This is a genomic window from Secundilactobacillus angelensis (genome assembly GCF_012641075.1).
GTDB classification, from domain to species: Bacteria; Bacillota; Bacilli; order Lactobacillales; family Lactobacillaceae; genus Secundilactobacillus; species Secundilactobacillus angelensis.
This window is the reverse complement of sequence record NZ_JAAXLJ010000004.1, coordinates 115,344-173,014: the sequence shown is the minus strand read 5'-3', so window position 1 is coordinate 173,014 and position 57,671 is coordinate 115,344. Positions and strand designations below refer to the sequence as shown.

General features: G+C 44.6%; 58 protein-coding genes, 1 tRNA gene and 1 riboswitch (2 of these 60 cut by a window edge). Of the genes, 42 read left to right on the top strand and 17 right to left on the bottom strand.

What is annotated here, in order from left to right; all coding sequences use genetic code 11:
* Positions 1 to 91: the 3' end of an MFS transporter gene (locus HC026_RS03615; protein WP_168924622.1), read on the top strand. 1,229 nt of this gene lie to the left of the window's left edge; the window shows 91 of its 1,320 coding nt (coding positions 1,230-1,320); the start codon falls outside the window, past its left edge; its stop codon occupies positions 89 to 91.
* A 237-nt stretch (positions 92 to 328) separates the two neighbouring features.
* Here HC026_RS03615 and HC026_RS03610 read toward each other — a convergent pair whose 3' ends face one another.
* From HC026_RS03610 to HC026_RS03600, 3 genes are all read right to left on the bottom strand, one after another.
* Positions 329 to 763: a hypothetical protein gene (locus tag HC026_RS03610; RefSeq protein WP_168924621.1), complete on the bottom strand. Its 435-nt coding sequence runs from the start codon at positions 761 to 763 to the stop codon at positions 329 to 331.
* 97 nt (positions 764 to 860) lie between these two features.
* Positions 861 to 2,294 carry a 23S rRNA (uracil(1939)-C(5))-methyltransferase RlmD gene (gene rlmD, locus HC026_RS03605; RefSeq protein ID WP_168924620.1) on the bottom strand — a complete coding sequence of 478 codons (1,434 nt, stop codon included), beginning with the start codon at positions 2,292 to 2,294 and terminating at the stop codon, positions 861 to 863.
* Between the two features lie 107 nt (positions 2,295 to 2,401).
* Complete coding sequence (locus HC026_RS03600; RefSeq protein ID WP_168924619.1) at positions 2,402 to 3,403, bottom strand: aldose epimerase family protein; 1,002 nt, start codon at positions 3,401 to 3,403, stop codon at positions 2,402 to 2,404.
* A gap of 199 nt (positions 3,404 to 3,602) precedes the next feature.
* On the opposite strand from HC026_RS03600, the gene HC026_RS03595 reads away from it, so the two are divergent.
* The 9 genes from HC026_RS03595 to HC026_RS03555 all read left to right on the top strand — a co-directional run bounded on the left by HC026_RS03595 (position 3,603) and on the right by HC026_RS03555 (position 10,621).
* Positions 3,603 to 3,851 carry a hypothetical protein gene (locus HC026_RS03595; protein WP_168924618.1) on the top strand — a complete coding sequence of 83 codons (249 nt, stop codon included), beginning with the start codon at positions 3,603 to 3,605 and terminating at the stop codon, positions 3,849 to 3,851.
* A 338-nt stretch (positions 3,852 to 4,189) separates the two neighbouring features.
* Positions 4,190 to 5,038: an aldo/keto reductase gene (locus HC026_RS03590; protein WP_168924617.1), complete on the top strand. Its 849-nt coding sequence runs from the start codon at positions 4,190 to 4,192 to the stop codon at positions 5,036 to 5,038.
* Positions 5,039 to 5,369: 331 nt separating this feature from the next.
* A riboswitch (TPP riboswitch) is annotated at positions 5,370 to 5,476 on the top strand.
* Between the two features lie 97 nt (positions 5,477 to 5,573).
* Positions 5,574 to 6,365: a hydroxyethylthiazole kinase gene (thiM, locus tag HC026_RS03585; RefSeq protein ID WP_168924616.1), complete on the top strand. Its 792-nt coding sequence runs from the start codon at positions 5,574 to 5,576 to the stop codon at positions 6,363 to 6,365.
* 17 nt (positions 6,366 to 6,382) lie between these two features.
* The gene (gene thiD, locus HC026_RS03580) at positions 6,383 to 7,207 is read left to right on the top strand and encodes a bifunctional hydroxymethylpyrimidine kinase/phosphomethylpyrimidine kinase (protein WP_168924615.1); all 825 of its coding nucleotides are present in this window, start codon (positions 6,383 to 6,385) and stop codon (positions 7,205 to 7,207) included.
* Positions 7,204 to 7,842, top strand: a complete 639-nt coding sequence (gene thiE / locus HC026_RS03575) for a thiamine phosphate synthase (RefSeq protein WP_168924614.1) — start codon at positions 7,204 to 7,206, stop codon at positions 7,840 to 7,842. The genes thiD and thiE overlap by 4 nt, the downstream gene beginning before the upstream one ends.
* A gap of 136 nt (positions 7,843 to 7,978) precedes the next feature.
* Positions 7,979 to 8,698 carry a gamma-glutamyl-gamma-aminobutyrate hydrolase family protein gene (locus tag HC026_RS03570; RefSeq protein WP_168924613.1) on the top strand — a complete coding sequence of 240 codons (720 nt, stop codon included), beginning with the start codon at positions 7,979 to 7,981 and terminating at the stop codon, positions 8,696 to 8,698.
* Positions 8,699 to 8,856: 158 nt separating this feature from the next.
* Positions 8,857 to 9,099 carry a type II toxin-antitoxin system prevent-host-death family antitoxin gene (locus tag HC026_RS03565; protein WP_168924612.1) on the top strand — a complete coding sequence of 81 codons (243 nt, stop codon included), beginning with the start codon at positions 8,857 to 8,859 and terminating at the stop codon, positions 9,097 to 9,099.
* The gene (locus HC026_RS03560) at positions 9,099 to 9,443 is read left to right on the top strand and encodes a type II toxin-antitoxin system RelE/ParE family toxin (protein ID WP_168924611.1); all 345 of its coding nucleotides are present in this window, start codon (positions 9,099 to 9,101) and stop codon (positions 9,441 to 9,443) included. Before HC026_RS03565 ends, HC026_RS03560 begins: the two co-directional genes overlap by 1 nt.
* Positions 9,444 to 9,658: 215 nt before the next feature.
* Positions 9,659 to 10,621 carry a 2-hydroxyacid dehydrogenase family protein gene (locus tag HC026_RS03555; RefSeq protein WP_168924610.1) on the top strand — a complete coding sequence of 321 codons (963 nt, stop codon included), beginning with the start codon at positions 9,659 to 9,661 and terminating at the stop codon, positions 10,619 to 10,621.
* 143 nt (positions 10,622 to 10,764) lie between these two features.
* Here the strand turns inward: HC026_RS03555 and HC026_RS03550 are convergent, their stop codons facing one another.
* Entirely contained in the window at positions 10,765 to 12,198 is a 1,434-nt protein-coding gene (locus HC026_RS03550) for an MDR family MFS transporter (protein WP_168924609.1), read from the bottom strand.
* Positions 12,199 to 12,336: 138 nt separating this feature from the next.
* Here HC026_RS03550 and HC026_RS03545 point away from each other — a divergent pair, with 138 nt between their 5' ends.
* From HC026_RS03545 to HC026_RS03535, 3 genes are all read left to right on the top strand, one after another.
* Complete coding sequence (locus HC026_RS03545; RefSeq protein WP_168924608.1) at positions 12,337 to 12,927, top strand: TetR/AcrR family transcriptional regulator; 591 nt, start codon at positions 12,337 to 12,339, stop codon at positions 12,925 to 12,927.
* Between the two features lie 254 nt (positions 12,928 to 13,181).
* Positions 13,182 to 14,549 (top strand): amino acid permease, encoded by a 1,368-nt coding sequence (locus HC026_RS03540; RefSeq protein ID WP_168924607.1) that lies wholly within the window; start codon positions 13,182 to 13,184, stop codon positions 14,547 to 14,549.
* A gap of 67 nt (positions 14,550 to 14,616) precedes the next feature.
* Complete coding sequence (locus tag HC026_RS03535; protein WP_168924606.1) at positions 14,617 to 15,423, top strand: HAD family hydrolase; 807 nt, start codon at positions 14,617 to 14,619, stop codon at positions 15,421 to 15,423.
* Between the two features lie 65 nt (positions 15,424 to 15,488).
* On the opposite strand, the gene HC026_RS03530 is transcribed toward HC026_RS03535, so the two are convergent.
* Positions 15,489 to 17,117 (bottom strand): malolactic enzyme, encoded by a 1,629-nt coding sequence (locus tag HC026_RS03530; RefSeq protein ID WP_168924642.1) that lies wholly within the window; start codon positions 17,115 to 17,117, stop codon positions 15,489 to 15,491.
* Between the two features lie 117 nt (positions 17,118 to 17,234).
* Here HC026_RS03530 and HC026_RS03525 point away from each other — a divergent pair, with 117 nt between their 5' ends.
* The gene (locus HC026_RS03525) at positions 17,235 to 18,113 is read left to right on the top strand and encodes a LysR family transcriptional regulator (protein WP_168924605.1); all 879 of its coding nucleotides are present in this window, start codon (positions 17,235 to 17,237) and stop codon (positions 18,111 to 18,113) included.
* Here HC026_RS03525 and HC026_RS03520 read toward each other — a convergent pair.
* The gene (locus tag HC026_RS03520) at positions 18,105 to 18,539 is read right to left on the bottom strand and encodes a GNAT family N-acetyltransferase (RefSeq protein WP_168924604.1); all 435 of its coding nucleotides are present in this window, start codon (positions 18,537 to 18,539) and stop codon (positions 18,105 to 18,107) included. The two genes, HC026_RS03525 and HC026_RS03520, sit on opposite strands and share 9 nt — an antisense overlap.
* 1,000 nt (positions 18,540 to 19,539) lie before the next feature.
* Here HC026_RS03520 and HC026_RS03515 point away from each other — a divergent pair.
* Together HC026_RS03515 and HC026_RS03510 are read left to right on the top strand one after the other, a co-directional pair.
* A complete protein-coding gene (locus HC026_RS03515; RefSeq protein ID WP_168924603.1) occupies positions 19,540 to 20,472 on the top strand; it encodes an ABC transporter ATP-binding protein in 933 nt (310 codons plus the stop codon).
* A 14-nt stretch (positions 20,473 to 20,486) separates the two neighbouring features.
* A complete protein-coding gene (locus HC026_RS03510; RefSeq protein WP_168924602.1) occupies positions 20,487 to 21,263 on the top strand; it encodes an ABC transporter permease subunit in 777 nt (258 codons plus the stop codon).
* Positions 21,264 to 21,735: 472 nt separating this feature from the next.
* Here HC026_RS03510 and HC026_RS03505 read toward each other — a convergent pair whose 3' ends face one another.
* Both HC026_RS03505 and HC026_RS03500 read right to left on the bottom strand, forming a co-directional pair.
* Positions 21,736 to 23,871, bottom strand: a complete 2,136-nt coding sequence (locus HC026_RS03505; RefSeq protein ID WP_168924601.1) for a YhgE/Pip domain-containing protein — start codon at positions 23,869 to 23,871, stop codon at positions 21,736 to 21,738.
* Between the two features lie 157 nt (positions 23,872 to 24,028).
* Complete coding sequence (locus tag HC026_RS03500; RefSeq protein ID WP_168924600.1) at positions 24,029 to 24,694, bottom strand: D-alanyl-D-alanine carboxypeptidase; 666 nt, start codon at positions 24,692 to 24,694, stop codon at positions 24,029 to 24,031.
* Positions 24,695 to 25,027: 333 nt separating this feature from the next.
* Between HC026_RS03500 and HC026_RS03495 the strand changes: the two genes are divergently transcribed.
* The 5 genes from HC026_RS03495 to HC026_RS03475 all read left to right on the top strand — a co-directional run bounded on the left by HC026_RS03495 (position 25,028) and on the right by HC026_RS03475 (position 32,040).
* Positions 25,028 to 27,193 carry a YhgE/Pip domain-containing protein gene (locus HC026_RS03495; protein WP_168924599.1) on the top strand — a complete coding sequence of 722 codons (2,166 nt, stop codon included), beginning with the start codon at positions 25,028 to 25,030 and terminating at the stop codon, positions 27,191 to 27,193.
* Between the two features lie 842 nt (positions 27,194 to 28,035).
* Positions 28,036 to 29,103, top strand: coding sequence for a SpaA isopeptide-forming pilin-related protein (locus HC026_RS03490; protein WP_168924598.1), 1,068 nt, complete (start codon positions 28,036 to 28,038; stop codon positions 29,101 to 29,103).
* Between the two features lie 4 nt (positions 29,104 to 29,107).
* Complete coding sequence (locus HC026_RS03485; protein ID WP_168924597.1) at positions 29,108 to 30,649, top strand: SpaH/EbpB family LPXTG-anchored major pilin; 1,542 nt, start codon at positions 29,108 to 29,110, stop codon at positions 30,647 to 30,649.
* A gap of 28 nt (positions 30,650 to 30,677) precedes the next feature.
* A complete protein-coding gene (locus HC026_RS03480) occupies positions 30,678 to 31,832 on the top strand; it encodes a class C sortase (RefSeq protein WP_168924596.1) in 1,155 nt (384 codons plus the stop codon).
* A gap of 4 nt (positions 31,833 to 31,836) precedes the next feature.
* Positions 31,837 to 32,040, top strand: coding sequence for a hypothetical protein (locus tag HC026_RS03475; protein WP_168924595.1), 204 nt, complete (start codon positions 31,837 to 31,839; stop codon positions 32,038 to 32,040).
* On the opposite strand, the gene HC026_RS03470 is transcribed toward HC026_RS03475, so the two are convergent.
* Complete coding sequence (locus HC026_RS03470) at positions 32,022 to 32,780, bottom strand: Fic family protein (protein WP_168924641.1); 759 nt, start codon at positions 32,778 to 32,780, stop codon at positions 32,022 to 32,024. The genes HC026_RS03475 and HC026_RS03470 overlap by 19 nt on opposite strands.
* 363 nt (positions 32,781 to 33,143) lie before the next feature.
* The gene (locus HC026_RS03465) at positions 33,144 to 34,079 is read right to left on the bottom strand and encodes an L-lactate dehydrogenase (protein ID WP_168924594.1); all 936 of its coding nucleotides are present in this window, start codon (positions 34,077 to 34,079) and stop codon (positions 33,144 to 33,146) included.
* Between the two features lie 388 nt (positions 34,080 to 34,467).
* Between HC026_RS03465 and HC026_RS13090 the strand changes: the two genes are divergently transcribed.
* Positions 34,468 to 34,548 (top strand): putative holin-like toxin, encoded by an 81-nt coding sequence (locus HC026_RS13090; protein WP_408640974.1) that lies wholly within the window; start codon positions 34,468 to 34,470, stop codon positions 34,546 to 34,548.
* 226 nt (positions 34,549 to 34,774) lie between these two features.
* Here HC026_RS13090 and HC026_RS03460 read toward each other — a convergent pair.
* A tRNA-His gene (locus tag HC026_RS03460) sits at positions 34,775 to 34,849 on the bottom strand.
* A gap of 57 nt (positions 34,850 to 34,906) precedes the next feature.
* Complete coding sequence (locus tag HC026_RS03455) at positions 34,907 to 35,176, bottom strand: hypothetical protein (RefSeq protein ID WP_168924593.1); 270 nt, start codon at positions 35,174 to 35,176, stop codon at positions 34,907 to 34,909.
* A gap of 272 nt (positions 35,177 to 35,448) precedes the next feature.
* Between HC026_RS03455 and HC026_RS03450 the strand changes: the two genes are divergently transcribed.
* From HC026_RS03450 to guaD, 4 genes are all read left to right on the top strand, one after another.
* Positions 35,449 to 35,847 carry a hypothetical protein gene (locus HC026_RS03450; protein WP_168924592.1) on the top strand — a complete coding sequence of 133 codons (399 nt, stop codon included), beginning with the start codon at positions 35,449 to 35,451 and terminating at the stop codon, positions 35,845 to 35,847.
* Positions 35,847 to 36,092 carry a hypothetical protein gene (locus HC026_RS03445; protein WP_168924591.1) on the top strand — a complete coding sequence of 82 codons (246 nt, stop codon included), beginning with the start codon at positions 35,847 to 35,849 and terminating at the stop codon, positions 36,090 to 36,092. Before HC026_RS03450 ends, HC026_RS03445 begins: the two co-directional genes overlap by 1 nt.
* A 211-nt stretch (positions 36,093 to 36,303) precedes the next feature.
* Positions 36,304 to 36,480 (top strand): hypothetical protein, encoded by a 177-nt coding sequence (locus tag HC026_RS03440; protein WP_168924590.1) that lies wholly within the window; start codon positions 36,304 to 36,306, stop codon positions 36,478 to 36,480.
* A gap of 151 nt (positions 36,481 to 36,631) precedes the next feature.
* On the top strand, positions 36,632 to 37,972 hold the full coding sequence (gene guaD / locus HC026_RS03435) for a guanine deaminase (protein ID WP_168924589.1): 1,341 nt from the start codon (positions 36,632 to 36,634) through the stop codon (positions 37,970 to 37,972).
* A 25-nt stretch (positions 37,973 to 37,997) separates the two neighbouring features.
* Here guaD and HC026_RS03430 read toward each other — a convergent pair whose 3' ends face one another.
* Both HC026_RS03430 and HC026_RS03425 read right to left on the bottom strand, forming a co-directional pair.
* Entirely contained in the window at positions 37,998 to 38,264 is a 267-nt protein-coding gene (locus HC026_RS03430) for a hypothetical protein (protein WP_168924588.1), read from the bottom strand.
* 537 nt (positions 38,265 to 38,801) lie between these two features.
* The gene (locus HC026_RS03425; protein ID WP_168924587.1) at positions 38,802 to 39,068 is read right to left on the bottom strand and encodes a type II toxin-antitoxin system HicB family antitoxin; all 267 of its coding nucleotides are present in this window, start codon (positions 39,066 to 39,068) and stop codon (positions 38,802 to 38,804) included.
* Positions 39,069 to 39,245: 177 nt separating this feature from the next.
* Here HC026_RS03425 and HC026_RS03420 point away from each other — a divergent pair, with 177 nt between their 5' ends.
* From HC026_RS03420 to HC026_RS03400, 5 genes are all read left to right on the top strand, one after another.
* The gene (locus HC026_RS03420) at positions 39,246 to 39,452 is read left to right on the top strand and encodes a DUF1659 domain-containing protein (RefSeq protein ID WP_168924586.1); all 207 of its coding nucleotides are present in this window, start codon (positions 39,246 to 39,248) and stop codon (positions 39,450 to 39,452) included.
* 26 nt (positions 39,453 to 39,478) lie between these two features.
* Positions 39,479 to 39,712 (top strand): DUF2922 domain-containing protein, encoded by a 234-nt coding sequence (locus HC026_RS03415; protein WP_168924585.1) that lies wholly within the window; start codon positions 39,479 to 39,481, stop codon positions 39,710 to 39,712.
* A gap of 762 nt (positions 39,713 to 40,474) precedes the next feature.
* Positions 40,475 to 40,993: a type II toxin-antitoxin system Phd/YefM family antitoxin gene (locus HC026_RS03410; RefSeq protein ID WP_168924584.1), complete on the top strand. Its 519-nt coding sequence runs from the start codon at positions 40,475 to 40,477 to the stop codon at positions 40,991 to 40,993.
* Positions 40,994 to 41,166: 173 nt separating this feature from the next.
* A complete protein-coding gene (locus HC026_RS03405; RefSeq protein WP_168924583.1) occupies positions 41,167 to 41,616 on the top strand; it encodes a hypothetical protein in 450 nt (149 codons plus the stop codon).
* A gap of 162 nt (positions 41,617 to 41,778) precedes the next feature.
* On the top strand, positions 41,779 to 42,342 hold the full coding sequence (locus HC026_RS03400) for a hypothetical protein (protein ID WP_168924582.1): 564 nt from the start codon (positions 41,779 to 41,781) through the stop codon (positions 42,340 to 42,342).
* Positions 42,343 to 42,501: 159 nt separating this feature from the next.
* Here the strand turns inward: HC026_RS03400 and HC026_RS03395 are convergent, their stop codons facing one another.
* Positions 42,502 to 43,914, bottom strand: a complete 1,413-nt coding sequence (locus tag HC026_RS03395; RefSeq protein ID WP_168924581.1) for a DUF5776 domain-containing protein — start codon at positions 43,912 to 43,914, stop codon at positions 42,502 to 42,504.
* A 197-nt stretch (positions 43,915 to 44,111) separates the two neighbouring features.
* Positions 44,112 to 45,014: a LysR family transcriptional regulator gene (locus HC026_RS03390; RefSeq protein ID WP_168924580.1), complete on the bottom strand. Its 903-nt coding sequence runs from the start codon at positions 45,012 to 45,014 to the stop codon at positions 44,112 to 44,114.
* 767 nt (positions 45,015 to 45,781) lie between these two features.
* Here HC026_RS03390 and HC026_RS03385 point away from each other — a divergent pair.
* From HC026_RS03385 to HC026_RS03345, 9 genes are all read left to right on the top strand, one after another.
* Entirely contained in the window at positions 45,782 to 47,164 is a 1,383-nt protein-coding gene (locus HC026_RS03385) for an S-layer protein (protein WP_168924579.1), read from the top strand.
* A gap of 159 nt (positions 47,165 to 47,323) precedes the next feature.
* Entirely contained in the window at positions 47,324 to 49,210 is a 1,887-nt protein-coding gene (locus HC026_RS03380) for a coiled-coil domain-containing protein (protein WP_168924578.1), read from the top strand.
* A gap of 175 nt (positions 49,211 to 49,385) precedes the next feature.
* Positions 49,386 to 50,618, top strand: coding sequence for an S-layer protein (locus HC026_RS03375; protein WP_168924577.1), 1,233 nt, complete (start codon positions 49,386 to 49,388; stop codon positions 50,616 to 50,618).
* Between the two features lie 388 nt (positions 50,619 to 51,006).
* Positions 51,007 to 51,411, top strand: a complete 405-nt coding sequence (locus tag HC026_RS03370; protein WP_168924576.1) for a toxin-antitoxin system HicB family antitoxin — start codon at positions 51,007 to 51,009, stop codon at positions 51,409 to 51,411.
* A gap of 137 nt (positions 51,412 to 51,548) precedes the next feature.
* Complete coding sequence (locus tag HC026_RS03365) at positions 51,549 to 52,406, top strand: C39 family peptidase (RefSeq protein WP_232843597.1); 858 nt, start codon at positions 51,549 to 51,551, stop codon at positions 52,404 to 52,406.
* Between the two features lie 83 nt (positions 52,407 to 52,489).
* The gene (locus tag HC026_RS03360; RefSeq protein WP_332871172.1) at positions 52,490 to 53,248 is read left to right on the top strand and encodes a C40 family peptidase; all 759 of its coding nucleotides are present in this window, start codon (positions 52,490 to 52,492) and stop codon (positions 53,246 to 53,248) included.
* Positions 53,249 to 53,647: 399 nt separating this feature from the next.
* Positions 53,648 to 53,908 (top strand): helix-turn-helix domain-containing protein, encoded by a 261-nt coding sequence (locus tag HC026_RS03355; RefSeq protein ID WP_168924574.1) that lies wholly within the window; start codon positions 53,648 to 53,650, stop codon positions 53,906 to 53,908.
* A gap of 112 nt (positions 53,909 to 54,020) precedes the next feature.
* Positions 54,021 to 55,178 (top strand): matrixin family metalloprotease, encoded by a 1,158-nt coding sequence (locus tag HC026_RS03350; protein WP_168924573.1) that lies wholly within the window; start codon positions 54,021 to 54,023, stop codon positions 55,176 to 55,178.
* A gap of 147 nt (positions 55,179 to 55,325) precedes the next feature.
* Positions 55,326 to 55,574: a hypothetical protein gene (locus HC026_RS03345; RefSeq protein WP_168924572.1), complete on the top strand. Its 249-nt coding sequence runs from the start codon at positions 55,326 to 55,328 to the stop codon at positions 55,572 to 55,574.
* 113 nt (positions 55,575 to 55,687) lie between these two features.
* Here HC026_RS03345 and HC026_RS03340 read toward each other — a convergent pair whose 3' ends face one another.
* On the bottom strand, positions 55,688 to 56,143 hold the full coding sequence (locus tag HC026_RS03340) for a hypothetical protein (protein WP_168924571.1): 456 nt from the start codon (positions 56,141 to 56,143) through the stop codon (positions 55,688 to 55,690).
* 218 nt (positions 56,144 to 56,361) lie between these two features.
* Here HC026_RS03340 and HC026_RS03335 point away from each other — a divergent pair, with 218 nt between their 5' ends.
* Both HC026_RS03335 and HC026_RS03330 read left to right on the top strand, forming a co-directional pair.
* Complete coding sequence (locus HC026_RS03335) at positions 56,362 to 57,051, top strand: hypothetical protein (protein ID WP_168924570.1); 690 nt, start codon at positions 56,362 to 56,364, stop codon at positions 57,049 to 57,051.
* Between the two features lie 257 nt (positions 57,052 to 57,308).
* A protein-coding gene (locus HC026_RS03330) for a sigma-70 family RNA polymerase sigma factor (protein ID WP_168924569.1) crosses the window boundary here: on the top strand, positions 57,309 to 57,671 show its 5' portion. The gene runs 150 nt beyond the window's last position; the window shows 363 of its 513 coding nt (coding positions 1-363); its start codon is at positions 57,309 to 57,311; its stop codon lies beyond the right edge, outside the window.

Here is a 57,671-nt window from a genome sequence, read left to right as displayed (position 1 = left end):
GTGGATTCCGTTGGTAATTTACGTGGTGATGTTTGCGGTGCTGTGGTTTTATGATGAGGAAGTAATGAAGAGTGTGAAGGCAGGCGTATAGAGACTGGAGCGTAAGCTAAGAAGGGCGGAGATCAGGCGTACTTTGCCTGGGCACCGTCCTTCTTGGCTTACGTGCAAGTCTCTGCCTGCCTGAACACGTTTAGTCGCCAGAATCGGCAAGAGCAGGTTTCTGCCTTGGTGAACACGTTTAGTCTCCAGAATCGGCAACAGCAAACTCTGCCCGCCAGAAAACATTAGGCAAAAAAATAGCGTAGAGCAATTTTGCTCCACGCTATTTTTAGTCTTTTTTAGTTTTTAAGTAGCCGCTCTTAGTCAGCAGATCCTTCGAACGTTCCGTGGCGGGTTTAAAACCGCGATTGAACAAGTGGCGGAAGTACATCAGGTTGTACAAATAACCCCAAAGGAAGCTTATTGCGAACTGAAGAATACTATAGACAGTACTGAATGTTTGCATCGACGTAAAGTGAATGGAATAAAATCCTAAGAGGATTCCGAGATTCACGCCAGCCATACAGAGAAAATTGTACCAATCCCCTCGAAAAATGGGGACGAGGAAGATGAAGAAAAAGGTCGTATACGAGAAGCCGACTTTGCCAATTCGAATATCGCCATTATCCTCTTTTACAACGGTAGCGTAGTTAGGCGGTACTGGAATCCCGTTTGGGCCCTCATTATTATCGCCGTTATCGTTGTTTCCAAATGGATTTTGCATTTAACCCCTCTTTTCTACACTAAATCTGTTAATAGTCAAAATTGGTCAAACTGGGTTATTTCATTATGATAAGCCTAAATGCTGTTTTTGGCTAGGGCTAAGCTCGGGTAAATTTCACAACTGCTTCACAACGCGCGGTTTGCGGCATCATGTCCACTGACTGAATGTAGTCCACGTGATACTGTTTCGTTAATTTCACTAAGTCTCGTGCCAATGTCGAAGGGTTGCAGGAAATGTACACAAACTTTTTCGGCTTGGCGTCTAAAATGGCGTTGATTAAGCCATCATCTAGGCCAGTCCGTGGTGGGTCGACGATCAAGGCATCCGGTCGAAAACCTTCACTAAGCCATTTGGGGATGACTGATTCAGCCGTGCCGGTTTCGTAGCGTACGTTATCGATACCGTTGATCCGCGCGTTTTCATTGGCATCATCAACTGCATCAGCAATCACATCCATCCCACGGACTTCTTTAGCTGCGTGAGCGATTGACAGACCGATTGTGCCGACACCAGAATAAGCATCGATCACAGTTTCGTTATCTGACAAAGCTAGTGCCTTTAAGGCTTCATCATAGAGTCGAACGGTTTGGTAGGGGTTGAGCTGTAAGAACGCCCGTGCGGATAGGTTAAACTGCAGACCATTTAGAACCTCACGGATTTGTGGTTTACCCGCTAATAACTCAGTTTTTTCGCCCCAAATGAGTGACGTTTTATCATTGTTAATATTTTGCATAATAGAGACCACTTCTGGAAACTTTGCCAGCAGTTGGTCCACCATTTCGGCTTCTTGTGGGAAGGGCGCTTTGGCAGTGACGAAGACGACTTGGACTTCACCAGTGCCTTCAGCTACTCGAACGACCACCGTCCGAACCAGACCGGTACCATGCTTTTCATCATAAGTACTAACGTCCAGTTCCTCCATGAGTGCGACTACGCCACGCATGACCCGCATGGTTGCAGGCATTTGAACAGAACACGTGCTTAAATCAACTAAATCATGGCTGCGTTCCTTATACAGACCCGCAATGACATGGCCGTCAGCATCGCGGCGAACTTGGAATTGAGCCTTATTGCGGTATTCGTAGGGATTGTCCATCCCAATGGTGGGCTTCAACAAGAAGTTCCGGAAACCCTTGGGCTGGAACTTTTCCAGAGATTGTAAAACGACGTCTCGCTTGAAGTCTAGTTGCGCTGGGTAGGCGAGGTGTTCGAGCTCAAAACCGCCGACTTCGGCAGCATAGTCGTCCCGTGGTTTAACTCGGTCAGGACTGGGCGTTTTTAGCCGGTGAATTTTGGCGGTTAAAAATGATGGTTTGATGCCAGTGACTTCAGCCACGATCACTTCGTTTGGTAACGCACCCTTCACGAAGACCAGCTTACGTTTGAAGTAGCCGATGCCTTCACCATTGATGCCCAGGCGCTTGATGGTCAGCGGGAAGCGCTGGCCTAGCGTGACCTGAACGCCATTTTGCTGATGAGGTCGGTGATTATTTGAGTTGTGGTAACGGTGTTGCGATTGATTTGTATTCAATATTTTTATCCTATCTAGTGCTTTTTAGTAGTCTCACGTCTTCCGTATTGTAGCGTAAAAGAGCGGTCCAGCACAAGCTGGACCGCTCCATTTATCACGGGAAAGAACTATTCTTCGTAATAGTGATATTTAATTGAGTAAGATTTCAATTCCCCTGGGTTCAGTGAGATATCACCGAAATCTTCGTGGTTAGGTGCATCCGGCAGAGTTTGGGCTTCAGTTGCCAAGGCGTTGTAAGGCTTACTATCGTCAAATGGGTTAGAGGTGAAGACGACCAGGCCGTTACGTTCTGAGTAGATGGCAACATGACGCTTGCTGGACTTATCACTCAATACGGCTATTGGTTCAGTTGCGCTGCCCTTAACTTCATAAATATCGTCGATTTCATCTTTGTTGTACTGTGACTTGATGTCAGCCAGTGCGTCAGGAACGTCGCGACCCTTTGAAAAGTCGTAGCCGGTTCCAGCTAATTCAGTGAACTTGCCAGTTGGTACTTTATCTGAGGCTAAGTCTAAACGACGAGAACTGTTGATTTTCAGCAGTTGATCCTTCAAAGACTTTTGCCCTTCAGTCAGGTTCCAGTAAACGTGGCAGGTTGGGTTGAACAAGGTAGCGGCGGTTGAAGCGGCGCTGAAGTTGATGGTCACATCGTTATCATCATTGAAGGTGTAGGTGATGCGGACATCGAGATCTCCTGGAAAATGATCTTCAGTGCTAGCAATATTACGTGAGAAAGTAACACTCGCATCGTGATCGCGAATGGATTGTTCAGCGTGCCAGACAAAGCTAGCGAAGCCGTGAGGGCCACCGTGAAGTGTATTGTCGTTTTCGTTGGCTTCAAAATGATATTCTTTGCCGTCAATTGGTGCTTGGGCTTTTGTGATCCGACCAGCAACTCGGCCGATTGACATGCCTAAGCATGAAGCGGTTGTTTCGTAATCAGATAGTTTATCAAAGTGAACGATCAACGGATGGTCATTAACGTTGAAGTTCGTCCAAGTGGCGCCAAGTTCACTGACTTGGATGAAGTTACCAGCAGCATTGGTAATGGTATAGCGATGAACATCTTGACCATCGTGTTGACCAAAAAGATCGGCTGTAATTTGCATAAATAAATCCTCCTTGTGTAAACGCTTTATCAACTATTATTATACGCTTTATGGCTTAGAAAATTTAGTAAATATTTATTGAAAATAAATGAAAGTGCGTCTTAACGATTTCCCAACAATTTCTTCACAGTTTCGAGATATTTGACTGGTATTCTTATTAACGTAATATCAAGAACGATTCTCGAAAGGATTGATAGATATGTTACTTGATAGCTCAGAAATCGAGACCATTGCCGTGCAACTAGTTGATGTCAATGGGTCTAACATGACCGCAAAAACCGAAAATAACGATTTAATCCAAATTAAACCAAACGCAATTCTAAAAAACGACAAGTCTTTCTGGCAAAGTATGAAGGATATCGCGAAGGCTAAAATCTGGCTGCCAGTGACTAAGGGGACTCATCAGTTACTGCAATACGATTGGTTAAGTGCAACGCCGGTGATTTAAATCTGTGAGGCCGTGACACAACTTTGTAGATTCCAGAATATAACGCCGAATGACGTCATTCCGATGGGCTTTATCGGGATGGCGTTATTTGGCGTTATATGGCCGGAATCTGAGTTGTGGAACAGGTTAAGGCTATATGTAAGTAATGAACTAAAGCAAATTTTAGGATGTGTGTGAGTCAGGAAATTGAACTAAATCCTTTTCGATATAGACTTATGCAGCAAGCTGCGTTTAATATGAGAAGACAAATCGCTTGCGTTCAAGTTCATAAAAACGATAAACTCAGAGTTGTTAACACTGTCACCGTAGTGATTGATGTACACGAAGGAGGATCATTTATGACTCTTACAGACACTTATACATTGAGTAACGGCACCAAGATTCCAGTCGTAGGTTTTGGTACTTGGCAGACGCCAGATGGCGATGTTGCTTACCACGCGGTACTTGACGCCCTAGCAGCCGGTTATCGTCATATTGATACGGCCGCCGCATATGGCAACGAAGAAAGTGTGGGTCACGCAATTCACGATTCTGGTGTGAAACGTGAAGATTTATTTGTGACGACCAAATTATGGAACGGCGATCATGGTTATGAGAAAACTAAGCAAGCCATTGGGACTTCTCTATCGAAATTAGGTTTGGAATACGTTGACTTATACCTTATTCATTGGCCGAATCCAGAGACTTTCCGTGATAACTGGGAAGAAGCAAATGCTCAGTCCTGGAAAGCTATGGAAGAAGCATACGAAGAGGGCTTGTTGAAGGCCATCGGGGTTTCAAACTTCCGTCAGAAGCACTTGGATGCTTTGCTGAAAACTGCGAAGATTGCGCCAATGGTGAACCAGATTTTCTTAAACCCATCGGATTTGCAACCGAATGTTGTGGAATATAATAACGCTCATGATATTGTGACAGAAGCCTACAGTCCATTTGGTACCGGTAGAATCTTCCAAATTGATGATTTGAAAGACATTGCCGAAAAGTACAATAAGTCTGTTCCACAGTTAGTTTTACGCTGGCACTTGCAACATGGGTTCCTGCCGCTACCTAAGTCGGTACATGCTGAGTACATTAAGGCCAATACCGATATATTTGACTTTGAAATTGCTGAAGAAGATATGAAGACGATTGATGGTTTTCGTGGCGCTGCTGGGTTGGCAACGGATCCGGATACGACTTTGTTTTAAATTGATATGGGGAGTTCAGTTCTTTGGGGACTGGGCTCTTTTGTTTTTAGTCGGGCTACAGCAGACAGAGACTTACACCTAGCGGGTATCTGACACAAATCCCAAGCTCAGGATTTATGTCAAACACCCACTAGTCTCCAGTCTCTAACCGTCTTCTTTTGCACCCTGGTTTAGTCGGGCTCCAGCAAGCAGAGAGCTGCATGTAAGGGACAGCCAACCAAAATCCAAGCTCAGGATTTTTGTTGCCCGTCCCTTACACTACGCTCTCTAAGCGCTTGCTTTCGCACCCTTACTGCTTGCTTCCACACCCTTTTTCTTTTACAATTAACCCAAACAACACGAGGGGTGTCCCATCATTTTTCGGGGCTGAGATGTGCTTGCACTATCCCTTTGAACCTGTAAGTTCATACTTGCGAAGGAACGTGTTCAATTCGGACTGGTATTACTGGTGAAGAGTCGAGCTAGCGTTTTGTTTAGCTCGGCTCTTTTTCATGGCTGACTGTTGTTTGCACTTATATCTAGGGAGGATATTTTCATGAAAATCGATTTACTTAATCAGATTCGCGAGACTAATCCCGTTGTTCTTAATATTTCAAACTTTGTGACCGTTCAAGACGTCGCAAATGGGATCAATGCGATCGGGGCTTCACCCATCATGTCCGAGGAAATTGCTGAAACTGATGAAATGGTCGGTATCAGCAATGCTGTTGCTCTGAACTTGGGTGCGTTTTCGAAACCACAAGTTGATCACATTCTCGCTATGGGGAAGGCGGCCAATGCGCAGCATAAGCCGTTAGTGATCGATCCTGTGGCCGTTGGTGCCATCAGTTACCGGAAGAAAGTTGCACTCGACCTCATGAACCAGTTCCAAGTGGATGTGATTCGTGGTAATGCGGGTGAAATCGCTGCTCTTGCAGACGTTGCTTGGGACGCAAAGGGAATCGATGCTGGCTCCGGTAATCAAGACGTGGTGGAAGTTGCTAAAGCAGCTGCTAAAAAGCATCACTGTGTGGTTATCCTCAGTGGTGAAACCGACGTTATTACAGATGGTGAACATGTCGCTCGCGTCTTCAATGGCACACCGCTATTTCAACTTCACGTTGGTTCGGGCGACATGCTCAGCAGTATCGTGGGCGCCTTTTGTGCGGTCAGCGACGGCGACTACTTTGAAGCAGCTCAAACGGCCTGCCTAGTCTTTGCGTCAATTGGTCAACTGGTTGCTGATCAATTACAAGAAGAGCGGCCAGGAACGTTCTCAGCTCGACTAATGGATGAGTTGCATTTAGCATCTGTCGCTGATATTGAAAAGATTGCTCAATTTGACTGAAAGGTGTGACGTTTACAATGGCTGAGGAGATTAACGCGTTCCCACAAACGCTAACGATTGCGGGGACCGATTCTGGTGGTGGTGCCGGCGTTATGGCCGATATCAAGACCATGCAGGAACGCCACGTTTTCAGCGCTGCGGTGATTGTGGCCGTGACCGCGCAGAATACGCTTGGCGTCCAAGATTTTAGTGCATTATCTAAGAAATTAATTGATGAGCAGTTTGCATCAGTTGCAGGCGATTTGAAAATTAGAGCTTGCAAGACTGGCATGCTGGCGGATGCGGAACACGTCGAAATCGTGGTTGAAAATCTAAAAAAATATGATTTGGGGCCGTTGATTGTGGATCCCGTTATGATTGCAAAGGGTGGTGCACCATTGTTGGCTGACGATGCAATCAACGTGGTTAAGCGCGATTTGCTGCCGTTGGCAACTGTGGTAACCCCCAACTTGCCTGAGGCAGAGCGACTAACAGAGATGACCATTAAGACGAACGAAGATATGCAGAAGGCTGCCAAACAGCTCCGTGCCACCGGTGCTAAGAACATCATGATTAAGGGCGGTCATGGAGATACCGAAAAAGTCACGGATTACGTTTTACTGGCGGATGGCAAAGAATTCTGGCTAAGCTCACCACGAGTGGATACTGTTCGAACTCACGGTACCGGTGATACGTTATCTAGTGCCATGACGGCGGAAATCGCTAAGGGTCAAGACATTGAATCCGCTATTCGAGTAGCGAAGGACTTCGTGGAAGCCGCTATTCGCAACACTATTCAAGTCGGTCGTGGTCATGGGCCGTTGAACCACTGGGCATACGGAGAGGAGCATGCGGTCAAATGAAGTTTAAACCAGAAATGTTAAAAGCGTACTTTGTGTGCGGCTCCCAAGATGTACCTGAAGGGCAGTACGAAACTGTTGTGAATGCTGCAATTAAAGCAGGAATAACAGCCTTTCAATTTCGCGATAAGGGTAATGATTCAACGCTCAGTCCAATTGATCGAGCTGCCATGGCGATGAAATTACGTGGCCGATGTGCTGAGGCTGGGATTCCCTTTATCGTGGATGATAACGTTGAGCTGGCCAAGCAAGTCAATGCTGATGGCATTCACGTTGGCCAGTCTGATGAAAAAATTCAGCGGGTTGTCGCTGAAGTTGGCGACCAAATGATTGTCGGGCTGTCTTGCTCAAACGAAGAGGAAGTTCGGGCAGCTAATACCATTGAGGGTATCGATTACTATGGGAGTGGGCCGATTCATCCAACTGGTTCTAAAGCGGATGCCGACCCAGTGATTGGGCTGGATGGGCTAAAGCAATTAGTTGGGCTTACTAATCGGCCAATCGTTGCTATTGGCGGTATTACTGTTGCGGATTTGAGCAGTGTGATCAAGACGGGTGCTGCTGGGTCAGCGGTCATCTCACTGATTGCACAAAGTGATGATATTGATGGTGTTGTGAAGGCAATGCTTCAAGCATAGTTAAATGTGTGGGGCCGGATCTTGTGATTCGGTCTTTTTAATATAATTCCAGCAAGTGATGGTCAATTATTGACAAGCATGCCGGCTAGTTTTAAACTTTTCTCATTAAAATGTCATTTGTGAGAGGGGTATCGTTATGGCAAAACCAATTATTGGTATTCCAGCACAACGTGAGCTGGTAGGAGATACTCACAAGAACACGGTGAACCAGGGCGAAGTTGCTGCGATTATTAAAGCAGGCGGACTACCCGTTTTAATTCCCACCGGTGAGCCGAAATTGGCTGAGAAATATAGCCAGTTGATTGATGGCCTGTTAATTCCTGGTGGTCCCGACGTTGCTCCTCGCTACTTTGGCGAGGAACCCTTGCCAGAAATGGCTGAAGCGGATGACCGTCTGGACGCTACCGAAATTGCGTTAATCAAGCAAGCTGCTTCTGCTGGACAGCCGATGTTAGGCATCTGCCGTGGCGCTCAGGTCATTAATATTGCGTTGGGTGGTGACATCTATCAGGATATCGCAAAACAGATTGATCATCAGACTTATCAGCACCACCAAAAAGCGCCGTCTAATCAGGGTTCACATTACGTTGATCTCGCTGATGGCTCCGTGCTGCAGACCATTTTTCATGGTCAAAAGCACGTTCTGGTGAACAGTTTCCACCATCAATCAGTTAGAAAGTTAGCACCACAGTTAAAGTTGACTGCTAAGGCCGGTGACGGGGTGGTGGAAGCTGTAGAGAGCAAGGATAACAATCTAATTTTAGCGGTTCAGTGGCACCCTGAGTTGATGTACAAAGAAAATGCGGATGAGTTCGCGGTTTTTGAGGATTTTATTAAGCGGGTTAAAGAAGCATAGATTGGTGAGTGGCTTGGAATGATTTCCAAGTTTTTTTAATTCTATATCAAGCAGTTACGTAGTTAACCTATGTGACCTTAGTTAACAGATTATGGGACAAACTATTCGAATAATTTATCCCATAATGATATACTACACTTTGGAAAGGACTGAGTACTATGGTGAATATCATGCCGGTTTCAGAGTTGAAGAATTACGGAAAAGTGTTAGATACAGTTGAACCAGATAACCCTGTTTTTCTGACTAAAAACGGCTATGGCAAATATGTTGTCATTGATTTGGCTGATTACGAAGCCTTTGAGAAGTTCAAAAAAAGTAAACATTTAGCCCAAATCTTAAAACAGGCCGAAAGAAGTGGTACTCGGCCTCTGGACGAGGTTGCCGCGGAACTGTTGAAGTAGTGGTATACAAACTTGTTATCACGAATGATGCAACGTCAGATTTACGTACATTACAAGCTTACTTAGAGGCTTTTTTTGGACAGAAAGCAGCTAATAAGGTAATTTCAACAATCATTGCGCAGTTACAGCAATTGGGGAGCTATCCTAAACTGGGAGCATCTGCTAGTGTGATTGACGACCAGTTGGATAACTACCGCTACTTACGCGATAGGCGGAATACGATATTTTACAGGATTGATGAAGATCGGGCGGCTGTTATAATTGAGCGGATTTTTGATAACCGAGAAAATATCATTCGTGAATTGAATGACTATTTAGATAAAAATATGCCTCCCGAAACATAGCTTGGTAGGTAAATCTGTCGTTAACTAAGGTTGAACAAAGGGGCTGTACGTAATTTAAAGTGCAGCCTTTTGATTTAGGCTTTTACTCAGTCTCCAATTTGTTCCAATAAGTGAGAAATTCTAATTATAAATCAACTCCCAATACCGCAAGATTGCACTTTATCCCGTTTTGGACGATAATGAAAGCGGTAACAAAAATACAGGAGGCCTGAATTATGAGTAAAGTCTATTTATCAGCGCAATTACCCGAAGTGACAACTCAACAACTGAAAAAGGCTGGCTTAGATGTCAGCGTTTATGACGGCGATGGTTTGATCTCACACGACGAGTTACTGAAAAATGTAAGTGATATTGACTTCTTGATTACACCACTTTCAACGAAAGTAGATAAGGAAATTATTGACGCTGCACCAAAGTTGAAGTTAATTGCGAACTTTGGGGCTGGTTTTAACAACATTGACACCGCTTATGCGAAGGAAAAAGGGATCCCGGTAACCAATACCCCGGCGGTTTCCACGAATGCTGTTGCTGAAGTGACCATTGGCCTGATGCTAGCACTGAGTCACCGGGTGGTTGAAGGTGATCAAAAGATGCGTAACGAAGGTTTCCCTGGTTGGGCACCCCTGTATTTCTTAGGTCATGAGATTGCTGGCAAGACGCTGGGTATCTTCGGCTTGGGTAACATTGGGAGCGATGTTGCACGTAAAGCCAACGCGTTGGGCATGAACGTTCAGTACTACAAGCCAAACCGTCTTTCTGACCCAGAAGAGCGTTCTATGAAAGTGACCTATAAACCTCTGGATGAACTGATCAAAACCAGTGACTTTATCACCATTAATGCGCCACAAACGCCCGAAACGACGCACAAATTTGATGCAGCTGCATTCAAAGCAATGAAGAAGACGGCCTACATCGTTAACGTTGGTCGTGGTCCAATCATTGATGAAGCAGCGTTGCTGGAAGCTTTGAAATCCGGTGAAATTGCCGGTGCCGCGTTGGACGTTTATGAAAAAGAACCCCAAGTTGACGACGGTTTCAAGTCATTGAAGAACGTTATTCTAACGCCTCATGTTGGAAACGCTACTGTTGAAGCACGTGACGCCATGGCTAATATTGTGGCTGGTAACGTTGTGCTGGTTGATAATGGCAAAGACGCTAAGTTCATCGTTAACAAATAATTGCTCATAAAATGAGGTGGGCTGTGATTCAACCCAGAATCTGGCTCTTCAATATAAATAACCGTTATTCCATTGTTTTGATTGGAATAGCGGTTATTTAAGTTAAACTCTGATTTCTACGGAGTTGTTTCCTTTCGTTTGTTTCACTTGCTGACTTCCTGATGAGCCACCTTTAATCTGAGATGATTTGTTAGTAGCAGTGAAGGGACGATTAAAAGTGCGGTAAAGATAACTGCCCAAAGGAAGCCTTGTTGATAGCTGCTGGCAATCGTGGCAAGTGTTTGAACATGTTGGCTTTGATAGTTGACCACTATGGTTGCCAACATGGCTGAACCAAAGGCACCACCAATATTTTGCATGGTCCGTGTCGCAATTGAAACTTGTCCTGAAAGCTGGCGGTCAACGCCGACAAATGAATCTGTCATTAGAGGGGTAATGATTGCACCGGCACCGATACCTCGAATGAATAGGACAATCATCAACAGCCAGTAGTCCGTATTTTGATCAAAATAGATGAACGGAATAGAACCAATCAATGTCACTATGAGACCGCCAATAGTCACGAAGCGGGCACCGATTGAATCAATCAAACGGCCAACAAAGGGACGGGATAACAACATACCGATTCCTTGGGGGATCAGTGATAGTCCAGCCATAGCCACAGACTGATTTCGTAGGTTTTGAAAGAAGAGCGGCAATAATAACATGGGATCGTTAGTGGCAACACCCGCTAAGAAGAGTCCAATCATTGAACCGCTGAAGTTCAGATGTTTAAAGAGCAATAAGGGCACAACCGCATTCTGTTTACGAAATGAAGCATAGACTGCGTAACCAATCATTAAGACCAAACCGGTTGCGAGGTAGGCTAACGTCGTTGAATTAGTGAAGCTGGTTTTCGAACTTGCCTGAACGATGCCGTAGACAATACTAGCAGACATACCGGAAAGTAAAGTGACCCCCAGCCAATCAAATTTGGCATCAGGCTTTTTGGCTTTAATCGTTGGTAATTTAAACCAGATAAGTAAAGAGGCAATGATTGCAACAGGAATATTGATGAAGAAAATCCACCGCCAGTTGAGGTATTGAACAATGAGGCCACCGATCACAGGACCAACAATGGGGCCAAGCATGATTGGTAAACCAACGATCGCCATCAAACGGCCCATGGCGCCAGCCCCGGCGACATCGACTAATAACGTGGTTAGGAGTGGGGTAATCAACCCAGCACTAAAACCCTGAACGAAACGGAAACCGATTAAAATGCCAATATTACCAGAAATTGCGGCGCAAAGTGAGGCTACACCAAAAAGTACTTCAGCACCGAGGAATACCGTTTTGCCGCCGAATTTGTCATTCAGCCAGCCGGTGAACGGAACAGCAATCACCATTGCCAACAGATAACCGGTAACCACCCATTGAATGGTGCTTAGTGATGAATTGAAACTTTTTGCAAGATTGTTGATTGCAATGTTGACCATAGTCGAATCTAGCAATGGTGCAATGGCACCAAGCACGATGATCCAAGCTTGGTTGATGATTGATTTTGTTAATGCTGATGCTTTGTTTTGAGTTGCCATTAAAATACCTCCAAATTAATTTAAGAAACTCTAGTACCTAAAATAAGGTACTAGAGTACTCTAATTCTTTTTGGGCTGGCTGTCAACATTTCCGATGAAAAATGTTAAAGTTAATAAGAGCTGTAAAGGAGATCGGCAATGGCACAAAAACGACGACGAGGAAAAGCGTTGGAAAATGATATTTTAACCGCCACCCTAGACCTCATTGAATCAACCAAATATGAAGATATCACAATGGATATGATTGCCAAAAACGCCCATACGAATAAGAGCGTGCTTTACCGGCGTTGGGAGTCTAAAGCGGCTATTATTTTGGCAGCGCTGCGCACGCAAATGGGGAATGTTAACCTTGAAGTCCCTGACACGGGGTCAATTCACGATGATTTATTGGCGCTATTTGACCAATTGATCGATTTGTTGACAAAAATGAACTATGATCATTTGGCCGGTCTGATGATGGAACGGCTGGGCGGCATGTCGGTAGCGGACTTTTTCAAACGGCTTGGTCCCAACAATTACGTCACGCAATTAATGCAGCAAGTCATGGCGCAGGGACAGGCACGCGGTGAAATTGATTTAACTGCCGTAGACGAGCAATTGCTAAATCTACCGGTTTACTTGATTATGGATACGCTGTTTAGCAAGGAAACCGCGCTGAATCAAGAACGGATGCATTGGATGGTTGATTCAGTGATGATGCCGGTTTTGAAGCCCTATCTTAAAAAATAGTTGATTTCAGGGTTGTATTTTAGGAAAATTAAAGTACAATGAGAACATAATAAAGTTTCACAGAGAGTCGGGTAAGGCTGAGAACCGGCAGCTTTAATATGGCAGAAACACATTTGGTTGCGCAACCAATATCAGCGATTAGAGGCAGTTCAATAGGAACTGTGAACTTGGGTGGAACAGCGTTACGACGCCCCTTGGTACTCAGATAGTGAGTGCTAAGGGGCGTCGTTTTGCGTTCAGAAGAGGAGTATGTGATGAAAAATAAAGATCGAAAGTTATCGCGTTCGTTGCAAAGCAGGCATATTCAAATGATTGCGATCGGTGGTGCCATTGGAACTGGGCTGTTTCTTGGTTCGGGTAGCGCCATTCACACATCTGGTCCGTCAATCATTTTGGCGTATCTGATTGTTGGCCTGTTCTGTTTCTTTTTGATGCGGGCCATTGGTGAACTGCTTTTGTCAGATACTAGCAAGCGGTCTTTTCTGGACTTTGTCAGTGAGTATCTGGGTGACCGGATGGAGTTTGTGACCGGCTGGCTGTATTGGTTCTGCTGGATCAGTTTGGCTATGGCAGATTTAACCGCAACAGGAATCTACATCAAGTTTTGGTTTCCATCGGTTCCTCAGTGGGTGGCACCGTTTGTAATTTTAGTCTTCCTGTACTTCACCAACCGGATCAACGTTAAAGCCTTTGGTGAAATGGAATCCTGGTTCTCCTTGATTAAAGTGGCGGCCATTATTATTTTGGTGGTTGTTGGATTTGCGTTAGCGATTCTCCATACCAGAGTTGGTGGTCAAAACGCGTCATTTACTAATCTTGTCAGCCATGGTGGCTTCTTCCCAACGGGTGGCTTCGGCTTCATGATGGCTTTTCAAATGGTTGTTTTCGCCTTCGTCGGGATTGAAATGGTTGGTCTGACAGCTGGGGAAACCAACGATCCCGTTGCTAATTTACCCAAAGCTATCAATAGTTTACCAATCAGAATTGGTCTGTTCTACGTGGGTTCAATGATTGCCATTATGAGTGTTTATCCGTGGAATAAGATTACCACGACTGCCAGCCCGTTTGTGCAAGTATTCTCTGGTATTGGAATCGCCGGTGCTGCAGGAATTTTGAACTTCGTGGTGTTAACTGCTGCATTGTCGGCAACCAATAGTTGCCTTTTCAGTACCAGCCGAACGTTACACGCCCTTAGCTGGGGTGGTAACGCACCAAAGAGTTTGGCTGCCCTCAATAAGAGCGGCGTACCGACCAATTCACTGAACTTTTCGACCTTGGTTCTCCTGATTATTGTGGTACTGAACTACCTGATGCCGGCCAGTGTGTTTACCATGATTTCGGGTGTTTCAACAATTAATTTCGTCCTGGTGTGGGTGATCTTGATCTGGTGCCACATTCGTTATCGTCACCTGCACCCAAAAGGTGCGCAAACCTTCCGCATGCCAGGTTATCCGGTTACTGACTGGGTCAGTCTGATTTTCTTCGCTGGCATCCTAGTTTTCCTACTGTTTGACCCATCAACTCGGATCTCGATGATTATTTCCATCGTCGTATTCTTGGTCATGCTGGGGATGTACGAGCTGATTTATCGGCCTAAACGGCAGGCGCCCACCTCTAAGTAGTTGCAAGTTTTCCGGAAAAATGACACTATGTTAAAGTATATTTAACGAGATTAAAGGAGCTTTCATAGTGATTAAACACATTTTTTCCGATATGGACGGCACGTTGCTTAACCGTCACGGTAAAGTTTCCACTGGCAACAAAGCAGCTATTCAAAGCGCTGGCATCCCATTTACACTGGTTTCGGCTCGCTCGCCGCGCCAGATGATGGCCGCTATTGACACACTAAAATTAACCGCACCTCAGATTGGCTTCAACGGTGGCCTGATTTACCGGGTGAAGGATGGTCAACTTCAGGTGATTGAAGAGGTGCCAGTCGATTTTAAAGTGGTCAAGCGGGTGGTGGACTTAGTTGAAGCGCGGTACCCCACAACTGGGATTAGCCTTTTCGGTTTAACGGACTGGCAAGTGACCCACATGGATGACGGTGTGGCGTTCTTCCAAGAAGACATGCCACAAAAACCAACAGTACTTGAGCCAGCAACGTTCTGGACTCATCCAGAACCAATTTATAAAATGACGTTCTGTGTCTTGGATAACCAGGTCATGGCTGGAATAGTTGATATTCTCAACGAAGCCAGGTTACCAGGTGTCGCAATCCAAAAATCCAGTGATATTTATTTGGATATCACTGCGATTGCAGCCAAAAAATCGCGTGGGGTAAATTATATCGCCAAGCGTGAGCAACTGGATTTGAACGAGACGGCTGCTTTCGGTGATGGTCCCAATGATATTCCCATGCTGAAATTGGTGGGCATGCCAATCGTCATGGCAAATGGACTTCCAAACGTGAAGCAAGTGGCTCGATACTTGACCACTGACAACGATCATGATGGCGTTGGTCAGGGGATTGAAAAGTTCATTTTACAAAAGTAAATCAGAGACGTAAAAATACGTCCAATATCATTTCTGGTATTGGGCGTATTTTTAATGATTTAATTTTAGTATTCCGGTACCCATTTTGCTTCTGACACAGCTTGTTTAGCATCGCTGATTGGCTGCTGGGTTAAGCCTTGGGCCATCGCACTCTGCACAACTGCTTCAGCGATGATATCGGAGAACTGGCTCAGCTGTGTGACTGGGGGCAGGATGGCTGCTCCTGGTTTGCTGGCATCCACCAGACCACCCAGGGAGTGGGCAGCAGCTGAGATCATATCGTCGTTTAACGTAGTGGCCTTGGCGGCAATCACCCCTAAGCCGAGGCCAGGGTAGACCAGGGCGTTATTGGCTTGGCCAATCTGATAAGTCACACCGTTGACAGTAACGTCTTTTGAGGGAATCCCGGTAGCGACCAATGCTCGGCCATCAGTCCAGTTCAGCAAGTCTTTAGCGGTTGCTTCTGCTAGCTTAGTTGGGTTGGACAATGGCATGATGATTGGCCGGTCTGTGTGAGCAGCCATGTCCTTCACGATGGCTTCAGTGAACGTCCCAGGTTGAGTGGAAGTTCCTACCAAGATTGTTGGATGCACAGTGGCGACCACTGCAGCTAAATTGGTCAGTGAATCCGGGTCATTAAATTCATCTCGAGAACGGGCGAAAGGCTTTTGTTCCGGAGTCAGGGTTGGGTCGTCATCGAATAACAAGCCCTGTTTATCCACCATGTAGAAGTGGGCCTTAGCTTCGTCAGGACTCATGCCCTGTTGGATATATTCATCGCAGACTCGTTTGGCAATTCCTGCACCCGCAGTACCAGCACCAAAACAAACATAACGTTGTTCAGCTAAGGACTGTTTGGAAATATTCAATGCACCTAAAACGGCGGCTAAGGTGATGATGCCCGTTCCCTGAATATCATCGTTGAAGACGGTGTAACGGTCCTGATAACGATTAAGGATATCAGCAGCATGGTCGCGGCCAAAGTCTTCGAAATGCAGGTAAAGGTCGGCGAAGAGGTCTTCCGCTGTGGTGACGAACTGGTCAACGAATTGGTCGTAACGGTCACCGGTGATTCGCTGGTGTCGATTGCCTAAGTAAAGTGGGCTATCTAATAGTTTCTGGTTGTTAGTTCCCACGTCCAAAACAACGGGCATTACTTGTGAGGGATCGATGCCAGCTGCGGCGGTGTACACCATCAGCTTACCCACAGCAATATCCACGCCATCAGTGCCCCAGTCACCAATACCTAGGATTCCTTCAGCGTCGGTGACTACGATCAATCGAATATCGCGCCCGTCCGCACCATTTTTCAATGCTTGGGTCATCTCTTCTGGATGGTCGATGGAGAGAAACACAGCATCTTGCGGATCGACAAACAGTCTGCTGTAATTTTCAATCGTATCAGCAATTGTTGGATCGTAGACGACGGGCATGAAGTCGGCGACGTGTTCACTGAATAGTTTATAAAACAACACGCGGTTCTCATCAAAAATTTCCATTAAGAACTGACGCTTGGCCAGGTTGGTAGGCTTCGTTTGATACTGGGCAAAGGTTTGGGCTACTTGTTCATCCAAACTTTGGATGTATGGTGGTAGCAGGCCTTCTAGACCAAGCTCATGACGTTCTGATCGAGTAAATGCAGTTCCTTTATTTTTAAATGGGTTATTTAAAATACTTAATGACAAGTGAATGATCTCCTTCAAATGATTTATATATGCAGTATATCTGCTTGTGATTTTTATAGTCAAACTCATGTACCAATATAAAAAAAGTTTATAATAGAGTAAAAATGAAATGCTAAGGAGCATACTATGAACATTCGTGATTTGGAATACTTCATCAAGTTAGCGGACATTAAAAACTTCTCCAAAGTAGCCGATGCCTTTGGCGTTAGTCAGCCGACAATCACCATGGCTCTGCAACGGTTGGAAAAAAGCTTTGGAACGGTGCTGATGATTCGTCATCGCGCTCACGGGGATCTCAGCTTGACGGATAGTGGTGATCAATTACTGGTTCATGCTAAAACCATGGTGCAGGAATACCGTATTGCACAGCGAGAACTCACTGAAAGACAGCAAAGCAGATTATCGATGGGATTGCCACCTATTATTGAGAATACTTATTTCCCACTGATTGCTAAACGCCTGAAAAGAGTTGAGTTGCTAGATAAGCTTTATACGCTCGAGGAAGGATCGATGACCACCTTGCAGGCGATTCAAGCTGGTAACATTGACGTGGCCTTACTAGCAACTATTCAGTCAATTAATGATGATAAATTAGTGGTGGAACCCTTTGATCAGCAGCCATTTGCTATCTACGTATCAAAAAAACACCCACTGGCGCAACGGTCAGGGGTGCGGTTTTCAGATTTAAAGGGCGAAGCTTTCGTTTTATTCAAACGGGGATTTGTTCATAACCAAGCCTTCAATCAATTAGCTCGGCAAAATCATTTTCGGCCCAAGGTGGCGTTTCGCTCCAATGGCATACAAAGTTTGCTAAACCTGATTAAAGACGGAATTGGCATTGGTTTTCTAGCTATCACCACACCTCTCGATGAGGATGTCGTTCGTGTGCCGCTATTAGATGAACCACAACCTCAATTTACCACTAGTCTGGTTTATCGGCGCTCTCACGTGTTTAACCCACTGCAACAGCGGATGCTGAGCTTGATACGGGCGAGTTTACAGTAATTTCTTAGTTAAGGTGATTGCGGGTACACCGTCTTCTTCATAAGGGGCGGATGAAACTTCGTAGCCTTGGCGTTCATAAAAACCTTTGGCAGTCATTTCACTGTGGATGATGGATTTTGTGTAGCCTTGTTCGCGACCATATTTCTCTAATGCCTCGATGATCTTAGCGCCTAAATGTTGCCCGCGATATTCCTTGAGCGTGGCAATTCGGCCTGGGCGCATTGTGGTGTCATCAATTGTCTGGAAGCGACCAGTAGCAACTGGCTTGCCCTCATCGGAATAGGCAACAACGTATACCCGGTCTGATTCATCATTATCGTCAAATTCATCTTCGATTGCGATGGTCCGTTCTATAACAAAGACACTCATACGAACGTAAAGTGCCGCGGCATGATTCCAGGGTTCTGATCCGGTGTGAAATTTCATATGTATTTCTCCTTATATCGTAGACTGTATTTTAGTATACCCTAAAATTGAATTGGTATAAGTGTCATTTCGTTACTCGAAACGGGCAACTCGTCGTGGGGTCGCTCCGGAACTATTTTTCGGACAGTTCACCGAAAAAGGATTTCCTTCGTCTCCCGTAGTCCTAAGCGAGCGCGAACCGCTCACTAAAGACTACTCTCACCACGATTTGCCCGTTTCGCTCCACTGCATTTTATTTTCTGCTTTTTAGGCGACCGAACAGTTCGGTTGCTAACGCAAATTTAGTTACCAAACTGGAGTGATGGTTGGCTGGACTAGTGGATTAATATGGAATGTAACGAAACCGGGCTGGCAGATCGTGGTGTCGATGTCACTTAACTACCGTACTTTGGTAGTTTAGTGACATGGGAGGTGGTGGAGATCCGCCCCAAGCGCAGCGCAGGAGCTAGCTTCACCACGACCCACTTCGATCTGACTGCCCGGTGTAGCGAAATGGCGGTTAATAAATTATTTAGCCACTAAAAAAAACCGCAGGCCTATAGTCTGCGGGGCGTTTCCGTAACGTACAGGGGATGCACGTTACAGTGTTGTTGTCTTCTGCTATTTGGGAGAATAGGAAGAAGGATTAGAAGTGTTTCAGATCACAGGGATGGGACCTGAAACGAAGGGTGTCGTAACTGTCGGATGGGGATGGACAGTTACTTGCTTTCAAAAGAAAGTGGTTTTTAGGGAAAATAGAACGATCAGGGGAGATCTGTTCTGTGTTACAAGTGTTAATATACTGTGGTGAACTTAAATAGAGCTTAAAATAGTGAAATCACCTCAAAATTTCTTTTACAGTTAGAAATTTCTTACGATTTGCGTATTTAATACCGTGATAATCAGCTGTCCGGTAAAATTGTCGTAGAGACTTCTGGTGAGCGGGACGGATGACTGACTTGCCCCGACCCCTTAAATTATGATTAAATACCAGTAAACCACTATTAGTATGGAGGCAGATATGAGCAGTATTTTATCCGTGCAAAATTTAAATAAAAATTTTGGCAACAAGCACGTATTGCATGATGTCTCATTTGATTTAACACCAGGGCATATTGTGGGACTTGTTGGCCCAAATGGTGCGGGAAAATCGACCTTGATGAAAACGATGCTTGGTCTGTTTAACTATGATTCAGGCAGTATCAAAATTGCTGGAGAAAAAGTGACACCCCAGAAGCACGAATCGTTATCTAAAGTTGGTGCATTGATTGAATATCCGGGGATTTACCCATTTTTGACCGGATGGGACCACCTGCAACTGTTTGCGGATGGTGATCATCAGTTGATTCACATTCAAAAAATTATTTCTCAATTAAACATGGACAGCTTTATTAAGCGAAAAGCAAAGGGCTATTCGCTGGGAATGAAGCAGAAACTGGGGATTGCGTTAGCGCTGGTTAACTTTCCTGATCTGGTCATTTTAGATGAACCCATGAATGGCCTGGATCCGGAAGCCACAAAGGAACTTCGGGATCTGATTATCTCCGAATCGCTGAAGGGGACGACTTTTCTTATTTCGTCCCATATCTTGAGTGAACTGCAACGTTTAGCGCAGGATCTGCTCATCATTGATGAAGGCCGGATCGTTCAGCAGACCACCATGCATGATTTGTTAGCTTCCCAAGGCAAACAAACGATCATGCTGATGACCAGTGATGATAAGAAGGCTCGTCAACTGTTGAAAAAGGCGAAGTTTAAGACTACCCCAGATCCCCGAGTAGAGGTGGTAGCAACCGATGATCATACCATGCCAGAAGTTTTGCACCTGCTTGTGGAAGGCGGCGTAGACATTCTCGACGTTACTCGACTTGAGGGTAACCTTGAAAGCTCGTTGTTGGAAGTTTTGAAACAAAGCCGTATCAAAAAACGATTAGCCGAAGAAGAGGCAGAATAGGGGGTGCGCGAACTGTGTGGACTTTAGTCAGACAAGAAAGTTTCAAATTAATCAGGAAAAACAGTACCTGGATCAGTACCAGCTTTTTAGTTGGTGTTGAAATTCTATTTGCGTTTTTAGCGCGCATTTATCCGAAAACCTTCGTTCCTGCCAACATGTTTGAGTCCCTTTATTTTTCCCGGCCGATCATTAATTTTTACATGATTGCCGCTACTGCAACCATCATCACGATGGAATTTCAGTACGGGACGATGAAACAGGTACTCTATCGGCGTTATTCCCGCGGCCAGATTCTAGTCAGCAAGTGGTTAGCCATTTTTCTGTACACCTTTTTCTGGTATGTGCTGAGTACCGGGATTGCGTTATTGATGAAAGCATTGCTGTTCCGTCATCGATTGAACATCCATCAGGGTGCCGGCGACGGGATGTCAATTTTTACCAGAGGATTAGCCATTTCAGCGGCCAGTTTTTTGAGTTTATGGCTACTATTAAGTGTCGTATTTTTATTGGCGAACTTATTTCGAAATTCAGCTGCTGCGGTGTCCGTTGGTATCATCGGCTATTTTGCGTCAAATATCGTGACCCAGTTGTTAACGCTGCTGATTCAAAAATGGGATTGGGCTAAATGGAATCCGGTTACCATGACCTTGTACCCAAGCATGTTGGCACATCCAGGGTATTACCAACCGTTACTGCGAATGCAGGGGTGGCAGATGTGTCTGGGAAACGTGATTTATATCGCCATTTTCCTGTGGATTGGATATTACGTGTTTAATAAGAGGAATGTTTAAAGGCGAATGTGGATATAAAATTTGTGCTGTTTATCGTATGTTCATGTGATTTATGGAGGCTTTTCAGATGAAGATGGGAGAATCAGATTCTAAATTGAGTGTCGCCGAATTGGAAGATATCCATACATTTATCGATCAGTTTCGACCTTTGTTACTGAAGCTTAAGAATCGTTAATATGATAACCTTGTGATGTTAAATAGCCCCGTAATCTGAGATGGATACCCAGATTACGGGGCTATTTTATTTTTGTAGTTTGAAAGTGGTGATATCCGTGGTGAATTACAGGTGAGGTAGTTTCGAAAAATTAACTCAGGATTTGTGCCTATTTGCCAGGGTTCATGGCCTATTGTCTAAACGTGCTCCAGCAGGCAGGAACTTATGTGTAAGGTAATCACGGTACAAATCCAAACCCAGGATTTCCACCGCAAGTAACTTAGGCGCCAGTCTTTAATCGCCCGCTTCCACACTCTTTTACAGTTTCGACTTCTCCATATCGCTTTCCATACGGTAGACCAGCTTTTCAAATAACCGTCTTAGCGGCATGATGAGCGTGAAGAACAAGACGAAGAAGAATAAGAACAAGAGGTCGTGGCCGATCACACCCCAATTTGGAATGGTCATTACTTCTCTAAGAAGCTGCATGGCATACGTGAATGGCATGAACGGCGCTAACGCTGCCAAATCTTTTGGCACCACTTGCAGAGGATACATGCCGCCAGTTCCGAACAACTGAATCAGCATCATTAACACAATGACTACTTTACCGGCATTCCCCAGCATAAAGACCAGATTGAACATGATGATGGCGAACACGAAGCTCGTCACGTAAAACGCCAGTAAGAACAAGAACCAGTGGGCGGGTCGGACGCCCAAAATGATTTCACCCAGCCAGGTAAAGGTGGCTTGCGCGAAGCCCATACCTAAGTACAATGGTAATTTGCCGAGATAGGATTCTAAATGATTGGGGCGCCGCAAGCCGTTCTTATCTTCCGGTAAGATGTACTCCCACGCCAAGATGGTAGACATTAATAGCATGCCCACCCACAGTGCCAGTACCGTGTAGAACGGTGTGACTTGCCAACCGAAGTTCTTCATTGGGTAGATTTCTTTGGTCTGCAGCTTGATTGGCGAGGACAGGATCGAAGATAAACTAGGATCCGTTCCCAGCAGTTTGATCAAAGCGTCCAGGTTCTTGCTGTTTAGGAAGCTCATCTGTTTATCCAAGGTTTGCAGTGTGCCTTTAATTTTATCCAAACGGGAATTAATGTCACTGGTTTGCGACGCGGTGATGGAACCAGCATCTGCCATGGCACGGAGTTCAGGAATCACTGAGCGCATTGACTGAACGACTTGGCTGTTACCGTTCAAATTGGTATTTAGTGAGTTATTTAAACTGTTCAGTGCTGGACTTGTGGTGGCATTAAAGTTAGTGTATGCCGTATCCAGTGCAGTGTTCAGTGTATTAGACGCTGCTTGGAGTTCTTTGATCAGCGACTGCTGCTTTGAGGTGGAATGGGTACTGCGTAACTGTTTAACCAACGACTTTTGATGATTAACGCTCTGTTTTGCCTTTGCTACCGAACGGATCAGCGCGGTGGTTCGGTTATTAGGCACGAAGTTATTCACGATGTCCAAGATTCGCAGTGTATCGCTAAGAGAGTCATTGATGCCATTTAACAGCGAGGTTGCACTATTGGACGTACTCTTTAGCGTTGTTGAAGAAAGGTGGCCAGATGGCAGACCGTTGAAACTGTTTTGCAGTCTAGTACCTTGAGTTTGCAGGGAATTGATGCCACTGCCTAAATTAGACTGCAGGGATTGGTTCAGTTGCTGAGTGGCATTATTTAAAGCTTTTGTATTATTGACCACTGATTGGAGATCATCGATTTGCGAAGAAATCTTTGGCAAGTCTGATTTCATGGTTTGCAAAGCAGCTCTGGTTTTTTGATTGGTCTGATTGACGCCGTTCAGTGTTTTTTCCGTTTTGTTGATGGTACTGATAGCGTCGGTCAAACTGGACCGAATCTGTAAAATCTCAGGTTTCTTAGTGGCGATAGTTGCGCCAGCAGAATTAGCAGTTTGTAGGGCAGTTTTGCTGGCAGTTTTAATGAAGTTTTGCCGGATGTTGTCCGTGAGGCTGTCTCGTGCCTGACCGATGATCTTGGTGGCAGCAGGATTTAACTTTTCGTTTGATTTATAAATGATGGTGGGCTTTTGCGGGTTAGACGTGGTGAAAGTGGTTAGCTTAGATGAGAAATCGTCTGGAATCTCAATCATGGCGTAGTATTTCCCGTTTTCCAAACCGTTATTAGCTGTCCAGTCGTTGGTAAAGACCCAGTGAATGGCGTGATTTTTATGGAGCTGTTTGATCACTTGGTTCCCAACGTTAAACGGCTGGCCTTTCAGTGCGGCGCCTTCATCACTGTTTACCACGGCAATCTGAAGCCGACCGGTGTTTTTGGGTGAGTAGGGGTTCCATGAAACTTGGATATTCAGCACGGCGTAAAGCATTGGAATGAGGGCAAATGCCAACAAGGTCACCCAAATCGACCGGGTATGAAAGATATTATGGAAGTCTTTTTTTATCAGGTTGAAAACGTTGCGCATATTTGTCCTCCGGTAGATGTTTGATCAATTGAAATCACGATAACTTAAACGATATAGTGTTTCTCTATTATATCGCTTAACGAAAAACCAACAAGGCATATAATGAGACTCTGATGACGCCTCAGAAACAGGACGACATCAGAGTCTCTTTTGAGTGTTAGCTATTGATCCGGTTCAAGATGCCGTTGACCAGTGACGTTAAGTTGGTATTAACGTTGTGGATCGTTTGAACAGTGTTGAGTAAGGTATTCACACTGTTTGAAACATCAGTCGAAATGATGGAGATAATCTGACCTAATTTGGCAATATCAGAATTGTTGGTGAGGCTGTTTTGGAGGTCGGTTAAGTTCTTGATCAGTGTGGGCAACGTGGTATTGTTGTTGACCGCGTTGAGCAGTGACACAATCCGGTTGTGGGTATTGGTTGAGGTCGAATCAATGAGATCCACCAACTGGTTTAATTGACTGAGCTGCTTTTGGGTATCTACGATGCGAACCAAATGACCTCTCCAGATCCAACCCTTGACCTTGCCGTTACCGTTTTTAACGTAGTAGTAAACGGCTTTATTGCCGTTAGCTTTCCGGACGGTATCGGATTTGTAGGTGTAGAACACGGTTAACGGATAGTTGTCGGCGTTGTGAGCTTTCTTAGTCAGCCCTGCGCTGGTGTAAAGGTAACCACTCACCGCGTGGTAGGGTTTCTTGGAGAGCGTTCGGGTTGAGAGGACTTTGGCGCTCTTACTTTTTGCTGAGGCGGGTGTGCTGACGCTAAAGGTGGCCATTAAACCGGCAAACAATGCAATGATTAGAAATGGTTTCTTCATATTAGTAGCTCCTTGTTTAAATTAATGCTGAAACAGTTATCAGCAAACGTTTGGTTTGAAAATAGTATAACATCAATTTTGCTAAATTCCTGTAACCCGCTGGTAACAAACGCTTGAAAAGCTGAAATAGTGAAATTTTGTTCGTTTTCATATCGCGAAAGAGATTATATTTTAGTACAATTTAGTTTAGAATGTATCGTTTCTTATTTCTGTAGCACTGTTCAGTATCATTCTATCAGTGCTTGAAATTAGGCAGTTCGTCCCCTAAAATATGTAACAGTATGCCAAGCTGGTCCATTTGGCCGTAGTGGAAGGTTTAGAAGGATGGTTTAAATGGAAAACATTAAAGCAATATATCAGCGGGACTTAAAGGCCATGATTTCGTCACCACTAGTGCTCATCACGATTCTAGCGCTGTGTTTCATGCCCAGCCTTTACACGCTGATCAACGTCCGGGCCGTTTGGAACCCGTATGACGTCTCTGAAATTAAAAATATTCCCGTTGCGGTTGTGAACCACGATACCGGTGCCGATTTGGCGGGACAAAAACTTAACGTTGGTAACACCGTGGTCCAAACCCTCAAGAAAGATCAGCAACTGGACTGGCGGTTTGCGTCTGCTAAAACGGCGGATGCCAAGCTTAAAGAAGGCAGCTACTACGCGGAAATTATCATTCCAAGTAATTTTTCAAAGTCGCTGTCTAGTATCGCTGGCGATAATCCTCACCAGGCAAAATTAGTCTATAAGGCTAACAGCCGGGATGCGCCAATGGGAGGCAAGATTACCGAAACTGCTGCCAAGACCCTGGTGAATCAAGTTCAGACTAACTTCTTGGAAACGGTGAATACGACACTGTTTTCTAAGCTGAACGTGTTAGGCAATAAAGCCAAAAGCCAGCAGGGACAAATTCTAGAGCTGAAGGACTGGATCATCGCCCTCAGTGATTCCATGGATCTTGCCACTGGCGCGTTGAGTGAGGTCAACCATACCTCTACTAATATGGAGGCTATTTTAACGGGGCTAAAACCGGTGATGTCGGCTTCGCAGAACGTGGACGTCCTACAGCAAAGTAATTCGGCAACGCTATCGTCACTTCACAGTGTCCAGGGATCCGTTAATAAGGCCTTCAACAGTCTGGATACCAATCTAAATACCGCTTCAGCGAGTGCCAACCGGCTGAATAGTATTGTTAAACAACTGAATCGTTCAGCCAGTTCAACTAACAAGAGTGCGGTCAATGACATGTTGAATCGCGGCATTTCTCAGGTCAATCTGCTGAAAGACCAGATCACACCGTTACAGTCGTTCTTGAAGAGTATCAACGGGCAATCACATTTGTCAGCTATTAGTGGGCTCAACGACACGCTTGGCAACGTGGTATCGTTGCTGAATGCTGAAAAGACACAGTTGCAATCATTGAAGTCAACCTTGGCCAGTCAAGGCCGATTAACCTCTGATGAAATTACTAGTGCGGCTAACAACGCTAACCGTATTACCGTGGGCATGAATTCAGCCCTCGGCCAGTATAATCGCTCCGTAAAGACGCATTTGAACGGTATTAGTGGCAGCTTGATTTCAGCAGTCTCCAAGTCACAGACGATTTTGAGCGAGTTGAAACAGGCTAAGGGAATCAACGAAGACTACCTGAACAATGCCATTTCCGGCAATCAGCTCATCTCACAGTCCAGTTCTAACCTGGAAAGCAAATTGACGTCTTATCAAGATGATATTCAAAACATTGCCAATCAGTTGAAGCTGACCAGCAATGATGACATTGTCAGCGTGATTACGGTTTTGCAGAATAATCCTAAGACCATGGGTAACACCCTAGTGTCATTGTTCAACGTTAAGGATGAAAGTATCTACCGCGTGGGAACTTTTGGGGCAGCCTTCCTGCCAACCTACATCACATTATCGATTTGGATTGGCTGCACCATGCTGGTGATGATTTTGCACACCACGATTCCCCGTGAGAAACGGCGCTTTCATAATATGACCGTTCACGAAGAGTTCTGCGGTAAAATGCTGACCTTTGGGACGTTATCTATGATTCAAACCATGATCATCATCTTTAGTTCAATTCTTTTGTTGCGGGTTCAGGTGGAAAGCGTCTTTATTATGGTGCTTTTCGGGGTACTTTCTTCCTTCCTGTTCACGGCAATTATCTATGGACTTGCTGCCACCTTTGGCAACCTCGGGAAGGCAATCGTTATCTTCCTGGTAGCTATTCAACTGGCGGGGTCCGGCGCGTTGTATCCTGTACAATTGGATCCGGCGTTCTACCGGGTTGCCTACCGCTTCGCACCCTTCGCTTACAGCGTGGGTGGCTTCCGTGAAGCTGTTGGCGGGCCGAACATGCAGACGGTCTTTATCGATGCCATCGTTTTGATTCTGATGTTTATTGTCGTCTTCATGTTAGGTTTCTTCTTGAAATACAAGGCACAGAACTTTACTCGACGGATCTTGTCGGACTTTAGTCGGACGGGGATTGGGCAGTAGAGTTGGGTGTGTGATCCAACTCGGTAGATTCCAGAGTGTATCCGTCAAGAAGTTATGCAAGTTGCTGCCAAGCACAGAAAAGATGATATAATAAAAGTGCAATCAGGAAACTAACATGCAAACACCAAGAGCCTCAGCAGGTCCCACTGCTGAGGTTCTTTTTACGTTAATTGCGTGGGTTAGTGTTGCCTAAGCGGTTTACTAAAGACGTTTTAAAGCCGCCTCCGGCCGCCAGCGGGTTCATTACTGTGGGGACCGGTGAAAGCCTGAGAAGCGGTCTTTCACCTCGCATCCAAGCCTCGCACAACCCGCGTGTCTCGGATGTCGTCCCGTGCTGTAAGGGCGGAGCCCTAACAGCACCGACACAGTGAATGAACCCGCTGGCGACCTCCGGCTACTTCAATTGGTGTCTGATTACTAACCGGTGTGGTAGTGAAAAACTATTGTGAAATGATGCAATTAAATGCAATAATTTGATTGAAATACATTTTGATGTATAGTAATATTAACCACCAAAGTGGTCTAAATCCTTTTATATCAGGGATTATATGAGACGTTTATTAGAATACTTTAATATGTCAACCTAATAATAGTGGTTTTATTCATTTTTGCGTTACTAAAATGAGGGTTAAATTATTCATTTCTAATGAGCTTGTAGGAGTATCTCTTGATGAAATGGGGTTTTGCTGGTCGCGTTCATATAAAACTGAGAATATCGGGAATTAACACATTAAACTTTCATTTGGCAAGTATTTTCATAAATGGTCACTCATACGATAATTGCTGATTGAAATTGGTTTGGCGAATACGACTAGGATACAAGCGAAAACGGAGGATCTGACATGATGCGATGGCGTTCACTTATATTCAGCTGCTTCATAGTATTACTGACACTCCTTGGGATGCTGGTCAGTGAGTCACGGACTAGCTTTGCGGCTGAAATCGTTCGGATTAGGTTGCCAGAAGTCACTCGGGCGAGGGGGCAACCCGTGACAATGAAGGTTTATCAACTTGCTCATCAGCCTGGTGACTGGCGAAGATTTCAATATCAAGTTGCAGCAATGCCCCCAAGTTTGATTCAAGGATATGTTAAACAGGAAGAAATGGAACCGCATACATCTGTCAGTGGGACAACGGAACTGCAATTCGCTGGTGAGGTGGGTCAAACATACTTACTGGTTCAACAGCTGAAATTACGCCCATTTGTCATACTTGGCTGGGTGCAACCGTTGGCGGTTAAAGTGACTAACCACATAGCCACACTTGAGGCAAAGGGGACCACTATCCAAGAGAAGCCTTATTTCTATAAAGTTGGTGTGAGCATTAGTGGCACAACACAAGGACTTAGCGGCGCACAATTTGTTCTAACTCGAAAAGTTGCGGAACAGAATCAGTATTTAACGGCGGATGGTAACTGGTCCGGTAGTGTGAAAACAGCGCAGCAGTTTATCTCTGATGTGACTGGGTTAATCCGCTATGATGGCGTCTCACTGCCGGCTGGAAACTATGAGTTTCAAGAAGTTAAGCCACCAGCTGGCTATCGGATTACGGATGCTGCGAAACATGTGACGGTTCATATTCCGGAGACCGGCAAGATAACGGTGCAATCAACTGCGCTTGAGCCGTTACTGGCAGGACAGGCGCCGTCAATGGAAAATGTCCCCCAATCAGCGCGAATTTTTAACGACTTAGATGCTGATAGTCAAGGGGATAAATCAAAGGGGTCGGATAGCTCTCTCGCCATCATTTCACAGCGGAATCAACCTAAACGCCACGGTCCGCTCTGGCTGCCACAAACTGGTGAAGCACAAGCGATACTGGCGGTGATTGGCGGCTTGATGATCCTAATTGCAATTGTCATTTTAAAACACCTTAGAAACACATACACTTCCAATAATAAGGAGCGATAATAACATGAATAAATTCAAACATATTTTCACCGCATTATTATTAGTCTTACCACTCGTACTTGCAGGATTTACCGGAGCCAGTGCGAAGGCAGCGGAGTCTAGCAACGATACCGCCTATATTCGTCTGCATAAGCTGGCCTTCGAATCAGATAAGGATTTGCCAAGTCTGCCTGGCAGCGATGATTTATTAGGGCAAGAACTTACCGGCGACCAACTACAGGGTGGCAAACCGTTGAACGGGGTGGAATTTACCGCCTACGATGTGACTAAGGGGTATGGAGAACTCAAAGGTTCATCAACTGAGCGACAAACGATTATTCGTGATAATGCTGCCCAATATGCAACGGATGGTGCAGTGGTTGGTGATCCCCAGACGACTAAGGGAGAAGGAACCGCTGACTTCGCGTTGCCAGTGAAGAGCACGATAGAAACTGGAAAATATGCGGTATATCTCATTCGGGAGACGAAATCTACCACAGCTGAGCTTAACGGCAATCAATCGGTGGTGAAGGCCGCTGATCCAATCGTTTTGATCATGCCTTTGAACAAGACTAGTACCAAGGATGACCCGTTACACATTTACCCAAAGAACCAGACGAAAAAGGCGATTGTTAAGGATTTAGCCGATCTTGATAAATTAGACTTGGTCACTGATAAAAATGATTCCAGCGTGAAAGATGCCATTTTAGGCTACGGGGATGAAACAACGTACACGGTGAGTGTTGTGGTGCCAACCGATGTGACTTCGCTAGATCAGTTTGTATTGACGGATACACCCGACCCAGGGTTGAATATTAATACTGGCAGTCTGCTAGTTAGTGACGATAGTGGTCAAAATGTGCCGGGCTGGACCATGAAGCCGCAACTGAGTCAAACTGGTGATAGTATGGGCTTCAAGTTGAGTTTTGATAAAGCGCAGTTAGCGCCATTTGCAGGGAAGACGATAACGCTAACGTATAAGGCAACCGTGAATAAGAAGCTGATTCCTGGTGCAATCCTGAATAACCACATTACTTTGAATGGTCAGGACCCGGTCAAAGCCAATACGCCAATTACCACGGGCGGAGCTAAGTTTGAAAAGACGGCTTCTGACACTGGCGATGGGTTAAAGGGCGCTCAATTCTTAGTAACTAGCAAAGGTGATAACAAATATTTAGTCGATACTGGCAAAGGCTACGAATGGGTTGACTTGCCTACTGGGTTTGATGCAGCTAACTACAATCCTGATGATTTGGATAAAGGGGCAGTGGTGCTGACTTCAGGCGACGATGGTAATTTTAGTGTTGAAGGTTTGACATTCGGCGAGTATGCATTGACCGAAGTGAAAGCGCCTGAAGGCTACGCATTGCTGACCGAGCCGCAAGCCTTTACGGTGAACGCAGCGTCATATGACGATGAAAATCGCGTAAAAATTGAAAATGCTGTAGAAGGTGTTCTGCCGCACACCGGTGGAATGGGAATCTACCTTATTATCTTAATTGGTGTCGTGATTATCATTGCTGGTTTGTTGCTCTTCAAGCGCAACAAGCGACATGAAGAAATCTAGTCATCTCACCTGAGAGGAGAGGTTCGGTGTGCCAAAGAAGAAGTCCCATCATCAACTGGGAATAACCAGAATTATTGGCTGTCTGCTGTTATTGGTTGGCGCCGCGGTGGCACTGTATCCCTTTTACATTGGGTCGTTGAATGACTTGTTAGATCAACAACGAGTAGCTAAAGTTCAACAGCAAAATGAAAAACAGGCACGACAACGACTGGCTGAGCTGAAACGGGACAATGCGACTGGTGCCAATAATCCTGGCGCAGAAAGCGATCCTTTTTCTGGCTTAAGCAAACAGACGAAGCTTAATTTAAAACGCGACATGCTGGGGACGGTTACGATTCCTAAGTTGGCACTCACGGTTCCCGTTTTTAAACATCTCAACGAAGCCACTCTTGAAGTGGGAACAGCTGTGGTGTCAGGAACGTCCATGCCAACTGGGGGTCGTGGTACCCACACGGTTATCGCAGGTCATCGTGGGCTGGTTAATCGCAGGCTATTCTCGGATTTAAACCGGGTGAAGAAGGGTGACCTCTTCGTCTTTAAAATCTATGGTAAACACTTGGCTTATCGAGTCTTTCAAATTCAAGTGGTGAAGCCTAACGACACGAGCACCTTGCGCGTTGAACCAGGGCAGGACTTGGCGACCTTGTTGACCTGCACGCCCTACATGGTGAACTCGCACCGGTTGCTGGTAACAGGGAAGCGGGTGCCGTACACGCCAGCAGTTGCCCAGAATGTGAATCATGCTAGACAAGCAGAACGCTGGCAGCAACTTGCCATTTTAGTTGGTAGTATTCTGGCGATTTTAGCGGTGTTAGGATTGATTTTAAAATTCATTCATCAAATGCTGCTGAAACGGCGACGGTTTGATCTGCGATTCAGTTGCGTGGATTCAGCTGGTAATCCGTTGGCCGGCCTGACCTTTGCCCTGCGTAAGCGTAATGGTAAGGAACTGTATCGCTCGGGACAGCCGTTGACGGTTACATCGGATGCTGACGGGGGTTGCTTGATAGAAAATATTCCGGGTGCGGTTTATCGATTAGATGGGCTGCAGTCAACGCTCCACTTTCGGGTTGGCGTCAAGCAACTGAAGCAATCTGAAATGGCGTTTTATCCGACTCGGCGACAGGCGGGGATGGTTAAGTTCTTCCAGGATGATTGGCTGATTATAGTTGGAGATGAGTAGTTTATTGCGGTGCGCAGCGGAAACTTCATTGTTTCTGCAGCGCACTTTTTTGATTGCCGCCTTTGGCCGCCAGCGGATTCATTGCTGTGGGGACCGTGCTGTAACGGGCACAGCCCTAACAGCACCGACACAGCAGATGAATCCGCTGGCGACCGTCGGCTACATCAATAATAAAAAGGCCTCAACCCATTATCGGTCGAAGTCTTGATCTGCGTCATCAATATTCTTTTCATTTAATGCCAATGTTTTAATACGCTTCTCTAAAGCTGCCTCGCTATAGTTAGCAATGATGGTTTCGAATGGTGTTAAATCTCCTGATACCCGTGAAGTTTCTAAGGCGGTCATGTAAGCAGTCCGTTCTTGCACGTCTGGTTGAATATTAACAATCGGATAGCCCGCTTGTGTGAGTGCCATGTTCATTAGCAACCTTGCTGTACGCCCATTGCCATCTTCAAAGGGATGAATCGAAACAAACTTTTGGTGAAGATCAGCAGCATATAGAACTGGATGAAGTTGACCTTGAGCGTTGTTCGACCAGGTGATTAAATCGTCCATAGCTGGTTGGATATCGAAGGGATCCACGAACGGATGCTCTTGTAAGCCATTTGGCCAAACTGAAATCGCACGATAGCGCCCAGACGCAGTCATATCTTTGGCTGTTTTGGCAGTCACAAAACGATTTAGATCTCGAATGACTCGTTGCGACAAAGGTTGTTTACGACTAACAAGATCCATCATATAATTGTAGGCATCATTCAAATCTAAAGTTTCTAGGACATCTTTGATCGGGGTCCCTTGAGAGGTTAGGCCAGTTTGTAGAATTGATGTTGTTTCATATTTATTTAGTGTGTTGCCTTCAATGGCATTGGAGGACCAGACATGTTCGTAGCGAGTTTGAGCCTCTAATACTTCAATCTGTTTTTTTGAAAGTGGTCTGAAAGCATCCATTTGATTTTTTAAATTCGTCAGTTTATCTTGTACTGCTTTTGAAAGAGTCAAAACTCCACCTTCTTCATGTCTTTATCAGCTATCTATACTGTACTTAATGTGCATTGTAAAAGCAATTTAAAAGTGAAATTGAAAATAAGATGATATGCCACCTCCGGCCGCCAGCGAATTCATTGCTGTGGGAACCGTGCATTCAAGCCACACAAAGAACGCGCGTCTTGAATGTCGTCCCGTGCTATAACGGGCACAGCCCTAACAGCACCGACACAGCAGATGAATCCGCTGGCGACCGTCGGCTGTTACTGGGTTTCCACACAAAAAGAGCCTTAAGGAAGGCGATTTCCTTAAGGTTCCAATTTAAAATTAAGCTTCTTGCTTAACGTTAGGTAATGTTTCGAACTTTTCACGGATGAAGCCAGCTGATTGTGCTAACTTATGTTCTTCTTCATCGGTGATTGGCAGGCGTAATGCTTCTACGACACCGTCTTTACCGATGATGGCAGGGTGGCCGACGTAGGTGTTGTATTTGTCACTGTAGCATGAGCAAGGACAAGCTAAGTTGGCGTCATCTAAGACAGCGCGGCTTAACTTAACGGCGCAGGTTGCAATGGCGTAACTCGTGTAGCCTTTGCCTGAATGAACGGCCCAGCCACCGCCACGTGCTTGCTTCTCCAAGTCTTCAAGGTCGAGGTTCTTTTCCTCAGCTAACTCTTCGATCGGTAAGCCGTTTACGGAAACTGTTGACCAAGCGACGAATTGTGATTCACCATGTTCGCCTAAAGTGTAACCAGTCACGTTCTTTGGATCAACGTTGAAGTTTTCGCCAACGACTTTCTGCATCCGAGCGGTATCAAGGAATGTCCCGGTACCAAGCACACGGTTGGCAGGTAAGCCAGTTGCTTGTTGCAGGTAGTAAGTGATGCAATCGCAAGGGTTCATGACGTCGATTAAAACACCGTTGAAGCTGGATGCCTTGATCTTTGGGGCGATATCTTGAACGATTTCGCGGGTATATTCGAATTCAGCCCAACGGTTACCACTTGCATGATCCAATGCGTGGATGTTACCGGAAGTAACGAATAAAATGTTGGCATCAGCTAATTCTGAATAGTCGTTGATCTTAATGGTCGTGTGAGAATCAAGACGTGCTTGCGTATCTTGGAGATCCAATTGTTCGGCACGAGCCTTTTTCTCATTTTTATCGATTAAAATTAATTCGTCAGCGATTCCTTGACACACAAGGGTGTAAGCAACTGTTGCTCCAACGTGACCGACTCCGATAATAGCGTATTTTCTCATATGTATTGCCTTCTTCTCATAAAATTTTAATATGTGTTGATGAGAATAAGATAAACCTCGGTCGTTGCGTTGTCAACAGTGTATTCATGAATAATGGATATCAAAATGGAACTAAGCCTATGATAATGGGGCTTACGCGGCGAAAAAAATCTTGCTCAATAATGATTAATAACGTTCCAAATGAATATTCAGTTTTGGGCGAGTATATACAAGAGTGGTATAGCCTGGAAAAATTGACGATTTATGAAATATGTCCGAATGTATTCACGACACAAAAAAACAGCATACCGTATGATATGCTGTCATGGCAGGAGTTTCATGGGTGGTGGTGTCAATCGCGAAAGTGAGTGATGCCTATGATTTACGAAATTTACAAAGGAATTAGAACGTGTCAGTATTTGACACCTTATCGCTGATGATTGCTTTCGCAACGTTAGTGATCCTAATCGACCGTAGAGACCGTAAGTAAAAAGCCACCCTTCATAAACTTGGACGGTTTATGGTGACTCTTTACTGTTAACCGTAACTTACCACCGCTCTTGAAGCGGCATGCAAGGGGTTAGTGTTGACGCACTAACCTCTTTTTTGTAGTTACATTATAGCATATTCCGAGAGTTTTAGTGATTCAATCTACCGCAAACAAAAAAGCCGAAAGACCATCACGATCTCCCGGCTTTTCAACGTATTAAGCTTAGGGCGGTATGTGGGACTCGAACCCACGCGTGCCGGAACCACAATCCGGTGTGTTAACCAAACTTCACCAATACCGCCATAACAACAGTAACCATCATACCATAGATAAGGTGAAGTTGAAAAGTTTAATTTGATTATTTTGAGGATGCACTATCATTTTTGTTGGCTTCGCTGTCCTTAATCATTTGCAGGGCGCGTTGGTATTCGCTGACTGACTGTGAAAATGGTTCCCAGAATTGAGGCGTCACTGTGTCTGCCTTACGAAGTTCTACGCCTAATGCAGTCGGCACCAAATCAATCTCGTCGCCTTCATTGAGTTCAAGCTGCTTCACAAATTCATCGGGAACCTTCAGATACAGGTCACCGTTTTCGTCACGTTGAATCTTAATCGTTTGAGCGCCCATGATGCCGACCCCTTTCCATCCGGAACAATTTAGCTACATTATACGGCAAAATATCGGTGGTGGGTATAGCTGTGCAAAATTGTTTTTGAAATGACTTCTTAATTCGAATTTAAGTGTTATTTCAACTAAATGGCAGACCTTTTTCAGCATCCATATTGTATACTTGAATAAGCAATTAACTATTAAATAAGTTCATTTTAAATTAAGATGACCTATCCAAAATAAAGTCAGCTACATCAATCCAATATCTACACAAGGAGAAATTGTCCCTCATGAATTCCGTTATCAAATGGTCGTTAATTATTCTAATTAGTATTGTCTGTGCGTGGTGGGCGATAACGCCAACAACGTTAACCATGACTGCTAAAATCATTTTGATGATTGGCTTTGTTATCTGCAACGTAATGTTGCTGCGCTACACCCTTCAAATTACGGATTGGAAACGACTATTCAAAAATAGGTACGCAAAAGGGCAGATGATGGTGCTGGAAATTCTCGGTAATTTCATTATTGTTTTTGGCTGGGCAGCTATTAGTCCAGTTCACTTAACGCCACTATTGTTTACAGCCTGGCTTGCAGTCTCTGTTGTTTGCTGTGCGGGCAATGCCTACGTGTACTATCGGCTGGTGACGTATTTTTTCAAAAATCTCGTAAAAGTTGAGGATAAGTAATGAAACATGATAGTATCTGGATCAAACCATATGATCGATGGAATCGCGTGAACAATAAAGTCGATACGATCGCCTTTGTTCTACTGATTGTGACTATCTTTTATCACCCATTTTGGTTGGCGGTAATAAATGGCTTGTTCTGCACCTTTGCTGGTACGGAGTTTATCGTGATTCTTTGGCTGAACGAGCGAAAGAAAAGGCGGCTCGCTAAATCCAGTCGTCTGATACACAAGAAAATGAAGTAGGCTTTGATTTTAAACGAATACTTATGAAAGCAAGCAACCATTGGAATAGCACGTTCATTTGTCTTTTGAAGATGATTACTGGTCAACCTATTTTCTCATTGCAGTCTGCTTGCTTTCACATGCTAATGTGTTAAACTACCCATATCCTGAAAGTGAACGAGTACGATATCGAGTTGTGGAACTTCCTTGATTTGAAAAGGGGGCAATGGTCGTGGCTAAACGCTACGTTATTACCAAGCCAGACGAGCACATTGTGCACCGGACGGATAGCCTACAAACGGTTACCCAAATCACTAAGCGTCCTAAATGGGTCGTGGAACAGTATGTAAATAGTGACAAGTTGCTCGATGGCTGGAAGATTGTCGATCAGAATCGGGTAGCAAGTTAACGGGAAACGACTGCCAGTATCATTTGCGGGTGGTCGTTTTTTGTTTTGGCAATTGTTGCAGTTAATGGCTATAATAAGAGCATTAAACGAATAATAAAACTGATGTTACGCTTATCGTTCGTAATTAACTTAAAAAATTCAAGTGAGGTGCATGATTATTTCTTATTCAAAGGTTATCGAGGGCGCGAGCTTTTCACCCCAATCACAAACAGCAGTCACTTATCGGCCACAGCAACTCATCTGTTTGGACGAGAGCGGCTATATTGCGCGTATTATCGCGCCAACTGAAGCCGACTATGCAACGGTCCGACAGGCGGCTCAGGATAATGACAGTCTGACTACACTGAAGCCCAACCAGTATCTTCTACCCGGTTTCATTGACCTGCACATCCATGCGCCCCAGTGGCCCAATGCGGGCTTGGCGTTAGACCGACCATTAAATGAGTGGCTGGATACCTACACTTTTCCATTGGAAGCAAAGTACCAAGACACGGACTTTGCAAAATCAGTCTATGATAATCTCGTGCAAGAGTTACTAGCGAACGGTACCACCACAGCATTGTACTTTGGCACGATCCATAACGCTGCTAATCTGGAACTGGCTAAAGCCTGTATTCAGCACGGTCAGCGAGGGTTCATCGGTAAGGTAGCCATGGATAATCCGGAACAGACCCCCGACTATTATCAGGATGCCTCCGCCCAGGTTGCTGTGGATCAGACCGAACAATTCATTCACCAATTAAATGACTTAAATCAAACGACTAATCTTAAACAAACACCCGTCATCACACCGCGGTTTGTTCCTAGCTGCACGCCAGCCAGCCTGCAAGGACTAGGTGATTTGGCACGGAAGTATGATTTACCGATTCAGTCGCATTGCAGTGAAAGTGATTGGGAAAATGGCTATGCGCTGGAGCACTATCATATGCGCGACGCCGATGTTTTAAACCAATACGGCTTGCTGACAGATAAGGCAGTCATGGCTCACGGCACTTTACTCAATGAGCATGATTATGACCTATTTTCAAAGCAGGGCGTCGCGGTTGCCCACTGTCCGATTTCAAACGTCTATTTTGGAAATGCTGTACTGCCAGTCAACCGAGTACTAGCTCACCACGTCAAAACAGGATTAGGCACCGATATTTCTGGCGGGTATTCGCCAAGTCTCTACCGGAATATTCAGCAAGCGGTAATGTCATCGCGGATGCTGCAAGATGGCGTGGATAATCAGCTGTCTGCCGGTAAACGTGGTGTAAGCGGCAGTGCGATCAGCGTTAAAACTGCCTTTTACCTGGCTACATTAGGCGGTGCGCAGAGTTTACATCTGCAGACAGGCAAGATTGCTGAAGGGTACTTGGCGGATCTGCAGGTTGTGTCACTTCAAAACGATTTTCAGACGGGAACCTCGGATAACATCTTTGAGAAGTTGATGTATCAGACCAGTAAGGCGGATATTGATCAAGTGTATGTGCAGGGGGAATTGGTTAGATAATAGACGACTTTCTGTAACCAGGTCATTAATCCGCATTTAACCACTTTTCCATTTCGTCATCATTTACAGGTGTTTTTGGATTGTGACTCAAAGCATAACGACGGATGTCTAGCTCTGCTTGTTGCAGTTGTTCATCTTGGGCGGCTTTTAGTTGCCAATACACCTCTTTAGGCATTAATACGTATTCTTTATTTGTGCCAGTGGTAATCTTGATAGGCGACTTTGTCTTGTCTAAGTTGTCGAAAATCGTGTGTTGATTACTAAAGAACTTTTTAATCGTGTATTTTTCCATATCCATAACCTCTTTGTCCTGAGTTATGTCATTATCATGACCCAGCATAAAATGAAATTCAATTAATGTGGCTGGAAACATTTAGCGGATATTAGCCAAAAGCACCGTATAACAGTTGTGTTGCGTTAACTGTTATACGGTGCTTTGTTTTTTGCTATTACTATGTTGAAACGTGCTCGGTGAAGCAGAGACTTGCACGTAGTGAAGTCATGGTACAAATCCAAGTTCGGGATTTCCACCATAACTTCACTACGCTCCAGTCTCTAACCACTTCTCCTCACACTCTATTTCTTTGAAACGTGCTCAAACAAGCAGAGAGTTGCAAATAAGGCACAGCCAACAGAAATCCAAAACCGGGATTTCCGTCGCCTGCACCTTATTCTCCACTCTCTAACCGCTTGCTTTCACACTCTATTTTCTGAAACGTGCTCGGCGAAGCAGAGACTTGCTCGTAGTAAAGTCATGGTATAAATCCAAGTTCGGGATTTCCACCATAACTTCACTACGCTCCCGTCTCTAACCGCTTCTCCTCACACTCTATTTCTTATACTCATCCAAATCCAACACAATAAAACTAACGGTCTGGCCCGCCGTTCTCTTTAGTTCACCTGGTGAACTTGGAACGGGTAGGGCGCCGTTTGCTTTTGCCAGTTTTTCTCCGACTGCGTGCGCTGCTTTTTGTGCTGCGTCATCGTTTGTTGTACCCATTACTTTTACGCCGGGTACGTCCGGAACCGTGGCCTGAACACGGTTGATCATTACTGTTGGGTCGAAGATTGCTGGATATACAAGCCGTTGAGCCATTAGAAAGCCTCCTGAATTTAAGTCACAATTTAAATCAACTTCTCTATTCTACCGAAGATTGGCGCTGATTTCAAAATTTTCGTGAATTTGGGGGTGACACTTTTCCTCGCTGATTTGTTTGTATAAGTGTAGGGCGTTGGCCAACACTTACAAAACTAACTAATCGGAGTGATTTTAATGAATACAACTTGGAACAAAACCAACTTAACTGTAACGATGCTAGACGCTGACGACCAAAAGATCCGCTTCTCATACAGCAACATTATTGAAAAGCCATCGGACGACCAAATTACTAAATTCGCCGCTGTGATTGAAAAATTAACTAACCTGTCATTCGGCACTGCTTCAATCACCACTACTGATAACAAGACACAAGTTGCCTAAGCCACTTACTCAAAGGAGATTACAACATGAATAACGAAGAAAAAATGGTTTTGCAGTTACGCTTCAAAGGTTCAGACGAAAAGGTACACACTTTCAGTTTTCCAAAGGCGGTTTCTGGTTTAACGACTGAAACAATTGCCGAAGCGATGAACGCGATTGCTGCGCTTGGCCTCTTTGATCGTAAGGGTGTTACCCTCTACGTCAAAGCTGTCAGCGGCGCATACGTGAAGACGACTACGCAAGAACTCTACACAGCCTAACCGGTTCCGCCCCCAATTTATTCTCTAAATAAATGAACGGTCAGGGGGCGTTATTGATGAAGAAACGCATGATTATCGCAACGCTGATTTTCTACGCAGCACTGCAACTGAAGAACACAGAATTGATCATGATCGCATTAAGTATCTGGTCGATTCGCTAACCAAGCTGCCCAACCATACGTCGCTAAATGACGGTGGTTGGGCAGTTTTGTTTAACCCGTAAAATAAATTTTACTAAATTAGTAGACATTGATAGCTTTAATTGTGTTTTCAGTCTACAATGAAAGAGGTTTTAACGATGAGTCGTTAGACCATCATTAACATGTTCTGATATGTTTTACCCATACGGAACATCTCAGACTTTAGTCCAATCCCCAACAATATATACATCAAGCACTGGGCGCAGGCTCGAAAAGCAGACGACGCCTATGCAGATGGCGATAGGCAGTGCCAACGTTATGGGTATTTCCAACGCTGGAAATATAGGCAACGTGTCTTGCCGATGGTGAAAACCAAGTATGCTGTGTGGGACAGATCGCGTGGGCATCAAAACGATGACACACTTTTTGAATGTGCGAGTCTCAGACCACTATTGGTGGCGCTGAGACTGTTACCCATTTAAGAGACCTTGCTCTTATCTAATTAAGGGGAAGGCCTTTTTTATGCGGTTCTTCAGCTGTATATCTCTTGAACTTAAAAACTAAACAGCAGTCCATCGCATAGTTAACCTTGTAACGATAAAACGAAACCGAGGTTAACACGATGGACTTTTTTAATACTGCTAATTCCTTAGCACCACAGTATCTGACTTATTCTGGCCTGATTCGCCATGATGAAAGAGAGGAGCTGCCTTACCAGATGTACATACCGGTGATTGACCAAAACGTTGCTGGAACGTCAATCTATGACGTCCTAACCAGGGGACGGGAAATGATTGGTACCTTGCTTATGGAACGGGTGATGGATCACGAAGATCTGCCGCAATCGGATGAAACGTTGCCCACCGGTGACGCAGACGAAATGCCGACTTTCATTAACGTGGAACTGGATCGCTTCAAACATCTGATTGCGCCAAAGGAAACTGTGATTGCGCCGATGAGTGCACTGAAAGCACCTAAGCAGTTACTATCTCAGGTGTATGATTTTCAGCCCGTCTTCATTACGGAGGATGGGATTGGCCGCTACGTGATTGTCAGCATGAAGGATTATGATATGTTCCAAAACGCAATCGGCATGGTGCTGGATAAGCAGGATATTGCGGATGCGTTGGATGATATTTAACGTTCATATGAACAAGAAGCCAGCAATCAGAATAGTGGTTGCTGGTTTTTGTTACGGAGTGGATTGAATTGGGGATATCAGCATATTGACATATAGCCGCATAAGCGTAACATTTTATTCGATTCACAGTAATCATTCAGGATCATGCAAGCTAGAAAGGTAAGGGGATAACTATGAAATTACAGTTTAAGCGATACATACTTGTCGGGTTAGTCGCAGTAGCAACTTTATTAGGCTTCAACGCGCTATCAACAACTGCTTCAGCTCATACAAAATACACCACTACACCAACATCACTGCGGGGAACATGGTTCTCAAAGTCCAGTGGTGGGGACTCCAACAAGTTGAAAATCACCAAGTACACATTCTCGGTTTACTACTATCATAATGGTAAGAAGAGTGACTCAACGTGGACGTTATCCGGTAAAAAGAGTCCAAGCTCATACAGCCGACTTAACTATACGAAGAAGTCTAAAAGTGGCTACTACTCGATTGTCATCAAAGGCGGCGATCAAGGCTGGCCGCTGAAGAGAACAACGCATCATGGTAAAGCGACTCTGGTGACTTGGGGTTGGGATCCAATTCATCAAAAGACTGATCACAGCTATTTCTATAAAAAGTAAAACTCAAGATGGGATGATTAACCAACAGTTAATTGTCCCATCTATTAATTTGTACCGTTTACAGGTGTGATCAGTTGAAATGCAGATCGGATTAACTTATTCTGAAAGCGTAAAATGATTGTTAATTTCTAGGAACTAAAACCGATTATTGGAGGGGTTCACATGGCACAAAAATATATTGCAGAGATTAAACCGTTGAATGAAGAAGCGATTGGTACCAGCGCACACGGAACGGCAACCTTTACCGTAGGCGACGACGCCATTCATATTGAAATTGAGATGTTTGATACGCCAAAGAACATGCAGCACTGGGAGCATTTCCACGGCTTCACGGATGGCACCGATGCGCAACCAGCCACGATGGCTCAAGACGTTAATCACGATGGGGTAGTGGATCTGCCGGAAACGGAAGCCGTTTCGGGAACAACCATGGTGCCGTTTGATGCCCAACCGCACCAAATGGATATCGCCAATGACACGTACCCGGTTTCGGATGATAAGGGTTATTTCAAATACGTGAAGCACGTTCCGCTAGAAGCATTAAAGGCGCAATTCAAGGAAGTCTTCGGTACGGATGAGCTGGATCTGGACAAGCGAGTAGTCTATATCCACGGCGTACCGGCAGAACTGAAATTGCCAGATACTGCGGGCGGTAATCTGAATGAGAAGTATGATAATCATGTGACGTTGCCGATTGCGGTGGGAAAAATCCAGAGTGTGAAGTAAGAGTGTGTAGCAGCTCGGGTTGAGTCCAGAGTATAACGAGAAAAAAACGGGTCCCTGAACTTGGGGACTCGTCTTTTTCTTGTTATACGGCCGGACTCAGAGCTGCGAAACACGTTTCCACTATATAAAAGGGAAGCTCTTTAGCTATGTTTCCCTGAATCACTTCTGATCCATAATCAACAGTTGCTTATTTCCAGTAATATAACGACCATTGTTCAATTCGAACCGCGTCAAGCGACCCTGCTTAACAATCCGTTTGACGTTCAGTTTAGTGCCTTTCTTGTAGGATCTTACTTTCTGGTTTGAAGAAAGCTTGACATCCTTGTAGCTGTTCACCTTATTGCCGATTACCCGCACGCGTTTAACCTTGTTACTGCGGAAGTGGCTGTCCGCTACATATTTAGAGCTAGCGGTAATGTAGCCACCCTTCACCTTATAGCGTTTATTGCCGTTCTTGTCATAAGCGACACCTTGAATCTTAAAGTTAGCTGCCTTAGCCCGTGACTGTTTCTTGTAGGACCTTGTCGGGTTCGTCAGACTAACGTTTTTGTGCAGTCTCATGCCACGAATAGCATAAACGGAGTGAGGGTAGCTAGCCGGTTGAGTAGGCTGCGGTTGCGGTAGGGGTTGTGGCGCTGGGTCTGGTGTAGTTTCATTACCACTGCCGTTATCCGGATTGGCAGTGTCGCCACCATTGTTGCCTGGATTAGTGGGTGTACCACCATCTTTAGCGCCAATGTTGATACCTAGGGTACCATATAACTCATTTCCAATTTCTGCTTCAATATAGCCACCTTGTTGGGAAAAAACCTCTATGGCAGTCTCGTTGTTATTCTCAATCGCAACTTCATGATATTTCGGTAAAACATATACATACGTTGTGGAGTTATCTAAGACATTTTCGCCATTAACTTTGTGGACTAATCCTAGCTGGGTCATCAGGCGCCTTGCTGGGATCTTGTCACTATATTGGGTGCTGATCGTGTCCCACCTTTGATCTCCAAATGCGCCCCAGTTGACGAAAGGAGCTGGATTTCCCTTCGTACCAAGATTAACGGTCTTTATTTTGTTCTTAGTAAATGCTTCTTCTCCAATATAACTTACACTTGGTAACTCAACTGAAGTCAGTTCGTGACCAGTTAGTGCATTTTTGTTGATAGTCGTAATATTCTCGGGCTTTTCAAAAGTAATGCTACTCATCCCCGGCACAGTATCTGCTTCAACATCGAGTTGGTCAGCAAGCATACTTTTAGATAAGGCGTTTGTGTCGATGCCGGTGATATCGATTGCTGAAGAGTCCTCGGTGTTACCTTGAGCCGGTATGGATAAGCTACCTTTATTCAATAGTTCTGTCAGTTGTTTGTCATCAATATTGAGTTTTTGGATTAATCCCTCACTATTCACTTGAACCTCATCTGACGTTAACACCAGTGCTTGCTGCCCAGAGCGAGTCGTACTTGCCTGTGCAACAGTCGTTGTTCCCTGTACTGCTGAAGTAACGGCACCAGCGCCAGTTCCAAGTAACATCCCGATTGCTAACGCGCTACTAAATAACTTAATACTTTTACTCATCATGAAACCTCCTGTGGGGGTCTGTGGTGATAAACAACAATTTCTCTATGAATCCAATATATCAACTAATGGTAACGATAAGCCAGAAAATTGCTATGACTTCACAGAAGTTTGCGAATTTGTACAAAATTTGTTCACAAATAAAAAGCACCAGCAACGAGATCATCGCTCTCACTGCTGGTGCTGCTTAGTGTTGTTTAATGACTTCGCTCCAATACGGCTTCCGGATACATACTTGCTACATATCCCTTAATTGTTTCAATCATCCTCTGAGTCGAAGGCGCCTTAGCCTGCACCGCCGAAGTTGCCAGCCCAATTGATCGGTAGAACGGATGCTCGAAGGGATAGACTGCTACATCACCGATGATCTTCTGCAGGGCGAGTTCCGGTAAAATTCCTAATCCCAGTCCAGCTTCTACCATGGCGACAATCGACTGGTCATCAATGGAGAAGTGGATTAAGTTTGGCTGGATACCATAGTAGTCTAGTGCGGCCTTAGTATCCCGGTCGTAATCTCCGGGTTGCAGGATGAAGTCGTGGTCTTCCAAGTCTTCATGGGTGACCGATCTTTTGTTCTTAGGCACAAAGCCCTTGGGTGCCACACAGTAGATCTCATCTTTAACCAGCGTATCTACCAGCAGGTTCTCACTCACAGGCATGACAGCAAAGCCTAAGTCCAACGTCCCGTTTTTGACGTTCTCTACAATTTCATTGAAGCCAGTCTGACTCACTGAAATCGAGATGTTGGGATATTGTTTTTTAAATGACTGAATGATTGGCGGCAGCCAGTTGATGCAGACGGACGAAAACGCACCGATGCGAATTGATCCGGCATTTAAACCGTTAATGTCAGCGGCCTCCTGTTCCAACCGGGCCTGACTGTTTAGAATTTCTTGAATAATTGGTAAAATCGTTTGCCCATTAGCCGTTAACTCGGCCCCAGAACGGGAACGGATGAAGATTGGAAAACCCAGTTCATTTTCCAATTGAGTGATTGAGTGACTGACCGCACTAGGTGTCACGTTCAGTTTCAGCGCAGCTTTTTGAAATGTACCTTCTTGAATGACGGTACTGAAGACTTGGTATGCAAAGGGAATCATGTACGAGGAACCTCCATATTAGATAAGACGTTTATTTGCTTAATTATGTAAGCTCATATGTAATGCTGTAGTTGAGCCAGTTTCACTTAAAAGTGAGTAGCTTGAATTATATGAGCACTGATAAAGAGTATACCATTAAAATAATTTAGTGGACTATAGCCTGTACACTGCAGACAGCCCTTCAAAATCAGATATATCTGATCGTACTAAAGTGGTAAAGCTAGACTTTTGATAGAATCATGACTCAATCATTAGAAATGTTATGACGGATGCAAAACTATTAATATAGAAGAAACTAGTCAAAATTGACAAATTGAGGTAATTATTAAATACCGCAAAAACTAAATAGAACATAAAATTTAGTGGCTTTAAAAATATTTTTAAAATAAATTTTGCCGATTTTTATCACAAATTCAACACTGGTTTAGCACAACATTTAAACTTTGTTGCGAAACTTGTTTGTAATATGACTGTCATACATTATCATATTATAATTTTCGAGATGCCCTCGAAAGTGTGTAGGTATAAGATTTCATGGTAATTTTTAGATTTTTTGGTTTTGTGAAAATATTACAAGCAAACTACAAATAGAGCAACTTTCTTGAAGCCCAGGTAGGGTTGCGTTAGTATCTCTATTAGAGTCTAGCACGGTTATACAATATAAAAAGTCGCTAGGGGTTTTAAGTTTTACTTAACATTCGACTGAATATTGTGTATACTGTTTATGCTTGATGAGTTACATAAATATATGTTTGGAGGAATTTCACATGCAATCTAGTTTAAAGAAGTCTCTTTATTTGGGCTTAGCTGCAGCTTCATTCGTTGCTGCTGCTGGCGCAACTACTGCTAATGCATCTGCAAAGTCATATGCAAAAGCAGGTTCATACAGCACATTAACTACTGCTGCTGCTTCACGTAACGTCAACTTAACTGGTACTAACGCTATTTACACTAAGCCAGGTACTGTTAAAGGTGCTAAGGTTGTTGCTACTACTGCAACTGCTGCTAAGTTAAGCAAGTCATCAAATGGCCAAGCTAACTTCCGTGCTTACGGTGTTAAGACTACCGACCGCGGTTCAGTTTACTACAAGGTCGTTTCATTCGACAAAGCTTACCGTGGATATGTTTACGGTGGTAAGAGTACTAGTGCCTTTGCTGGTGGCTTAGCTGCATATGCTACTACTAAGGACGCTACTGCTCCTGCAGCTGGTGACAAGTACAGCTTAACTGCTGACACTAGTTCAACTGCTAACACTTTGTTCTTCAAGGAACCAGCATGGACTAACTACAAAGTTGGCCGTGCAAAGGTTAACGGTACTGTATTAGCTAAGACTGATGCATACAAGGGTGCTCAATTCACCTTTAACAAGGCTGTTACCACTTCACGCGAAGGCGAAACATGGTATGAAATTTCTAGCACAACTTTAGCTAATGGTGCCAAGTCAACCGACCTTAACGGTGCTTGGGTAAAAGCTTCTAATGTTTCTAATCCAAAGGCTGATCCTGCTGCAACTAGTGATAACAGCATCAAAGTTGTATACCGTCTTTCAAATGGTAACACTGTAGGCGATACTAAGACATTTGTTAACAATGGTGCAAAGAAGGTTACTAAGGTTAATGATGTTTATGCCGGTGAACAGAATAATGCTGGTCAAGATTTACCAGCATTTGCTAAGGCTGCTTCTAATGTACCTAGTGGTTACACTGTGACAGATACTAGCTCGACCCAAACTCCACAATACGGTGGCACTTATTATGTAACTGTTGCCCAAGCTTCAACTTCTAAAGTTGATTTATATGTACAAGAAGGTAGTGCTGCTGTACCATTTACAGTTGCTACGAGCAACAAGTTAACTTTGACACCGACTCAGCAAAGTACTTTGTTGACAGGTCCTACGACTGATAACGTGGATCTTACCGCCCTTGCTAATGCATTCCACGGTACAAATGGTCAGACTCTTTACTCAGCAACCAAGAACTCAGACGGTAAGTATGATGCTTACACAGTTGGTGTTCAACAAACTGTGAACGCAAATACTAGTGTTAAGTTTGGTCAAAATGTTCGCTTAGTTCTTGTTAAGGGTACAGCTGTTGACAGTTTACCTTCAACTACTCCAGCAGAACAAGCTAACTCAGATTTCTTAAACTAATAGGCTAACTGATATTAGTTAATAAGCTTAAAGGACTACTCACTTTTGTGGGTAGTCTTTTTTTGTGTGTTTTCATTGATATTGACTTTGAAGAAAGTGACTAATCTGCCCGTATCAATGGTAAAATGTAATTAATTTGATTTACCAGGAGGCAAGTTTATGGGTTTACGGGATTTATTTCGAGGGACTTCAAATCAAGAATCAGATAATACCAAACAAAACGAAACAGAAGCAAATAAGCAATTAGAGAACCAAACACAAGATACAGACACTAATGATCAACAACAAGATTCAAATGCTACTGAAAGCAGTTCGTCAAGTGTCACTTCTACACTAACGGCTAAGCAAAATCTTGCAGAAATCGCGGGAAAATATAACATTCAGCGAGAAACTTTACAAGATTTATTGTTTGATCAGCAAAAGGAGATTCAGACTGACATTGATCAGTTAAACCAACAAATTGCTGATGCTAAGAAGGCTGCTGATGATAGTGGTACTCAAATTACCAACATTCAAAATCAGATGGAAGAGGCCAGTCAAGAAGCCTCTGCCCCGTTTGTTGAAAGACAGACGGAATTGAATAGCCGAATTAAAGAAAATCAGGATAAGGCTGGCGCATTGATTGACCAAGTGAAGGATATTAACGCAGAGCTGAGTGGACTTAATACTAAGCAACAAGAATTAATTCAAGCTGAGACTGAAATCTCATCTAAGTTCGAAAGCGAAAAAGATCCAGCTATGATTGTGACGTTAGCCGACCAATATCGAGATGATATTAAGTCCAATAAAGCCGAACGTGATGCTAATGAAGCCACTATTCAAGCGGTTGATAAGAAGCAACGGGACTTGAAGGCGCAGCTACAAGCTGTCCGTGATAAGTTGACTGCTGACCAAAAAGAGTTAAACGATACTAACAACCAATTGGAAGAAGTTCAACAAAAGGTAGCTGCTGATGATGAAGAACTGTCTAAACAGTTGGATTCACTGACGCAGCAGATGACACAGAATCAGGCACGGTTGTCTGAACTGCAGGATAATTTAGCTACCAAGCAATCAGAGATTGATGCTGTGAACAGCGATATCAACAAGTGGTTAGGCGTACCAGTGCCTGTCAAAGGGCTCGTACTGGACAGCGATTCCGAAATCATTTTGGACATGGATGGGCTGTCTGCGGATCAGTATGAACAGATGAAGTTAGTGGTTAAGGTGCTGACCAAGCGTGGGATTGAACACGTTGGTTTGTATACCAGTCAGTTTGAGTTGAACTTGACCAATCAGATTGCGACATGGACCAGTGAATTGCAGGTCAAGGGCGGTGTCGTATCAGTCTACAACCCGCTTTATAGCCTGCAACATCAGGGCAAGTTAGGTGCTAAGTATCAACTACCTGACAACGCAGTTAAAGACGAATGGAACGATGATCACACTGAACGAACACTTGAATTGGAGAACGGCTGGACGCTTAAAGTTCGCTATTATCCATCAAGTGATAATATTCAGACCATTGATTCTTATAAGGATGGCCACTTGTCAGAAAGTAGTATTTTGACGACTGAAGGCCAACTAACTTCCAACCGCTTCTACAACGACGACAACACCAAAAACCGTGACGAGTATTACAGTCAAAGCGGGCTTGGTGTGCTGAACGTTCATTATGAAGATGACGAGATCAGTCAAGTTGAATTGCTGAACGCCGTTGGTATGCAAGTTCAAGCATTTGATTCCATTGAAGGTTTCACTGCATGGTGGATGAAGAACAACTTCAACAAGGCTGGTCTGCTGGTGGGGGCCATTGAAAACGATCAGTACCGGCAATCGGTCAGCCAGACGCAGGGTAATGTGATTGCCTTAGTGACTAGTTCAGTTGCTGACCGTGACGAGTTCACTTCATGGGCCAGCGCTTTGCCGCAACAACAGTACCTGGTTGATAATTATGAGACGGAGATGAAACTGATCAAGAAGTTGAATCAGCCGTTGAACATTAGTTTATTGGATCCGCATAATTTACCGGTCACGTTAGGAATTCCCTTTACTGACGCGGAATAATCGAGCTTAGAAGGCGTGCATTTAATGTGCGTCTTTTTCTAATACGCCGTTTCTTTCGATTTGCTTAAGCTTCCCTTAATTAGATTTTGATTAACCGCGTTAAGTGCTATAGTGAAACTAGCTAATCAGGGGATTAGTGGGAGCTATTATTGTTTATTCAAAGGAGTGTATTCATATGAAATCTAGTTTGAAGAAATCTTTGTATGTCGGTTTAGCTGCTGCATCCGTTTTTGGTGCTGCAGGTCTTGCAAGCACAACGGCTAGCGCTAAGTCATACGCATATGTCACTAAGGCATTGTATTTCAACACTGCCCCAGAATCACGTAACGTGGTGCCAACTGGGAGCAATGCTTTATACAGTAAAGTAGGGACTTCTAAGGGTGCCCGTGTCGTTGCTTCTAAGACGACCATGGCAAGATTAGGGAACTCAAACCGTTCTAACGATTACTTCCGTGCTTATTCAATCGTTTCGACTAACCGTGGTTCCGTCTACTACAAGGTCGTTTCATTTGATGGCCATTATCGTGGCTGGATCTACGGTGGCAAAGACAAGACTAAGTTTGGCGGCGGTATTGCTTCTACCAACACGACTAGTTCAGCTGCATTGCCAAGCACCACAACCGGCTACACGCTGACGAACCCATCTAAGTGGACGCTTTGGAACAACCCTAAGTACACTCAGTACAAAGCTTCTAAGGTGACTGGCTTCAGTAACACGGATACCTTTACCATCACCGGTGCCGAAACGAAGACCCGTGAAGGCTGGGTATACTACCAAGTTAAGGATGACCAGAACCCATCAATCACTGGCTGGGTCTACAACCTAGGTGTTCAAGCACCACAAGGCAACTCAGTTAAGATCAGCTATGTTGATAAGGATACTGGTAAAGAAGTTGGTACTGGCTCAGTTCCATTTGACAAGAGCGCGACCTACACCAACGTCACCACTACCTCTAACTTGAACAGCATCGTCAACGGTGTGCCATCAGGTTATGTACCTTACGACAACAACAATGGCGGTTCAGCTTCATTAGCTAACAAGGACAACGCCGCAGTTGCTAAGAACGGCGACACACTTGTATACTACGTTAAGGCTGCTGCCACTGACACCACTAAAGCAATCAAGGTTGTCTTGGTTGACAAAGATGGCAATGCTATTAACCTGAAGAGCAATGACCAGGCTGCATTGGATGCTGCTGGTGCCAAGGCTGCCTTCCAAGTTAAGGCCGGCGACACGATTAGTGCTCAAGATGTTCAAAACATCCTTGCCGATGCTAATCTGACCGACTTGATCAGTAACTCTGGTTCAAGCTATCGGTTCGCTAGTGCTTCTAACACACCAACAACTACCAACGACAATGGTGCAACCATCACTGTTCGTGCAACTTACAATTTGATTGCATATTAATTGATTGAGATTCTAGATGAAACGTCGCCTGTGAGCGGCGTTTTTTTAATTTCTGCACACTTTTCTTGAATAATAATCGTAGTTAATTTAAGATGACACTATATATGGTGCGAGGTGATTATTATTGGTTCGTTAGAAAAGCTCGAGAGACGGTTTAACCAGCGACCATTTGATAAGAAATTATCATTTGAAGATGCCAGAACCCTGTTGGAACATTATAATTGTGAATTTCATAATCATAGTGGTGGGTCACACTATACGATAACAACTCCGAATGGTAAGTTTCCTCAATCATTTGCACGCCCTCACCATAATGAAAGCAATCTGAAGCCATATCAAATCAAAATTGTGAGCAGAATTTTGAATGAAGTCAAGGGGGATGAATAGGATGAAAGATTTAGACTATTACATGAAGCTGACTTATAGTGCGACACTTGAAAATTTGGAGGAAGATGGTGAAAGCTATTTCAGGTTAACAATTCCGATTCTGCCAGGATTAGAGGCCTATGGTGATACACCGAGTGAAGCGTATGATGATCTGGAAAAAGCGAAAAAAGAATGGTTTTTGGAATGTCTCGATGAAGGGATAACAATACCTGAGCCTGTTCGTGCGCATGACTTTTCTGGTAGGGTGACGCTGCGGATGCCTAAAACATTGCATCAAGTTTTATCTGATGATGCAACCAAAGAAGGCGTTAGCTTAAATAGCTATGTCGTCACACTGTTATCACAGAATAGTACAATCCGAACAACCCAAATAAACAAGGATCGTCATAAGAGTGGCACTGAGTAGAATTATCTTACTCACAATATTTTGAAACGTCGCCTGTGAGCGGCGTTTTTGTTTTGCCTAAAATTGGAATGGCTGTGGTCACGTGGCTTGGATGCCCCTATGGTATAATGATTTAAATTAATCGAGGGGATCGACGTATGATGAAAATGACACATGGTATTGCGGTACTATTATTGAGCCTGTCAGTGGGGATTGGCGCTATGGCTTTCAATACCGCTGGAGCGAATGCGGCTACAACGACTAGCCAAGCCTATTACCCAGTGAGTAAGCTGACCAAGGTGAGCTATTACACCACCATGGGATCTAACAGTTCCCACAATTATGGCGTGTATGCTACGGGGGCTTATAGGACGTCGGCTAAGAATCTGAAAGCCATCAGCAGCGGGCGGTCATTTGCTGGTAAAACGATCCATATTACCCGTGAGGAAATCGTCAACGGTGTGGTATGGCTGAAATTCACTTATAACCACACGTATACGGGGTGGATTCCGCAAAAAGCTACCGTGACTTCTACCTACCGGCTTTACGCGCCGCTGATTGGGCAGCAACCCGAGTTACCAACTGGCTGCGAGGTGACGGCAACAGCGATGATGTTACAGTTCGGCGGTGCGAAAGTGGACAAGCTGAGTTTGGCGAAGGAGATGCCACGGAGCAAGGATCCCAACAAGGGGTTTGTTGGCAGTCCGTACAGTTCTAGCGGCTGGTACGTGTATCCAGGTGGTCTGATGGGTGTGGTGAAAGCGCACATGGGGACTGCTAAGAATATGACTGGCGCCAGTCTGACCAGCATCAAGTCGCAAGTCCGCCGCAATCATTTGGTCGTAGTCTGGATTGCTAACTGGGATGGTTTCGTCAACCACGCGGTGACGGTAACAGGTTACTCGAAGACGCGGATGTACTATAATGATCCGTGGACCAAGAAACGCACCAGCATGGCCAATAGCACGATGACATCGCACCGAAAAGCGGATGCGAATCGCGCGTTGAGTTATTAATATCGGCGTTAAGGGAGAAATGGGAAATGAAGTTCAAATGGGTTTTAGCGTTAAGTTTAGGGGCTGCTTTAGGTCTGGCAGGTATGACCACACAAGCGTCAGCCTATCAGAATCCTAAGGCGTATTATCAGGTGCAAGATACCCAGATCACTCCTTATGGGAAAGTTGGCTACACGGTTAAACGGGGCTATGAAGGTGTCAAGACTTGGAAGATCATGAAAAAGATGCACACCTTTTCTGGGTATGATAAGTACAACACGGCGACCTACTACCGGGTGAAGGTATTTCAGAAGAAGCATCACTTAAAAGTTACTGGTAACGTGGACGAGGCGACCTGGGTGAAGATGGGCTTTTCAAAATCTTCTTGGACCAGCATTGATAGCTATGTGGCGCCACTTGCGGTGACCACGAAGGATAGCCGGAAAGCCCACGTGGAAGCGATGATTAAACAGGCATACAAGTATAAGGGGAATTCTTACCTAGTTGGATCCTCTACCAGTCCGAGTTATGGGGCGGATTGCTCTGGCTTGGTGATGCAGGCGTTGTACGCCGGTGGCATCAATCCGGCACCAATCAGCGCCATCAACCATGCGCATCCTGGCAACGAATGGAATAGCCGGAATCTGTGGGCATCCAAGAAGCTCAAGCGGGTTGCGTATGCGCACCGTGAACGGGGTGACCTGATTTTCTATTATCAACCAGGCACCCATGTCATCTGGCACGTGGCGATTTACCTCGGCGCCAATAAGGTGATTGAAGCGTGGCCACCAAAGGTCATGGTTCAGCCGATTCGCAATAGTCAGCGCTCAGATATTGCTGGCGTTAAGCGACCGTTTTTATAGGATTTGGTATGGTTTTCTGACGTCAAATCGGGAATTAAACACTATGCGAATTCTGAATTAATTTCGAAAATGGTATGTGTCATTTTAACAAGTGGTATATTCCAATAGGACACAACAAAAAACACCAGCAAAGGGACAGTTTGCTGATGCTTTTTATACGTAATTCCTGTAATTGCAATCACTTAGGGGATATGATCGTCAATGTTACAGACTTTTCCGGTTGGAATTCATCAACCGAACAACTTAAGGTTAGCATACTTAATTTCAGAAATCAAGAACACGTGTTCGATTTTCTTCTGTGATATATTCAGTAAAATAATCAGTGTTCCATGCAAACGCTTGGCAACTTTCTGTCGTAGATATTATTACTGAGGCATTTAACCAACAGGAGGAAAACCCTTGAAACCAACCAAGAACATTTTTGATAAACCAGCATTTGCTAACAAGTTTCACCAGAGCAGTATTCGCTACAAGTACGCGGTACAGATTCAGACACTGCGAGCGGAAGCTGGACTGACCCAAACCCAATTGGGCGACTTGATGAGTGTACCGCAGTCATCCATTGCCCGCTGGGAGAACGGTGGGACGAACATTACGGTTGAAACCCTGGCAAAGATTGCTAAAGCAATGAACAAGGAACTGATGATTGATTTTCAGTAAATCTTTGCGCATATCAAGCGAATTGAAGCGCTAAATATGGTAGAATGACCCTATATAGTTAGCGGAGTATTGCATATTTGTGATACATCAGTTCAAGGGGGCCATTTTAGGTATGAAAAAACTTGGCATAATTGTTGTTGCATCGCTGGCATTCATGGGTGCGGTAGTTGCTGACCCGGCAGTCTCAACGCCGACTGCTCAGGCCAAGACGAAGGTATCGGTTGTTTCGAAGAAGTCAATGAGTACTACGAAGTACCAAATTGACCAATCCAAAGCAAAGGGCGCCTACGCCTATTCTAGCAACTTGAAGAAAAAAGAATTCAAGCTCTCCAGTGGGCACAACTCTGTCTTTTATGCGAAGTCCCAAGAAAAGATCAAAGTTGGTAAGTCGACTCGGGTATACTACTATATCAAGTCCTCTACCAACAGTAAACTGGCAGGGTGGGTTTGGCATGGCTATCTGGTCAAGCCAATCTTATCCAAGTCAGCAGTGGCTAAGCTGGTTGCGTCTGGTCAAGATCTGAATCCGTCATCAACGTTGCTTAAACAGCCATCTGCGTTTTACAGTACTTACCGCTCATATTTGGAAAAAGAGTTTAACATGACCGGCAAGCTGACCCACTTCAAGAATCATCAGGCGCGGGTTTGGATTGCGGATCCTAATCTGAAGACCTATGCGGATACTGCCATGGGTGTTTGGAACAAGGCACTTGGCCGCAAGGTATTCGTGACTGGGAGCTCCAAGAACTTTGACCTGGTTATTAGTTCGAGGCCGTCTAAACAATGGGATGGTTTGAACGATGGCATTCATCTGTACCTCAGTTCCACCGCACTCAACGACAAGACTTACATGGACAGTGTGGCAGATACCCCTGAGATTCGAGCACTGTATAATCAGTATGAAAACGTCGCTGAAGCCTACAAGGATGCTGCTAATGGTTCAGCTGAAAAAGCAGCTTATCTGGCACAAGGACACACCCTGTATGATCAACTGATTGCTGCTCAAAAGGCGGCTGCTCCATCCGCTACATCGTATTGGGAAGGTGTCACCGTCCACGAATTAGGCCACTCACTTGGCTTGGATCACACGCCATACTTGACTGATATCATGTATGCTGAAACCAGCAACGATGGCTTCAGCTCCAGTGTAAACGGCAAGTACAGTTGGAATTCGCCTAAGGATCCTAATGATACTCGTCGTGAAACACCAACCTTATCGGCTCGTGATGTGAACCGGGCTAAGTTAGGCATGGAATTGGGTTACTGGTAACATCTAATCTAAAATTAACGTGTCCGGCTATCAATCGATTTAATTGGTAACCGGATTTTTTACGTTATCTTTACGTAACCTAAATGGAATCAATATATTGTGAGCGTATACCTAAGCTAGACGAAATGGTCAGTGGAGGTGTCGGTAATGTTTAAGTTAATGATGGTAACGTTGCTGTTATTTGGGTTTGCCATGCCAGTAAAGGCCAGCGCCTCTGCTGATAATGGGTTAACTTTACCAAGGATGAACGCTCAGGTTCAGGTTGGTAGTCACGAAAGTCAGATTAAATTTTGGCGGACTGATAATCCGCACGAGCGACAGGTGACAGTCAGTGCGTTATCTGTATTAGTCGCTGTAGGTATTGCCGCCAGTTGGGCCCGACGAAAATTTTATTAGTCAAAAAATTCCCCTCTAAAGCCATTCACATGCTGATGGCGTTAGGGGGGATCATTTTTATATGTTTGGGGAACTTATTTAAATGTTGCCTGGCGGATGCCAGTCTTGGTGACTCAGCTATTAATGAGCCATTTATAGAAACGCTGTAATCCTGATGGCCTTTCTTCAGGTTTCAGCTTGGTGACAATCAAGTTGACCGAATGGCCCAGCCGAACGTTTCTCAATGTTTTCACGTTTCTCAGATCGGTCTGGTCAAACGTGTAGTCCATGGGAAGATGTCGGTTGATGCCACTACCAGAATTAATAATATCGCTATTAAAAATATCAGTCACATCGGTATTACGACCGGTAGCATGATGGGTTGACCAGTAGTAGGTACGCAATTTGTGCCCCTGCCGGTTAACATAATTGACGGTAACGTGATTACTGAGCATTTTGTGCGTGCGAGGCATCAGTTCCCCAGATCGAAGTTCACGTCCTCGCGTGAGTAGTGAAGTGCCAAATAAGCCGGACATACAGATGACAATAAGGACGACAGTAGTGTGTCTTCTGGAAATTCTGGGCGACACAACGCACCTCCTTTAATGGCTTCTCTCTTATTATTAGTTAGTATGCCAGATAAATATCGCTAAACTTAGACTTATTTATGAAGAATTCGTGAACAGCGAGTGAATCTTTTTATTCGGATGAGAAATTTCTAATGCTGAGTGTTCTTCAAATACAATTGGGTAACTTCGTGTTATATTCTTTGGGCTATACCAAATAATGAAAAAGGGGCCATGAATTAATGACCAAATTTCCAGATGTTTTCGGAACGACAGATGAATACAGAAATATAGTGCTAAAGCAGGGCTTTATCGATATCACCCAGATTCAACCTGAGGATGTTATTGATGCCATACATGATAGGCGTTGGTTGCCAAAGTTTATAGATGTCTTTGCTATCATCAATGTCACTGGCTCTCAAAGTAAGTTCAACTCAATTCTATTGATGGCAAATCAGCGACTGATCAAGTGCCGACTGACACCCAAAACGTTGGTCAGTAAATTAGGACAGCAATTTTTGCTTGATCCGAAGAATGATGTTGGCGATATGGCGAAAAGTATTGGCATTAAGAAGTTGATACCGTATATCTGTGGTAATTTTGTCTTGGCTCCAATTGGCAAGAAATCAGCGAGCAACAATAGTTGGGTGAGATTGTACACTGATGGCGAAGTGTGGCATTATTTGGGTGCTAAATCATTGGTTAATTATCCATCTGTATCTGTGCTGAAAGTCCCTCATAGCAAACGAGCAATGAGAATTCGAAGAAATAATTGTCGGCAACTTTTACGTTGTTACCACGAAATTGCCGAGTGCCTTCGTACAACGATTGAATTACCGTTCGAAAAAATGTCTGGAGAAGAATTACGTGCAACTGTTGCCCGAAAAATGGCGATTAACAGAGAAGCGGTTAGTCGCGAACTAATCGCTTAGAAATTTCCTAGGACGTAAGTGTCTGTTTGTGGTTCTTTAAATTTGTGATGGTGATGTGATGGCAAAACGGATTAGTTCATTTATCACATGATTATTTGGTGACTGACTCAATAAAAAAGAACTTTTGCAGAGGGTTGCCGTAGACTCACAAGATGCATCATAAGTAGTCCTTTTGGGAACATTTTTAACCTTAATTAGGTTTGCTATTCTATCCTGGACCTCAGCGCTGTGGATCACTTATAAAAGGGGTTCATATGATGGATAGAACAGCACAAACCGCCTTCGACTTTTTAGCGGAGGGCGATCACGAATTGATTATTTATAGTGCCTTGAAAAAATTGGGCATTCGGCAAAATGACGCTAACTTTGAAGACCTCGTTCAGGAAGGCTGGCTGTTATTCGTAGTGATATATCAGAAGTATCCGCAAGAGCCAGCCGATTCACCGAAACAGTTCTTAGCCTATGCTCACCAGGCACTCTACCGGCGTTTCTTGAATCAACTACAGGCCCAACAGCGGGAAACCAAACATCTCGAGACCGGTGAAGTAGATTTATCCGGCGTGCCACAGACGCTGGACGTTTTGGCCGACACGATTGATATGGAATTGTTGACCGGTTGG

Coding starts and splice junctions, on each gene's coding strand:
- HC026_RS03445 (WP_168924591.1), top strand. CDS start 35,847: ATGAAACATGATAGTATCTGGATCAAACCATATGATCGATGGAATCGC.
- HC026_RS03380 (WP_168924578.1), top strand. CDS start 47,324: ATGGGTTTACGGGATTTATTTCGAGGGACTTCAAATCAAGAATCAGAT.
- HC026_RS03365 (WP_232843597.1), top strand. CDS start 51,549: ATGATGAAAATGACACATGGTATTGCGGTACTATTATTGAGCCTGTCA.
- HC026_RS03405 (WP_168924583.1), top strand. CDS start 41,167: ATGAAATTACAGTTTAAGCGATACATACTTGTCGGGTTAGTCGCAGTA.
- HC026_RS03390 (WP_168924580.1), bottom strand. CDS start 45,014: ATGATTCCCTTTGCATACCAAGTCTTCAGTACCGTCATTCAAGAAGGT.
- thiM (WP_168924616.1), top strand. CDS start 5,574: ATGAAAATCGATTTACTTAATCAGATTCGCGAGACTAATCCCGTTGTT.
- thiE (WP_168924614.1), top strand. CDS start 7,204: ATGAAGTTTAAACCAGAAATGTTAAAAGCGTACTTTGTGTGCGGCTCC.
- HC026_RS03420 (WP_168924586.1), top strand. CDS start 39,246: ATGAATACAACTTGGAACAAAACCAACTTAACTGTAACGATGCTAGAC.
- guaD (WP_168924589.1), top strand. CDS start 36,632: ATGATTATTTCTTATTCAAAGGTTATCGAGGGCGCGAGCTTTTCACCC.
- HC026_RS03570 (WP_168924613.1), top strand. CDS start 7,979: ATGGCAAAACCAATTATTGGTATTCCAGCACAACGTGAGCTGGTAGGA.
- HC026_RS03415 (WP_168924585.1), top strand. CDS start 39,479: ATGAATAACGAAGAAAAAATGGTTTTGCAGTTACGCTTCAAAGGTTCA.
- HC026_RS03545 (WP_168924608.1), top strand. CDS start 12,337: ATGGCACAAAAACGACGACGAGGAAAAGCGTTGGAAAATGATATTTTA.
- HC026_RS03600 (WP_168924619.1), bottom strand. CDS start 3,403: ATGCAAATTACAGCCGATCTTTTTGGTCAACACGATGGTCAAGATGTT.
- HC026_RS03345 (WP_168924572.1), top strand. CDS start 55,326: ATGTTTAAGTTAATGATGGTAACGTTGCTGTTATTTGGGTTTGCCATG.
- HC026_RS03500 (WP_168924600.1), bottom strand. CDS start 24,694: ATGAAGAAACCATTTCTAATCATTGCATTGTTTGCCGGTTTAATGGCC.
- HC026_RS03425 (WP_168924587.1), bottom strand. CDS start 39,068: ATGGCTCAACGGCTTGTATATCCAGCAATCTTCGACCCAACAGTAATG.
- HC026_RS03335 (WP_168924570.1), top strand. CDS start 56,362: ATGACCAAATTTCCAGATGTTTTCGGAACGACAGATGAATACAGAAAT.
- HC026_RS03590 (WP_168924617.1), top strand. CDS start 4,190: ATGACTCTTACAGACACTTATACATTGAGTAACGGCACCAAGATTCCA.
- HC026_RS03430 (WP_168924588.1), bottom strand. CDS start 38,264: ATGGAAAAATACACGATTAAAAAGTTCTTTAGTAATCAACACACGATT.
- HC026_RS03410 (WP_168924584.1), top strand. CDS start 40,475: ATGGACTTTTTTAATACTGCTAATTCCTTAGCACCACAGTATCTGACT.
- HC026_RS03465 (WP_168924594.1), bottom strand. CDS start 34,079: ATGAGAAAATACGCTATTATCGGAGTCGGTCACGTTGGAGCAACAGTT.
- HC026_RS03505 (WP_168924601.1), bottom strand. CDS start 23,871: ATGCGCAACGTTTTCAACCTGATAAAAAAAGACTTCCATAATATCTTT.
- HC026_RS03515 (WP_168924603.1), top strand. CDS start 19,540: ATGAGCAGTATTTTATCCGTGCAAAATTTAAATAAAAATTTTGGCAAC.
- HC026_RS03370 (WP_168924576.1), top strand. CDS start 51,007: ATGAAAGATTTAGACTATTACATGAAGCTGACTTATAGTGCGACACTT.
- HC026_RS03470 (WP_168924641.1), bottom strand. CDS start 32,780: ATGGATGCTTTCAGACCACTTTCAAAAAAACAGATTGAAGTATTAGAG.
- HC026_RS03375 (WP_168924577.1), top strand. CDS start 49,386: ATGAAATCTAGTTTGAAGAAATCTTTGTATGTCGGTTTAGCTGCTGCA.
- HC026_RS03455 (WP_168924593.1), bottom strand. CDS start 35,176: ATGGGCGCTCAAACGATTAAGATTCAACGTGACGAAAACGGTGACCTG.
- HC026_RS03525 (WP_168924605.1), top strand. CDS start 17,235: ATGAACATTCGTGATTTGGAATACTTCATCAAGTTAGCGGACATTAAA.
- thiD (WP_168924615.1), top strand. CDS start 6,383: ATGGCTGAGGAGATTAACGCGTTCCCACAAACGCTAACGATTGCGGGG.
- HC026_RS03610 (WP_168924621.1), bottom strand. CDS start 763: ATGCAAAATCCATTTGGAAACAACGATAACGGCGATAATAATGAGGGC.
- HC026_RS03595 (WP_168924618.1), top strand. CDS start 3,603: ATGTTACTTGATAGCTCAGAAATCGAGACCATTGCCGTGCAACTAGTT.
- HC026_RS03555 (WP_168924610.1), top strand. CDS start 9,659: ATGAGTAAAGTCTATTTATCAGCGCAATTACCCGAAGTGACAACTCAA.
- HC026_RS03450 (WP_168924592.1), top strand. CDS start 35,449: ATGAATTCCGTTATCAAATGGTCGTTAATTATTCTAATTAGTATTGTC.
- HC026_RS03485 (WP_168924597.1), top strand. CDS start 29,108: ATGAATAAATTCAAACATATTTTCACCGCATTATTATTAGTCTTACCA.
- HC026_RS03360 (WP_332871172.1), top strand. CDS start 52,490: ATGACCACACAAGCGTCAGCCTATCAGAATCCTAAGGCGTATTATCAG.
- HC026_RS03550 (WP_168924609.1), bottom strand. CDS start 12,198: ATGGCAACTCAAAACAAAGCATCAGCATTAACAAAATCAATCATCAAC.
- HC026_RS03350 (WP_168924573.1), top strand. CDS start 54,021: ATGAAAAAACTTGGCATAATTGTTGTTGCATCGCTGGCATTCATGGGT.
- HC026_RS03565 (WP_168924612.1), top strand. CDS start 8,857: ATGGTGAATATCATGCCGGTTTCAGAGTTGAAGAATTACGGAAAAGTG.
- HC026_RS03385 (WP_168924579.1), top strand. CDS start 45,782: ATGCAATCTAGTTTAAAGAAGTCTCTTTATTTGGGCTTAGCTGCAGCT.
- HC026_RS03395 (WP_168924581.1), bottom strand. CDS start 43,914: ATGAGTAAAAGTATTAAGTTATTTAGTAGCGCGTTAGCAATCGGGATG.
- HC026_RS03520 (WP_168924604.1), bottom strand. CDS start 18,539: ATGAAATTTCACACCGGATCAGAACCCTGGAATCATGCCGCGGCACTT.
- HC026_RS03495 (WP_168924599.1), top strand. CDS start 25,028: ATGGAAAACATTAAAGCAATATATCAGCGGGACTTAAAGGCCATGATT.
- HC026_RS03400 (WP_168924582.1), top strand. CDS start 41,779: ATGGCACAAAAATATATTGCAGAGATTAAACCGTTGAATGAAGAAGCG.
- HC026_RS03540 (WP_168924607.1), top strand. CDS start 13,182: ATGAAAAATAAAGATCGAAAGTTATCGCGTTCGTTGCAAAGCAGGCAT.
- HC026_RS03490 (WP_168924598.1), top strand. CDS start 28,036: ATGATGCGATGGCGTTCACTTATATTCAGCTGCTTCATAGTATTACTG.